The organism is Bradyrhizobium sp. LHD-71 (assembly GCF_031157255.1).
Lineage (GTDB): Bacteria > Pseudomonadota > Alphaproteobacteria > Rhizobiales > Xanthobacteraceae > P52-10.
This window is the reverse complement of sequence record NZ_JAVIFX010000006.1, coordinates 228159-284751: the sequence shown is the minus strand read 5'-3', so window position 1 is coordinate 284751 and position 56593 is coordinate 228159. Positions and strand designations below refer to the sequence as shown.

The 56593-nt window shown below is 63.5% G+C and carries 52 protein-coding genes and 1 other RNA gene (2 of these 53 only partly in view); 18 read left to right on the top strand and 35 right to left on the bottom strand.

The window, feature by feature from the left end; genetic code table 11:
* The 5 genes from RCO31_RS09185 to RCO31_RS09165 form a co-directional block, all read right to left on the bottom strand.
* A protein-coding gene (locus RCO31_RS09185) for a polyphosphate kinase 2 family protein (RefSeq protein ID WP_308968000.1) crosses the window boundary here: on the bottom strand, positions 1-561 show its 5' portion. 363 nt of this gene lie to the left of the window's left edge; only the first 561 of its 924 coding nucleotides appear in the window; it begins with the start codon at positions 559-561; its stop codon lies beyond the left edge, outside the window.
* A 127-nt stretch (positions 562-688) separates the two neighbouring features.
* Complete coding sequence (locus RCO31_RS09180) at positions 689-1384, bottom strand: NUDIX hydrolase (protein WP_308967999.1); 696 nt, start codon at positions 1382-1384, stop codon at positions 689-691.
* An 89-nt stretch (positions 1385-1473) separates the two neighbouring features.
* On the bottom strand, positions 1474-2505 hold the full coding sequence (locus tag RCO31_RS09175; protein ID WP_308967998.1) for an ABC transporter substrate-binding protein: 1032 nt from the start codon (positions 2503-2505) through the stop codon (positions 1474-1476).
* Positions 2506-2628: 123 nt separating this feature from the next.
* Positions 2629-3417 (bottom strand): ABC transporter permease, encoded by a 789-nt coding sequence (locus tag RCO31_RS09170; RefSeq protein ID WP_308967997.1) that lies wholly within the window; start codon positions 3415-3417, stop codon positions 2629-2631.
* On the bottom strand, positions 3414-4226 hold the full coding sequence (locus RCO31_RS09165) for an ABC transporter ATP-binding protein (RefSeq protein WP_308967996.1): 813 nt from the start codon (positions 4224-4226) through the stop codon (positions 3414-3416). Before RCO31_RS09165 ends, RCO31_RS09170 begins: the two co-directional genes overlap by 4 nt.
* Positions 4227-4378: 152 nt before the next feature.
* Between RCO31_RS09165 and RCO31_RS09160 the strand changes: the two genes are divergently transcribed.
* Both RCO31_RS09160 and RCO31_RS09155 read left to right on the top strand, forming a co-directional pair.
* On the top strand, positions 4379-5164 hold the full coding sequence (locus tag RCO31_RS09160) for an ATP-binding cassette domain-containing protein (protein WP_308967995.1): 786 nt from the start codon (positions 4379-4381) through the stop codon (positions 5162-5164).
* Complete coding sequence (locus RCO31_RS09155; protein WP_308967994.1) at positions 5161-6717, top strand: ABC transporter permease/substrate-binding protein; 1557 nt, start codon at positions 5161-5163, stop codon at positions 6715-6717. The genes RCO31_RS09160 and RCO31_RS09155 overlap by 4 nt, the downstream gene beginning before the upstream one ends.
* Positions 6718-6815: 98 nt before the next feature.
* On the opposite strand, the gene RCO31_RS09150 is transcribed toward RCO31_RS09155, so the two are convergent.
* The gene (locus tag RCO31_RS09150; protein WP_308967993.1) at positions 6816-8540 is read right to left on the bottom strand and encodes a sulfatase-like hydrolase/transferase; all 1725 of its coding nucleotides are present in this window, start codon (positions 8538-8540) and stop codon (positions 6816-6818) included.
* A gap of 279 nt (positions 8541-8819) precedes the next feature.
* On the opposite strand from RCO31_RS09150, the gene RCO31_RS09145 reads away from it, so the two are divergent.
* Positions 8820-10415 carry a carboxylesterase family protein gene (locus RCO31_RS09145; protein ID WP_308967992.1) on the top strand — a complete coding sequence of 532 codons (1596 nt, stop codon included), beginning with the start codon at positions 8820-8822 and terminating at the stop codon, positions 10413-10415.
* A gap of 107 nt (positions 10416-10522) precedes the next feature.
* On the opposite strand, the gene pdxY is transcribed toward RCO31_RS09145, so the two are convergent.
* Positions 10523-11371, bottom strand: coding sequence for a pyridoxal kinase PdxY (pdxY, locus tag RCO31_RS09140; protein ID WP_308967991.1), 849 nt, complete (start codon positions 11369-11371; stop codon positions 10523-10525).
* Between the two features lie 66 nt (positions 11372-11437).
* Entirely contained in the window at positions 11438-12283 is an 846-nt protein-coding gene (locus RCO31_RS09135) for an SDR family oxidoreductase (RefSeq protein ID WP_308967990.1), read from the bottom strand.
* A 125-nt stretch (positions 12284-12408) separates the two neighbouring features.
* Here RCO31_RS09135 and RCO31_RS09130 point away from each other — a divergent pair, with 125 nt between their 5' ends.
* Positions 12409-12600: a hypothetical protein gene (locus RCO31_RS09130; protein WP_308967989.1), complete on the top strand. Its 192-nt coding sequence runs from the start codon at positions 12409-12411 to the stop codon at positions 12598-12600.
* Entirely contained in the window at positions 12597-14009 is a 1413-nt protein-coding gene (locus tag RCO31_RS09125) for an amidase (RefSeq protein ID WP_308967988.1), read from the top strand. The genes RCO31_RS09130 and RCO31_RS09125 overlap by 4 nt, the downstream gene beginning before the upstream one ends.
* 63 nt (positions 14010-14072) lie before the next feature.
* Here the strand turns inward: RCO31_RS09125 and ilvC are convergent, their stop codons facing one another.
* The 6 genes from ilvC to miaA form a co-directional block, all read right to left on the bottom strand.
* Positions 14073-15092 (bottom strand): ketol-acid reductoisomerase, encoded by a 1020-nt coding sequence (gene ilvC / locus RCO31_RS09120; RefSeq protein WP_308967987.1) that lies wholly within the window; start codon positions 15090-15092, stop codon positions 14073-14075.
* Positions 15093-15226: 134 nt separating this feature from the next.
* Entirely contained in the window at positions 15227-15829 is a 603-nt protein-coding gene (locus RCO31_RS09115) for a LysE family translocator (RefSeq protein WP_308967986.1), read from the bottom strand.
* A 67-nt stretch (positions 15830-15896) separates the two neighbouring features.
* Entirely contained in the window at positions 15897-16607 is a 711-nt protein-coding gene (locus RCO31_RS09110) for a class I SAM-dependent methyltransferase (protein ID WP_308967985.1), read from the bottom strand.
* Positions 16608-16609: 2 nt separating this feature from the next.
* Positions 16610-17152: an acetolactate synthase small subunit gene (gene ilvN, locus RCO31_RS09105; protein ID WP_308967984.1), complete on the bottom strand. Its 543-nt coding sequence runs from the start codon at positions 17150-17152 to the stop codon at positions 16610-16612.
* A gap of 13 nt (positions 17153-17165) precedes the next feature.
* Positions 17166-18944, bottom strand: coding sequence for an acetolactate synthase 3 large subunit (locus RCO31_RS09100; protein ID WP_308967983.1), 1779 nt, complete (start codon positions 18942-18944; stop codon positions 17166-17168).
* A gap of 341 nt (positions 18945-19285) precedes the next feature.
* Complete coding sequence (miaA, locus tag RCO31_RS09095; RefSeq protein ID WP_308967982.1) at positions 19286-20236, bottom strand: tRNA (adenosine(37)-N6)-dimethylallyltransferase MiaA; 951 nt, start codon at positions 20234-20236, stop codon at positions 19286-19288.
* On the opposite strand from miaA, the gene serB reads away from it, so the two are divergent.
* Positions 20235-21128, top strand: a complete 894-nt coding sequence (gene serB / locus RCO31_RS09090) for a phosphoserine phosphatase SerB (RefSeq protein WP_308967981.1) — start codon at positions 20235-20237, stop codon at positions 21126-21128. The genes miaA and serB overlap by 2 nt on opposite strands.
* A 63-nt stretch (positions 21129-21191) precedes the next feature.
* Here serB and RCO31_RS09085 read toward each other — a convergent pair whose 3' ends face one another.
* The 12 genes from RCO31_RS09085 to RCO31_RS09030 form a co-directional block, all read right to left on the bottom strand.
* Positions 21192-22700, bottom strand: a complete 1509-nt coding sequence (locus RCO31_RS09085; protein WP_308967980.1) for a Do family serine endopeptidase — start codon at positions 22698-22700, stop codon at positions 21192-21194.
* Positions 22701-22913: 213 nt separating this feature from the next.
* Entirely contained in the window at positions 22914-23114 is a 201-nt protein-coding gene (locus RCO31_RS09080; RefSeq protein ID WP_308967979.1) for a DUF2065 domain-containing protein, read from the bottom strand.
* Positions 23115-23161: 47 nt separating this feature from the next.
* A complete protein-coding gene (locus tag RCO31_RS09075; protein ID WP_308967978.1) occupies positions 23162-24085 on the bottom strand; it encodes a protease modulator HflC in 924 nt (307 codons plus the stop codon).
* Positions 24082-25233: an FtsH protease activity modulator HflK gene (hflK, locus tag RCO31_RS09070; RefSeq protein ID WP_308967977.1), complete on the bottom strand. Its 1152-nt coding sequence runs from the start codon at positions 25231-25233 to the stop codon at positions 24082-24084. The genes RCO31_RS09075 and hflK overlap by 4 nt, the downstream gene beginning before the upstream one ends.
* Before the next feature lie 170 nt (positions 25234-25403).
* Positions 25404-25928 (bottom strand): dihydrofolate reductase, encoded by a 525-nt coding sequence (locus RCO31_RS09065; protein ID WP_308967976.1) that lies wholly within the window; start codon positions 25926-25928, stop codon positions 25404-25406.
* Positions 25928-26437 (bottom strand): GNAT family N-acetyltransferase, encoded by a 510-nt coding sequence (locus tag RCO31_RS09060; protein ID WP_308967975.1) that lies wholly within the window; start codon positions 26435-26437, stop codon positions 25928-25930. Before RCO31_RS09060 ends, RCO31_RS09065 begins: the two co-directional genes overlap by 1 nt.
* Before the next feature lie 20 nt (positions 26438-26457).
* Complete coding sequence (locus RCO31_RS09055) at positions 26458-27252, bottom strand: thymidylate synthase (protein ID WP_308967974.1); 795 nt, start codon at positions 27250-27252, stop codon at positions 26458-26460.
* 162 nt (positions 27253-27414) lie between these two features.
* The gene (locus RCO31_RS09050) at positions 27415-28392 is read right to left on the bottom strand and encodes a tripartite tricarboxylate transporter substrate-binding protein (protein WP_374991455.1); all 978 of its coding nucleotides are present in this window, start codon (positions 28390-28392) and stop codon (positions 27415-27417) included.
* 124 nt (positions 28393-28516) lie between these two features.
* Positions 28517-30079 (bottom strand): tripartite tricarboxylate transporter permease, encoded by a 1563-nt coding sequence (locus RCO31_RS09045; RefSeq protein ID WP_308967973.1) that lies wholly within the window; start codon positions 30077-30079, stop codon positions 28517-28519.
* A 7-nt stretch (positions 30080-30086) separates the two neighbouring features.
* The gene (locus tag RCO31_RS09040) at positions 30087-30584 is read right to left on the bottom strand and encodes a tripartite tricarboxylate transporter TctB family protein (protein WP_308967972.1); all 498 of its coding nucleotides are present in this window, start codon (positions 30582-30584) and stop codon (positions 30087-30089) included.
* Between the two features lie 86 nt (positions 30585-30670).
* A complete protein-coding gene (locus RCO31_RS09035; protein ID WP_308967971.1) occupies positions 30671-31201 on the bottom strand; it encodes a chromate transporter in 531 nt (176 codons plus the stop codon).
* Complete coding sequence (locus RCO31_RS09030) at positions 31198-31812, bottom strand: chromate transporter (RefSeq protein ID WP_374991454.1); 615 nt, start codon at positions 31810-31812, stop codon at positions 31198-31200. The genes RCO31_RS09035 and RCO31_RS09030 overlap by 4 nt, the downstream gene beginning before the upstream one ends.
* A 117-nt stretch (positions 31813-31929) precedes the next feature.
* Here RCO31_RS09030 and RCO31_RS09025 point away from each other — a divergent pair, with 117 nt between their 5' ends.
* A complete protein-coding gene (locus RCO31_RS09025; RefSeq protein WP_308967969.1) occupies positions 31930-33102 on the top strand; it encodes an NADH:flavin oxidoreductase/NADH oxidase in 1173 nt (390 codons plus the stop codon).
* Between the two features lie 85 nt (positions 33103-33187).
* On the opposite strand, the gene RCO31_RS09020 is transcribed toward RCO31_RS09025, so the two are convergent.
* Positions 33188-34159, bottom strand: coding sequence for a tripartite tricarboxylate transporter substrate-binding protein (locus RCO31_RS09020; protein ID WP_308967968.1), 972 nt, complete (start codon positions 34157-34159; stop codon positions 33188-33190).
* A 57-nt stretch (positions 34160-34216) separates the two neighbouring features.
* Positions 34217-35137, bottom strand: a complete 921-nt coding sequence (locus RCO31_RS09015) for a LysR family transcriptional regulator (protein ID WP_308967967.1) — start codon at positions 35135-35137, stop codon at positions 34217-34219.
* 110 nt (positions 35138-35247) lie between these two features.
* Between RCO31_RS09015 and RCO31_RS09010 the strand changes: the two genes are divergently transcribed.
* The 6 genes from RCO31_RS09010 to RCO31_RS08985 all read left to right on the top strand — a co-directional run bounded on the left by RCO31_RS09010 (position 35248) and on the right by RCO31_RS08985 (position 40083).
* Complete coding sequence (locus RCO31_RS09010) at positions 35248-36669, top strand: MmgE/PrpD family protein (protein WP_308967966.1); 1422 nt, start codon at positions 35248-35250, stop codon at positions 36667-36669.
* A 139-nt stretch (positions 36670-36808) separates the two neighbouring features.
* Positions 36809-37171, top strand: a transfer-messenger RNA (tmRNA) gene (gene ssrA, locus RCO31_RS09005).
* Positions 37172-37333: 162 nt separating this feature from the next.
* Complete coding sequence (locus RCO31_RS09000) at positions 37334-37840, top strand: ClpXP protease specificity-enhancing factor SspB (RefSeq protein ID WP_308967965.1); 507 nt, start codon at positions 37334-37336, stop codon at positions 37838-37840.
* Positions 37841-37930: 90 nt separating this feature from the next.
* Positions 37931-39349 carry a class II fumarate hydratase gene (fumC, locus tag RCO31_RS08995; protein ID WP_308967964.1) on the top strand — a complete coding sequence of 473 codons (1419 nt, stop codon included), beginning with the start codon at positions 37931-37933 and terminating at the stop codon, positions 39347-39349.
* Between the two features lie 273 nt (positions 39350-39622).
* The gene (locus tag RCO31_RS08990) at positions 39623-39808 is read left to right on the top strand and encodes a DUF4169 family protein (protein WP_308967963.1); all 186 of its coding nucleotides are present in this window, start codon (positions 39623-39625) and stop codon (positions 39806-39808) included.
* On the top strand, positions 39805-40083 hold the full coding sequence (locus RCO31_RS08985; RefSeq protein ID WP_308967962.1) for a ribbon-helix-helix domain-containing protein: 279 nt from the start codon (positions 39805-39807) through the stop codon (positions 40081-40083). The genes RCO31_RS08990 and RCO31_RS08985 overlap by 4 nt, the downstream gene beginning before the upstream one ends.
* Before the next feature lie 307 nt (positions 40084-40390).
* Here the strand turns inward: RCO31_RS08985 and RCO31_RS08980 are convergent, their stop codons facing one another.
* The 3 genes from RCO31_RS08980 to RCO31_RS08970 form a co-directional block, all read right to left on the bottom strand.
* Complete coding sequence (locus RCO31_RS08980) at positions 40391-43978, bottom strand: AsmA family protein (RefSeq protein ID WP_308967961.1); 3588 nt, start codon at positions 43976-43978, stop codon at positions 40391-40393.
* Positions 43979-44199: 221 nt separating this feature from the next.
* On the bottom strand, positions 44200-45027 hold the full coding sequence (locus RCO31_RS08975) for a hydratase (RefSeq protein WP_308967960.1): 828 nt from the start codon (positions 45025-45027) through the stop codon (positions 44200-44202).
* 75 nt (positions 45028-45102) lie between these two features.
* Positions 45103-46047 (bottom strand): threonine/serine dehydratase, encoded by a 945-nt coding sequence (locus RCO31_RS08970; protein WP_308967959.1) that lies wholly within the window; start codon positions 46045-46047, stop codon positions 45103-45105.
* Positions 46048-46115: 68 nt separating this feature from the next.
* Between RCO31_RS08970 and RCO31_RS08965 the strand changes: the two genes are divergently transcribed.
* Positions 46116-46418, top strand: a complete 303-nt coding sequence (locus tag RCO31_RS08965; RefSeq protein ID WP_308968042.1) for a metalloregulator ArsR/SmtB family transcription factor — start codon at positions 46116-46118, stop codon at positions 46416-46418.
* 285 nt (positions 46419-46703) lie between these two features.
* Here the strand turns inward: RCO31_RS08965 and RCO31_RS08960 are convergent, their stop codons facing one another.
* Positions 46704-48161 carry an FAD-binding oxidoreductase gene (locus RCO31_RS08960; RefSeq protein ID WP_374991453.1) on the bottom strand — a complete coding sequence of 486 codons (1458 nt, stop codon included), beginning with the start codon at positions 48159-48161 and terminating at the stop codon, positions 46704-46706.
* A 328-nt stretch (positions 48162-48489) separates the two neighbouring features.
* Here RCO31_RS08960 and RCO31_RS08955 point away from each other — a divergent pair, with 328 nt between their 5' ends.
* Positions 48490-49029: a thioesterase family protein gene (locus RCO31_RS08955; protein WP_308967957.1), complete on the top strand. Its 540-nt coding sequence runs from the start codon at positions 48490-48492 to the stop codon at positions 49027-49029.
* On the opposite strand, the gene RCO31_RS08950 is transcribed toward RCO31_RS08955, so the two are convergent.
* A complete protein-coding gene (locus RCO31_RS08950) occupies positions 49026-49208 on the bottom strand; it encodes a DUF1328 domain-containing protein (protein ID WP_308968041.1) in 183 nt (60 codons plus the stop codon). The two genes, RCO31_RS08955 and RCO31_RS08950, sit on opposite strands and share 4 nt — an antisense overlap.
* Before the next feature lie 224 nt (positions 49209-49432).
* Here RCO31_RS08950 and RCO31_RS08945 point away from each other — a divergent pair, with 224 nt between their 5' ends.
* Positions 49433-51991, top strand: coding sequence for a UvrD-helicase domain-containing protein (locus RCO31_RS08945; protein WP_308967956.1), 2559 nt, complete (start codon positions 49433-49435; stop codon positions 51989-51991).
* Positions 51992-52082: 91 nt separating this feature from the next.
* Here RCO31_RS08945 and RCO31_RS08940 read toward each other — a convergent pair whose 3' ends face one another.
* The gene (locus RCO31_RS08940) at positions 52083-52406 is read right to left on the bottom strand and encodes a hypothetical protein (protein ID WP_308967955.1); all 324 of its coding nucleotides are present in this window, start codon (positions 52404-52406) and stop codon (positions 52083-52085) included.
* Positions 52407-52778: 372 nt separating this feature from the next.
* On the opposite strand from RCO31_RS08940, the gene RCO31_RS08935 reads away from it, so the two are divergent.
* Positions 52779-53528, top strand: coding sequence for a L,D-transpeptidase (locus RCO31_RS08935; RefSeq protein WP_308967954.1), 750 nt, complete (start codon positions 52779-52781; stop codon positions 53526-53528).
* Positions 53529-53561: 33 nt separating this feature from the next.
* On the opposite strand, the gene RCO31_RS08930 is transcribed toward RCO31_RS08935, so the two are convergent.
* Positions 53562-55847, bottom strand: coding sequence for a fused MFS/spermidine synthase (locus RCO31_RS08930; protein ID WP_308967953.1), 2286 nt, complete (start codon positions 55845-55847; stop codon positions 53562-53564).
* A 639-nt stretch (positions 55848-56486) separates the two neighbouring features.
* Between RCO31_RS08930 and RCO31_RS08925 the strand changes: the two genes are divergently transcribed.
* Positions 56487-56593: the start of an NAD(P)/FAD-dependent oxidoreductase gene (locus RCO31_RS08925; protein ID WP_308967952.1), read on the top strand. It continues 1495 nt past the right edge of the window; the window shows 107 of its 1602 coding nt (coding positions 1-107); its start codon is at positions 56487-56489; its stop codon lies off the right edge, out of view.

Sequence of the window (56593 nt, the reverse complement as noted above, 5' to 3'; positions counted from 1 at the left end):
GCCGTTGCGCGACAGGTAGCGCTCGAACGCGGAAATATCCTCGAAGCGCTCCCGCCAGATATTCTTGGTCACCAGCTTCGAAGGAATACGCTGTTGGGCGAGAATCTGCGGATGCACGCGCACGACGACCAGCTCTTCGTAATAGGAGCGGTTGAAGATGCCGATGCGGCCACGCTCGGGCAGCGCCACCGTCGAGCGCCAGAGGAAGTCGTGGTCCAGCTCTTTCGACGTCGGCACCTTGAACGAGTGCACGTCGCAGCCTTGCGGGTTGATACCGTGCATCACATGCTCGATTGCGCTGTCCTTGCCGGCGGCGTCCATGCCCTGAAAGATCAGCAGCACCGACCAGCGGTCTTCCGCGTAGAGCCGTTCCTGCAGGTCGTGCAGCCGCGCGCGGTTGTCGTTGAGCACCTTGCCCGCCGCTTCCTTGTCGAGCCCGCCTTTCTCATTCGTCGAGAACTGCTTCAGCCGAAAGGCCTTGGCATCTGCGACCTTGAATGGGCGAACGAAGGCGGAGATATCCTTGACCGGCTTTGTGGAAGCAGTCCTCTTGCCATTCATCGTCGATACTTTCTGGCCCCGCTGTCTCAACTCGTGGTCCGGATGAGCGTAGCGATATCCGGGATCGGTCGGCAACAGCACATGTCCCCGGATATCGCAACGCTCATCCGGGTTGCGCCCGTTGGATTTACGGGCGCCCGAACGCGTCTTCGAGGAACGCTTTGACGAACTCCGGCATCGCCGCGTCGAAATCAGCGGCACTGCGCACGAATATCACATCGCTCAATTCCGGCAGCCTTTCGGAGGTAAGGAATGCCTCGATCCGCTGCTGCAGCTCGCTGGCATGATGCCGTGACGCGAGCAGGCGAAAGCACGCGACCAGCTGCCCTGTCTCGATGATCGTCCAGCCGTCGTTTGCAACATAGTCGCTGGTCTTGAGCCCGACCTCCTCTTCCATTTCGCGCTCCACGCTCAGCGCAAGGTCGACGCTCTGCCCAACGATATCGTCCGGATCCGGCGTGCCAGCCGGGAAATAGACTCGTCCCGCATTGGCGGTGTGCGCGTTCATGCGGCCAAGCACGAACGCACCATCGACGGAGCGCAGTGCGCCTGCGCCGAAACTGTTGAATACGGCCTTGTCGGGAAAGCCCCAGTCACGCCAGGCGAGAAAGCTCGCGAAATCCGTCTCGAAATAATCCGCGCGATAGCAGTCGCCGTCCGTCCGCGGATTGCGGCACAGGAGCAACCGGCCGTTCCAGACTTCGGGCTTTGCCTCGCGCACTCTTGCGAAATGCGCGTCGATCTCGGCGCGCCACTCGTCGGCAAACGGCCAGGGGGCGGACGCGAAAGACAGCTCGAGGCGCTTGATGCGACGACGTTTCATCGGACCGGCTTACCAAGCCCGTGAGCAAAACAAAAGCGGCGAGGTTCGCCTCGCCGCTTTCGTCATCGCTATCTCTGCCGATGCTGAGGTTACATCGTCGATGCCGCCTTTTTCACAAAGCTGTCGTTGAACGTTTTCGACAGATCAACCTTCGCGTCTTTCAGCTCCGGATCGAACTGAACCAGCATGTCGAGTGCATTCTTCATGCCGTCCGGTGGAATGACGCCGGTGACCGAATACATCGGTTTTGAGGCCGCGACGGCCGCGAGATAAAGCGCGCGATCGCCGAGGTAATATTCCTCCGGGACCGCCTTGGCGATGTCCTCCGGCGTCGCCTTCGCGAGCCACTTCTGCGTCTTGTAGAACGCATTGACGATCGCCTGGACCGTGTTGGGATTCTTGTCGATGAAATCCTGCTTCAGGTAGACCACCGCCGCCGGATTGTTGCCGCCAAACAGCTTCTTGTTGTCGGCCTCGGTGCGGGAATCCGCCAGCACGACCACATCGCCGTCCTGCTGCAGCTTGGTGATGACCGGATCGAGGTTGGAGATCGCGTCGATCTCGCCCTTCTTCATCGCCGCCACCGCGCTCAAGCCGGTGCCGACGCCGATGATCGAGACGTCCTCGGGCTTAAGGCCGTCCTTGGCGATCAGCGCATTGACGAAGAAGTTGGTCGACGAGCCAGGCGCGGTGACGCCGATCTTCATGCCTTTCAGGTCTTTGAACGACTTGACCTGCGCGGCCTTGTCCTTGCGCACCGCGAGCACGATGCCCGGGAAGCGGCCGAGCTCGAGCACGGCGGCGATCGGCTGCCCCTTCACCTGCATGCGGATGGTGTGCTCATAGGCGCCGGTGACGACGTCCGCCGAGCCACCGACCAGAGACTGCAGCGCCTTGGCGCCGCCGCCGAAGTCGGTGACCGTGACGTTGAGGCCCTGTTCCTTGAAATGGCCGAGGCGCTCAGTCAGCGTCAGCTGCAGGTAATAGAGCAATCCCTTGCCGCCCACGCCGAGCGTCAGGTCCTTCTTCTCCGGCGCCTGTGCGGCAGCCGCGCCCGCGAAAGCGAACGTCAGGGCGAGGGCCGAGACGAGCGCCGAAGCGAGAGTTTTGAACGATTTCATGTGGTCTTTACTCCCTGAATCCTTGATTGGCGGGAACTATACAGACATCGATCCCACGTCGCTAGGCGGCCTCGATTGCGCCAATAGTCGGCTTTGCCTTCGAAACCGCGACGATGGGGTGAGCTACGCCCGTGCGTCGCCCGGCGCCGGCCGCCAGACCAGCAGACGCTTTTCCACCATGCTGACCAGCACGTCGATCAGGATCACGAACACGGCGAGCACGATCATGCCGGCGAAGACACCCGCAACGTCGAACACGCCTTCGGCCTGCTGGATCAGGTAGCCGAGGCCCGCGGCCGATCCGAGGTACTCGCCGACCACCGCACCAACCACGGCAAAGCCGACCGAGGTGTGCAGCGACGAGAACATCCACGACAGTGCCGACGGCCAGTAGACATGGCGCAGCAGCTGCCGCTCGCTCATGCCAAGCATGCGCGCATTGGCAAGCACGGTCGGGCTGACTTCCTTCACTCCTTGATAGACATTGAAGAACACGACGAAAAACACCAGCGTGAAACCCAGTGCCACCTTCGACCAGATACCGAGCCCGAGCCATAGCGCGAAGATCGGCGCCAGCACGACACGCGGCAACGCGTTCATCATCTTGATGTACGGGTCGAAGATCGCCGCGACGAGTTGCTGACGCGCGAACCAGAAACCGATCATCACGCCGGCGACCGAGCCGATGACGAACGCCAGCACGGACTCGAGCAGCGTGATGTAGAGATGTCGCCAGATGGTGCCTTCGACGAGCCACTTCACGATGCGCGCGCCGACATCATAGGGCGTGGAGAAGAAGAACGGCGGCAGCAGCTTCACGCCGCCGATCGGCACGGTCGTCGCCACGTGCCAAATGCCGATCAGCACGACGGCGATGAGAAGCTGCAAGGCGAGCAGGCCGGCGCGGTTCATGACGCAGCTCCTGCCAGCGTCGACTGCGCGTAGCCTTTCAGCACCTCGTCCTTGAGCACGCTCCAGATCTCGCGATGCAGGTCGTGAAACTCTTTCTCCAGCCGGATCTCCGAGATGTCGCGTGGGCGCGCAAGCGGCACGCGCCAGTCACCGATGATCTTCGCATTCGGTCCGGCTGACATGATAACGACTCGATCGGCGAGCGCGATCGCCTCCTCCAGGTCGTGGGTGACGAACAACACCGCCTTGCGGTCGGCCGTCCAGAGTTCCAGCAGCAGGTTGCCCATGATCTGTCGGGTCTGCGCATCAAGCGGACCGAAAGGCTCATCCATCAACAGGATCTTCGGATCGCGGATCAAGACCTGCGCCAGGCCGACGCGCTTGCGCTGGCCGCCGGACAGCATGTGCGGATAGCGGCCGGCGAAATTCCCGAGACCAACCCGGGTCAGCCAGGCGAGCGCGTTCTTGCGCGCCTCCGCGCTGGCGACGCCCGCCGTCTCCGGCCCGATCGCCACATTCTCGAGCGCCGTCTTCCAGGGGAACAGTGCGTCCGCCTGAAACAGATAGCCGGCTTGCGGATTCAGTCGCCGCAAGGGCTCACCGAAAATCCGCACCGAGCCTTCGGCAGGCCGCAGCAAGCCGGCGGCGACATTGAGCAAGGTCGATTTGCCGCAACCGGTCGGACCGACGATCGCTACGAACTCGCCGGCGGCAACCGACAGATCCGCACGCTCGACGGCTGTGTAGACGCCCCCGTCCGCGACCGAAAACGCGACTGTGACGGCATCCAGCGAAACTGCATTGCCCAATTGTTGTGACGCGGCCTGCACCTGTCCCCCGACGTGAAGCTTCCCATTGGCGATCTATCGCGTCTTTCAAGCCACGTTCCAACGGATTGTGCAATCCTGCAAGTGTAGCACGCTTGGTGAGGTTTCGACCTTATGCTACCCCGCTGGTTGTGATGTCTACACCCTCGCCCACGATACGCTACGCGCACGTCGACAAAAGCTTCGACGGTGGACGCGTGCAGGCCCTCCGCGATGTCTCGCTCGACATCGCGGAGCGGGAATTCCGCTGCATTGTCGGCGGCTCCGGTTCCGGCAAGACGACGCTCTTGCGCCTCGCCAATCGACTGATCGATGCCGACAACGGCGTCGTCAGTGTTGCCGGCGAGGACGTGTGTAGCGTCGATCCCATTCGTCTGCGCCGCAGCGTCGGCTATGTGTTCCAGAGCGCAGCGCTGTTCCCGCACATGACCGTCGCCGGGAACATCGGTATCACGCCCAGTCTGCTCGGCGTCGCGCCGAAGGAGACTGCGGAACGAGCCGATGAATTGCTGACGCTGGTGCGGCTCGACGCCACGCGCTATCGCGACCGCTATCCGCACGAACTTTCGGGCGGCGAGAAACAACGCACGGCTGTCGCACGGGCGCTGGCCGCAAAGCCGCGCATCGTGCTGATGGACGAGCCGTTCGGCGCGCTCGATCCGCTGACGCGCGACGCACTGGCCGACGACTATCACGCGCTGCATGACGAGCTGAAGCTCACCACCGTGATGATCACCCACGATATGACGGAAGCAATCGTGCTCGCCGATCGCATTGCCGTGATGCAGGCCGGCACCATGGTGGAAGAAGGCACCCCGTCCGCGCTCGCCGTCAGCCGCAACGACTACGTCGGCGAGCTGCTGCGGACGCCGCGCCGGCAGACCCAGCGGCTGAACGCGGTGCTGAAGGACGCCTCATGATATCGGATCCGCGCTGGAGCGAGGCGCTGACGCGCCTGCCCGACTATCTCAGCAACCATTTGCGCGTGAGCGCGGTGGCGTTGGCGCTCGGATTGATCATCAGCTTTCCGCTGGCGCTGTTTGCGCGCAATCGCCCGGCGCTGCGCGGCGTGTTTCTGGCGATTGCCAGCATCGTCCAGACCGTGCCGGGGCTTGCGCTGCTGGCGCTGTTCTATCCGCTCTTGCTGATCCTGTCCGCCTGGTCACTGCAGTGGTTCGGCGTAAGTTTCTCGGCGTTCGGCTTCCTGCCCTCGGTGCTGGCGCTCGCGCTCTACAGCATGCTGCCGGTCCTGCGGAACACGGTGACCGGACTGCGGGGCATCGATCCGGCGATCCTCGAAGCTTCGCAAGGCGTCGGCATGACGCCGCGGCAATCGCTGGCGATGGTGGAGTTGCCGCTGGCGCTGCCGGTTATCATGGCGGGCGTGCGGACGGCAGCCGTCTGGGTCATCGGCACCGCAACGCTGTCGACGCCGATCGGTCAGACAAGTCTCGGCAACTACATCTTCGCCGGCCTGCAGACCCAGAACTGGGTGTTCGTGCTGTTCGGCTGCATTGCGGCCGCGGTACTGGCGCTCGCCATCGATCAACTGCTGGCGCTGGTCGAAAGCGGCATCGGCAATCGCCGTCGATGGCGCAGCGCGCTCGGCGGCGCGGGCCTGGCGCTGCTAGTTGCCGCAGCCTTCATGCCGCTGGCAGGCCAGACCCGTGGCGCTTACATCGTCGGCGCGAAAACCTTCACCGAGTCCTATGTGCTGTCGAGCCTGATCGCGCAGCGGCTCGTTGCTGCCGACCTTCCCGCCCGCCAGCGCGAAGGGCTCGGCTCGAGCGTGATTTTCGAGGCGCTGCGCGCGGGCGACATCGACGTCTATGTCGATTACTCGGGTACGCTTTGGGCAAACCAGCTGAAGCGCACCGACATCAAGCCGCGGCAGGAGGTGATTTCGGAGCTGAAAACTACGCTCGCGAAGGACTACAACGTCACCTTGCTCGGCGAACTCGGCTTCGAGAATGCCTACGCGCTGGTGATGCCGCGCAAACGCGCCGAAGAGCTCGGCATTCGTAGCATTGCCGATCTCGCAAACCGCGCGGGTGGCTGGTCGATCGCCGGCGATTACGAGTTTTTCTCGCGGCCCGAATGGGCCGCCGTGCGCAATGCCTATGGTCTGAACTTCCGCGAGCAGCGGCAGATGCAGTCGGACTTCATGTATCCCGCCGTTGCCTCCGGCGAGGTCGATGTCATCGCCGGCTTCACCAGCGACGGGCTGATCGCGCAGTATGACCTCGTCACGCTCACTGACCCGAAGCAGGCGATCCCGCCTTACGATGCGATCCTGCTGCTCGCGCCACGCCGCGCCGACGATGAAGCCTTGAAGGCGGCGCTGGAGCCCCTGATCGGCAAGATCGACATCGCAACCATGCGCGAGGCCAACCTGCGCGCCGGCGGCGTCCAGGGCGCCGCCTCAGCCGACAGCGTCGCGCGCTGGCTGTGGGAGAAAGTGGGCGGAAAGTAATGCGCTCCATCACAAGCGAGCGCCACTTCGTTGCGAAGGCCCTCCCCCGGCGCAGCCCGAAGGGGCGAGCCAGGCGGAATGACGAGCCTGCTGTAAAATCAAAGCCCCTTGATCAACCCGGCGTCCATCAGCAGCCGGTTGAAGCGACGGGCCTCGGCGCCGTCTCGGCAGGCATAGAAGACGCCGTTGCAGCGAAGCATGATGCGCTTCTGCTCGGCAAAGGTCGGGTCGAGCGGCACACCGGCTGCCTCCTGCACCACGATCGGCAGGTATGCTGCATCCAGCGTCGCCGGAGCGGATGCGAGGTTTTTCGGCCGATAGTTGATGCCATCAAGCGCATAGTACGTGCTGAAGTAGCGCGGGTCATACTTCATGACCCGTTTGCCGAGTTCGCCCGGCGCGAGATCGGGCTCCAGCAGCTTCTGCGAAATCGCCGGCTGGTGATCGCCGAAACGAACGATCAGAAATTCATCTTCAGGATATCTTGCCTTCAGCGCCGTGACGAAGTTCTCATAAGCTTCTTTCGTCATCGCCTGCCGGCGAATGTATTCATCGACCTCGGCGGTGTTGCCGGGACCGCGCCAGTCCGGCGTGAGGTCGGGGCGGAACGTCGTCGTCCATGGGAAGTGGTTGGCGGCGAGGTAGACGAACGTGAACAGCGGAGCGCCTTTCGGCCGTTCGCGCGCGATCAGCCGCAATGCCTGATCGAAGTAAAATGTGTCCGGCTGCTGCTCGTCTGCCGCCTTCATGTCCGCCGCATCGACGAAGCCGCCGACGCCCGCCGAATGCTGGAATTTGCGCGCGTTGAGGAAATTGCCGTAGCTCGGATAGAGCGAGAACGTGCGATAGCCGCAACGTTTCAGCGACTGCGGCAGGCCGCGCGAGATGTGGCCCGCGGCAATCCGGGTTACGTAGTACTGCATCTTGCCGAATGAGCGCGCCGACAGTCCCATCAGCACGTTGAACTCGGTGTACCAGGTTGGCCCGCCGGTCGCTTCCGCTACGAAGGTCCGCGTCTTGCCGTCCGCCGACTGGAAGAAATCGGAATAGCCCTCCGGCACCTTGATGCCGGGCGCTGCGGAGATGTCGAAGCTCGATTCATCCAGCAGCAGAATGATGTGCGGACGACGTTGCGTGACGTCGCACTCTTCCGTCGGAGCAGCCGCGTAGGCCGCCCGTACCAGCGACTTCGGCTCCGCCTCCATCCAGCCGTGCGCCGCCAAGTGCGAAACCGCGGCAACACCTGAGCGCGCGAGGTTGGAGATGTGATTGACACCCTGGAATGGCTCCCAGGGCTGTTCCGGATTCGGCACCGACAGGCCGATCATGCCGAGCAGCGAGATGCCGGCGCCGGCGAAGGCAGCGCGCCGGCGGATGCGGAACGGATCGAGGCGAAACACCAGCCATAACAACGGCAGAACCAACATCGTACCGAGCGCGATCTGCCACTTCAGCCACGGGTGCGTCGTGACCAGAAACGAGAACGTATCGCGGTCGATCAACAGCAGATCGAGGAACGTCAGCGTAAGCTGCGTGACGTCGAACTTCAGGCGTGACAGCGCAATCAGCACTGAAAACACGATCAACGACAGCGCCGCGGCGATGCCCGGGCGGCGGAACAACGCCATGCCCAGAGAGGCCGTAAAGAGAAGGGTCAGCAGGGACAGCGAGGTCGCGAACGGACCGTACTCGGTCCGATAGAGCACGAACACGCAGGCGGCATAAAGCGTACCGATCAGAGCAGCACGCCATGGTTCAGCCTTGGCCGAGCCGATCGCGATGGCAACGGCTTTCGCAGGACGTAAAAGAGGCGACGGCGCCATTACCCGAACGCAACTCGACCCGGCTCGAACTGGGCCTGGGCTGGCGATGGCCAGGAGGCAGGTCGGGGGCGGCCGGACCGCTCCCGTGTCACAAAAACTTAATTCAATCGTCACATCGACGCAACGCTTCTTGCGTGACCGCGATCAAAGGCCGCGCGGTGAAGCTGCGCCCCGCTCCGTCATCGACGCGGATCTCGTCTGCCGATCTGAACGGACATTCAGACTTGCCGCAGTCCGTCGTCGCTCTATCGTGTCGTCAACAAAAGAAGGGAGCGAACGATGACCGAGATCAAGGCACAATCGGCAGCGGGAGGATCGACGGCGCGTGCGGCATCACCGGCAACTGAGCCCGCGCCGGTCGAGACCCGGCAGGGCAAGGTGCGTGGCACGATCAAGGACGGCATCAACGTCTTCAAGGGCATCCCCTACGCGGCGTCGACCTCGGGGGCCAACCGCTTCCGCCAGCCGCAGCCGCCACAAGCCTGGTCCGGCGTGCGCGACGCGACTGCCTATCCGAACATGGCGCCGCAGCCGCCGGCGCCGGTCCGCAGCCTGTTCGCCTCGTGGACCGATCCGACGACGATCAGTGAAGATTGCCTCGGCCTGAACATCTGGACGCCGGGCCTGCGCGACGGCGGCAAGCGCCCGGTGATGGTCTGGTTCCACGGCGGCGACTTCGCCTCGCTTTCCGGCTCACGCAGCGTGTTCGACGGCACCCGGCTGGCGCGCCGCGGCGACGTGGTGGTGGTCACGGTCAATCACCGGTTGAACGCGTTCGGCTTTCTCTATCTCGGACAGCTGTTGCCGGAATTCCGCGAGGCCGCCAATCCGGGCATGCTCGATCTCGTGGCCGCGCTCGAATGGGTGCGCGACAACATCGCCGAATTCGGCGGCGATCCCGGCAACGTGACGATCTTCGGCCAGTCCGGCGGCGGCGGAAAAGTCGCGACCATGATGGCGATGCCCGCGGGCAAGGGGCTGTTTCATCGCGCGATCATCCAGAGCGGCACCTACGCACGCAACGCGCATCTGGAGGCGATGTCAGCGGACGCTGCCACCGGGCACGCGCAAACGCTGCTTGCCGCGCTCGAACTGAGCGACGCGCACAAGCTGCTCGATCTGCCCATGGAGGCGCTGGTTGCAGGCAGCGTGAAGGCGTCGCAGGCCAAGGCGCCTGCGGTGTGGCGCCCGGTCGCCGACGGCAAGGTCCTTCCTGCCGGACCGAGCTGGCCGTCAGCACCTGAAGTCTCGGCCGACATTCCGTTGATGATCGGCTCGACGGCGACGGAGATGAGCATGCTGATGGGCACGCCGCGGCCCGACCTGTTCGATCTCGACGAGGCCGGCATGCGCAAACGGCTCTCGGCCTGGTTCGGGCCGAAGCAGCTGGACGAGGTGCTTGCAACATTTCGCAAAAAGAGCCCGGGCGCGACGCCGGGTCGGCTCTACTTCGACATCTCGACCGCCGCCGTGTTCCGGCGCGGCGCCTGGCGGCACGCCGACCTGAAGGTCGCGCAGGCCAAGGCGCCGGTCTATCTTTACGAGATCGATTGGGAGACGCCGATCGATGGCGGCAAGTGGGGCAGCCCGCATTCGGTCGAGCACCCGTTCGTCTTTGACAATGTCGCGCTGTCGACCTCGATGGTCGGTTCATCAACGGCCGAGCCGCAGAAGCTCGCCGACCAGATCAGCCCGACCTGGATCGCCTTCGCCCGCACCGGCAACCCGAACAACCCGGCAATTCCGGAATGGCCGGCCTATACGGTGCCGGATCGAACGACCATGGTGTTCGACACGCAGTCGAGGGCGGAGAAGCTGTTTCGCGAGGACGAGCGGCTGTTGACTGCAAGCGCCGCGGAGAAGGACGCGTTGTAGCGTATAACGCGCCGTCATTGCGAGCGAAGCGACGCCGTTCTTCGAACGGCTATAGGCGAGCGAAGCGACGCCGTTCTTCGAACGGCTATGCCTCGCAATGACGGGACTTACATCCTCTCGGCCTTGAACCGCGTGGTCGGCGTCACGAACTCGTCCTGCGCCTCGATCAGCAGGATCTCGCGTGAGCCGGCGTCCACCGTACGCTTGAGCAGGCCATAAACCGACGAAGCAGCGCGCGCGAGCGCCTCGCCCGCGTCCCGCGTCTGCAGATAGTGCACGAAGAACAGTGCCGCGATCGCATCGCCGGCGCCGTTGATGGCGAGCGGCAGCAGCGGCGTGCGCACACGAAAGCGCCCCTCGGCCGCAGACACAACAAGGTCGATGACGCCCTCCGGCGTGTCGGTCGTATGCAGGCTCGTCACGACGATCACCTTCGGCCCGAGCGCATGGACCGCGTCGAGCGCGGCCGCAAGATCGCTCTGCGTCCTCGCCTCGCGTCCTGCCAGCAGTTCGAGCTCGAAATGATTGGGCGTGATGATGTCGGCGCTAGCGACCGCGCGCGCCTTCATGAATTCCGGGATGCCCGGACGGACGAAGACACCGCGGCCGACGTCGCCGATCACCGGATCGCAGCAGTAAAGCGCATCGCTGCGAACAGCCTTCACCTTTGCAACCGCATCGAGGATCGCTTCGCCGATCGAGGCATCACCCATGTAGCCGGACAGCACACCGTCGCAACGCGGCAGCGCGCCGCGCTCCTCGATCCCGGTCACGACATCGCGCACGGCGTCGCCGGTGAACACGCTGCCCTTCCAGGCGCCATAACCCGTGTGGTTGGAAAACTGCACAGTGTTGACGGCCCACACGTCGTGCCCGAGCCGCTGCATCGGAAACATCGCAGCGGCATTGCCAACGTGGCCATAGGCCACCCATGACTGGATCGAAAGGATGTTCATCTGTCGTCGAGTGCCTCAGCCTGAAGTTTGCACGGCGGGTTTCGCACTTTTGCGGAATGGAGAGGCCTAGGGCAAGAGCCCGAGACGCTTGGCGATGATGCGATCCAGCATCCGTGCCGGCAGCATCCGTGCGATCATGAGCTGCACGGCTTCGTTGGAGACGGCGTAGCGCACCTTCGGGCGCGGTGTCGTCAGCACGTGGTGGACCAGTTCGCCGATCCGCTCCACCGGCAACCCGTTCTTGCCGAGCTTGAGCATGTAGTCGCGCATGGTCTGCATAGCTTTGTAGTAAGGCGAGCCCGAATAGACGGAGATGTCGCTGTCCCTGCCCTTGTCCCAGATCGGCGTTTTCACTGCGCCCGGGCCAATGACGATGACATCGATTCCGAACAGCATCAGTTCGCGCCGCAGGCTTTCGGAAAACGCCTCCAGCGCGTGTTTCGACATGCTGTAGGGCGCCGTCAGAGGATTGCCGTGCCTGCCGGAGACCGAGCTGATCATGACGATGCGCCCCGCCGGTCCCTTCAGCTGCTTGTCGGTGCCAAGCATCGGCGCAAAAGCGCGTGTCACGATGACCGGCCCTATGACATTGGTCTCGATCTGCCGGCGATAGTCATCCGACGGCAGGTCGAGCGCGGGGCCCACCACCGCAATCCCGGCATTGTTGACGAGACCCAAAAGCCGCTCGCCGCCGAGCGCCACACGCACCTTTTGTGCCGCCGCCAGGACCGACGCCTCGTCGGTCACATCGAACGTCAGCGGAACGAAATTGGCGTCGAATTCACGGACCAGCCGCTCGGCATCGGCCGCCTTGCGCACGCTGCCGAACACACGAAAGCCCTTGTCGATGAGAACCTTCGCAGAGCTCCAGCCGATACCTGTCGAGACACCGGTGATAACGACTGATTGCACGTGGGCGCTCTCCTGCTGTCACCCAATCATAAATGCAATCCCGTCCTGTGCCGAACTAAATGCCGAGCCGCTATCGAAATCGTCGTGATCGTGCCAATCTCGGCGAAGCCACACGGAGGCCCGCGATGACCGTCGAAGAACTTCAGGCCCAGCTTGCAGCCTTGGGACTCAGGCTTCCGGAGAGCGACCACCAGCCACTGCTTGGCATGATCGCGGAAATCGAACGCGCCGCGGCACAGGTCCGGCACGGGCTCGAGATGTCCGACGAGATGGGTGTGATCTTCGCCACCGATCGGCTGAACGGCGGCGCGTCATGACCTCGCAGATTCTGACCATCGCCGAGGCCTCGCGCCTGATCCGCGACCGGAAGCTTTCGCCCGTCGAACTGACCCGGGATTGCCTCGCGCGCATCGCGAAGCTGGACGGCCGACTGCACAGCTTCATCCTCCTGCTGGCCGACGAGGCGCTTGCGCAGGCCCGGCAGGCCGAAGCCGAGATCGCCGCCGGCCGCTGGCGCGGTCCCCTGCACGGCATTCCGTTCGGATTGAAGGACATCGTCGCCTACAAGGGCCATCCGACGACCGCCCACTCCGCGCTGCTTGAGGGCCGGGTCTCGCCAGAGGACGCCTTCGTGACCGCGCGCCTGCGCGAGTCCGGCGTCGTCTTTCTCGGCAAACTCGCGACCTGGGAATTCGCCGTCGGTGGCCCGTCTCACGACCTGCCATGGCCGCCGGCGCGAAATCCCTGGAATACCGAGCATGACCCGGCCGGCTCCTCCAGCGGCTCTGCGGCCGCAGTCGCCGCCGGCCTCTGCCTTGGCGCCCTCGGCACCGACACCGGCGGTTCGGTCCGTTCGCCCGCCTCGCTCTGCGGCATCGCCGGCCACAAGCCGACCTACGGCCTCGTCAGCCGCCGTGGCGTGCTGCCGCTGTCGTTCTCGCTCGATCATGTCGGACCGATGTGCTGGACGACGGAAGACTGCGCGCTGGTGCTGAAGGCGATTGCCGGGCACGACCCGCTCGACATCGCCAGCGCACGAACGCCGATGAAAGATCCCGTCGCCGGACTTGGCGGCGGTTTGAAAGGCGTGCGCATCGGGGTGATCCGCAATTTCCATGAAAAGGACTTTCCGGCGACCACCGAGGTGGTTGCGGCGTTCGACCAGTCCATCGCCGTGTTGAAGGGGCTTGGCGCGAGCGTGCGCGACGTGTCGCTGTCGCCGCTGCAGGCGTTCCAGAGCGCCGGCCTTCTGATCTCCCGGTCCGATGCGTTCGCGATCCACGGCAAGACGCTGCGCGAAAGCCCGCATCTTTACGGCGCGATCGGCCGGCGCCGGATCCTTGCCGGCGCATTTGCCGGTGCAAGCGACTACGTCAACGCACAGCGCCAGCGCGTGAAGCTGACCGCCGAGGTCGCAAATGTCATGAATGATGTGGACATTCTCGTTTGCCCCACCTCGCGTGAGGCGGCGCCGAAACTCGGCGACTACGCCCAGCACGTCGGCGGCAATACGCACTACTGCCGGCCCTTCAACTTGACCGGTCAGCCGGCACTGTCGGTCTGCAATGGCTTCTCGAACGACGGCCTGCCGCTGTCGCTGCAGATCGCCGGACGGCACTTCGAGGACGATCTCGTGCTACACGTCGGTGACGCTTACGAGAAGGCGACCGCATTCCGCGAGCAGCGGCCGAAGCTCGTGGAGCAGCGGCAGGCGGCGGCGGAGTGAGAGTCGTTATTGCGAGCCGGGCTCGCTTTTCGAGCCACGCCCGGTCGCAATGACGCTTCGTTGTCAGTTCTTGGTCTTGTCGACCAGCGCGTCCTTCTTGATCCACGGCATCATGTCGCGCAGCCGGGCACCGACTTCCTCGATCGGATGCTCGGCGAGCTTGGCGCGCGTGGCCTTGAACGAGGTCTGGTTCACCTTGTTCTCGAGCATCCAGTCGCGGGTGAACTTGCCGGACTGGATGTCGTGCAGCACGCGCTTCATCTCCGCCTTGGTTTCAGCAGTGATGATGCGCGGGCCAGTGACATACTCGCCGTATTCGGCCGTGTTCGAGATCGAGTAGTTCATGTTGGCGATGCCGCCCTCGTAGATCAGGTCGACGATCAGCTTCACCTCGTGCAGACACTCGAAGTACGCCATCTCGGGCGCGTAGCCGGCTTCCACCAGCGTCTCGAAGCCGGCCTTGATCAACTCGACAAGACCGCCGCAGAGCACGCTCTGCTCGCCGAACAGGTCGGTCTCGCACTCTTCCTTGAAGGTCGTCTCGATGATGCCGGCGCGGCCGCCGCCGATCGCGCTCGCATAGGAAAGGCCGAGGTCGTGCGCATTGCCCGAAGCGTCCTTCGCGATCGCAATCAGGCACGGCACGCCGCCGCCGCGCTGATATTCCGAGCGCACGGTGTGGCCAGGACCCTTCGGCGCCACCATCAGCACGTCGAGGTCGGGGCGCGGGTCAATCAGGTTGAAATGAACGTTCAGCCCGTGCGCGAACAACAGCGCGGCGCCCTGCTTCATGTTGGCGTGCAGATGATCGCGGTAGATGTCGCCCTGCAATTCGTCGGGCGTCAGCATCATCATCACGTCGGCCCACTTCGCTGCTTCGGCAACTTCCATCACCTTGAAGCCGGCAGCTTCGGCTTTCTTCGCCGATGCGGAGCCCTTGCGCAGTGCGATCGCCACCTCCTTCACGCCGGAGTCCTTCAGGTTCAGCGCGTGCGCATGCCCCTGGCTACCGTAGCCGATGACGCAGACCTTCTTGCCCTTGATCAGATTCAGGTCGGCATCGCGATCGTAATAAACACGCATGATCAGTCCTCTGCTTTAGCGGCCTTTGTTCCCGGCCCGCGTCTGGTTTTACGAATGATGGGATGAACCGGGCGTACCCGGACTTCGGCTTCGGCGGTGTCTGTAGAGCATTTTAGTGAGGGGGCAAAGCATCATCAGGCCTCGAACAGCACCGGATACAGCGAGGCGACCAGCAATAGCGCCATGGTCACGTTGAAGATGCGTACCGCGCGCGGCGTCGACAGCAGCCCGCGCAGGCTGGAGCCGAACAGGGTCCAGCTCGCAGAGGAAAAGAAGCCGACCAGGGTGAAGATCAGGCTCAGCGCGATGATGTTATAGGGATAGGGGGCGATCGCCGAGTACGTGGTGACGGCACCGGCCGACATGATCAATCCCTTCACATTGACCCATTGAAAGACGGCGCCGCCGAAGAAACTCAGCGGCCTGCCGCGCTTCTCGCCCTTGTCGTCGACACCTCCCGACGTGGCAATCGCCCAGGCGAGGTAAAGCAGGTACGCGGCGCCGACATATTTCAGCACCGTGTACAGCGACGGGTAGGTCGCAAATATCGCCCCGAGCCAGAGGCCCATCACCGCCACAAGAAACCCGAAGCCGAACGTCACGCCGAGCATATGCGGCAGCGTCCGGCGAAAGCCGAAATTCAGTCCCGACGTGAGCAGCATCGTGTTGTTCGGTCCCGGCGTGAAGCAGGACGCGACGGCGAACAAGACGAAGGCGATTATCAATTGCTGCGACATGAGCAAGTCCAAAGCGCCGGCCAACCTACCATGATATCGGCGATCCTGCAGGCCGGCATCGCTGCGCTCACTTCCCCTCGCCGTTCGATGCGGGCTTGCGCGCGCGATAGGCGCCATAGACCGGGGCGGTATAGTCGGCGGCTTCGACCACGAAGCCGCCCTCCTTGAGCAAGCCCTCGATCACCCAGCCGAAAGTGGAATGTTCATCGCGCACATGCATGGCGAATTCGTCGCGCGAGTAACCGTGATTCTTCAAAAGAAAGTCCGACCACTGCTCCACCGTGCGTTCAATGCCGTCCGGCTTGCAGGCGAACACCACGTCGCGCAGAAAAAGCATTCCGCCTGGCTTCAGGGCATTGAACACACGAGCCAGCGCCACCGCCTTCCAGAAATCCGGCAGGTGATGCAGGGCGTACTCGCTGATGACGAGATCGAAGGAGTTCGGCTCAAAGGTAAAGCTCAGGAAACCTGCCGATTGCGTGATCAGCGACACGCCGAGGTCGCGCGCCCGCTGCTCGGCCATCGACAGCATTGCCGGCGAAATGTCGATGGCGTGCACACTCATATCCATCGCCGCCGCTTCGCAGGCCATCAACCCAGTACCGCAGCCGATGTCGGCGACAGTCCAGCCGGGTTTGGCGCCGAGAGATTTCAACGTCTTTTGCGCGCGGTCCGGATGATCGCCCTGCCGGCGATCATAGGTCGCGACCTGCGCCTCGGCCGAGAAGTCGAGACCAACGTGGCGGCGGTCGTTGTAATACCAGTCACGCGCAAGCATGGTTACATTCCTTCCGGTCCCCGCGAGATCGCCGCAACGCCGGTGCGCGACACCTCGACAAGGCCAAGCGGCTTCATCAAATCGATAAATTGATCGATCTTGGCCGTGTTACCTGTGATCTCGAACACAAAGCTCTCTGTCGAAGCATCGATCACGCGAGCGCGAAACGCTTCCGCCAGCCGCAAAGACTCGACCCGCGGGTCGCCGGTGCCCCTGACTTTGACCATGGCCAGTTCGCGCTCGATGGCGCGGCCGGCCGTGGTCATGTCGACCACGCGATAGACCGGAATCATGCGATCGAGCTGGTGCTTGATCTGCTCGATCACCATCGGCGTACCGGTGGTGACGATGGTGATGCGCGAGACGTGCTTCTGATGCTCGGTCTCGGACACGGTCAGGCTCTCGATGTTGTAGCCGCGACCGGAGAACAGGCCGATCACGCGGGCGAGCACGCCGGGCTCGTTGGCGACCAGCACCGAAAGCGTATGGGTCTCGTTCGGATCGTGACGATCCTCGAGGAAGTAAGCGGAAGCCGGTTGATTCATGGTCGTTACGTCCTCACACCAGCGCCTTGCCGCCGGCGAATGCCTTCGCCGTCGCTTCATCGGTCGCTTCCGCAGGCAACAGCATTTCGTTGTGCGCCTTTCCCGATGGAATCATCGGGAAACAGTTCTCAAGTGCGGCCACGCGGCAGTCGAACAGCACCGGCTTTTTCACCTGGATCATTTCCTTGATCGCGCCTTCCAGATCGGACGGCTTGGTTGCCTGAATGCCATGCGCGCCATAGGCGTCCGCAAGCTTGACGAAATCGGGCAGCGCTTCCGAATAGGAATGCGACAGGCGGTTGCCGTGCAGCAGCTGCTGCCACTGCCGCACCATGCCCATGTACTGGTTGTTCAGGATGAAGATCTTGATCGGCAGCTCGAACTGCACCGCTGTCGAGATCTCCTGCATCGTCATCTGCACCGAGGCGTCGCCGGCGATGTCGATGACGAGACTGTCCGGATGCGCCACCTGAACGCCGAGCGCCGCCGGCAGCCCGTAACCCATCGTGCCGAGCCCGCCGGACGTCATCCACCGATGCGGCTCCTCGAAGCCGTAGAACTGCGCGGCCCACATCTGGTGCTGGCCCACCTCGGTCGTGATGTAGGTATCCTTGCCGCGCGTCATCTCGAACAGCATCTGGATCGCATGCTGCGGCAGAATCACCTCGTTGCTCTGCTTATAGGCGAGCGAGTTGCGCGCCTTCCACTGCGCGATCTGATTCCACCAGGGCTTGATGTCCGGCTTCTTTGCTTCAGCCTTGAACACCTGCAGCAGGTCGCCCATCACATTGGCCGCATCGCCGATGATCGGGATGTCGACACGGATATTCTTGTTGATCGACGAGGGATCGATATCGATGTGGATCTTCTTCGAGCCCGGCGAGAATGCATCGGTGCGACCGGTGATGCGGTCGTCGAAGCGGGCGCCGATACACAGCATCACGTCGCAGCCGTGCATCGCCATGTTGGCTTCGTAAGTTCCGTGCATACCGAGCATGCCGAGCCAGTTCGGCCCGGATGCCGGATAGGCGCCGAGACCCATCAGCGTCGAGGTGATCGGAAAGCCCGTCGCCTGAACCAGCTCGCGCAGCAGCTTTGCACCTTCGCGGCCGGAATTGATGACGCCGCCGCCGGTGTAGATCACCGGTCGCTTGGCGCCGGCCAGCAGCGAGACCGCTTTGCGAATCTGCAACGCGTCACCCTTCACGCGCGGCGCATACGACACGTGCACGTCGGATTTGCGCGGCGGCTGATACTGGCCGAGCGCGAATTGCACGTCTTTCGGGATGTCGACCACGACCGGTCCGGGTCGGCCGGTTGTCGCCACATAGAACGCCTCGTGCAGCACGCGCGGCAGGTCCTCGACATCGCGCACCAGCCAGTTGTGCTTGGTGCACGGCCGGGTGATTCCAACGGTATCGCATTCCTGGAACGCATCGTTGCCGATCAGATGCGTCGGCACCTGCCCGGTGATGCAGACGAGCGGGATGGAATCCATCAATGCATCGGTCAAAGGCGTCACCATGTTGGTCGCGCCGGGCCCCGAGGTGACAAGCACCACCCCCGGCAGCCCGGTGGAGCGCGCATAACCTTCGGCCGCATGACCTGCGCCCTGCTCGTGACGGACGAGGATGTGCTCGACATCGCTCTGCTGAAAGATCTCGTCGTAGATCGGAAGCACTGCGCCGCCCGGATAGCCGAAGATGTGCTTGACGCCATGATCCTTGAGCGCGCGAACGACCATCGCTGCGCCGCTCATCTGGTTCTGCTCGTTGACCTTCTTGTCGCTCATTGCTTGCTCCGGTCGCGCCGTTCGCGCGGGGGTCGTGTCTTTCTGGTCTTGCGCACCGTTCCCGAAAAGCCGCTCCGCTTTCGGGAACGATGCGCGGCAATAAAAAAGGGCCTCTGAAGGGCCCCTGTCGCACCGCCGATCCTTCAGACGGCCTCAGCCGTCCCGGGCGGTGCTCCAGGGTACGACGATAAGTGCGAGTTTGGTAATTTTATTACGCATGGAGCGGCCCGAACTTCTCAAAGGTTGCGCGGACTTATACCGATCAAGAGGCACAAGTCAAGTCCACGCGGCTATGCACAAGATAGCCCGGTTTCGTGCGCTCGGCGAGCGAAAAACCGTGATCAATCCGGCAAATTGAGGTGGCGCGTCGCCTCGACGGGCAGAACCCATTCGAATTCCGGCAGCTGATGCCGAAACCAGGTGAACTGGCGCTTGGCATAATGGCGGGTGTCGAGGGCGCCGATTGCGGCCGCCTCGGCGCGCGAAATCTCGCCCCTGAGATGGCGGATCAGCGCCGGCACGCCGTGCGCCTTCATTGCCGGCAGCAACGGGTCGAGGCGGCGTTCAGCGAGCGCTGCGACCTCATCCAGCGCGCCATGCGCCACCATCGTCTCGAAGCGGCGATCGATCCGCGCATAGAGCTCGCCCCGGTCGGGCGCGAGGAACACCGCGGTCATGCTTGCGGGCGCCAGCAGCGGCGGCAGGCCGTGGGCATGCCAGTCGGCGATCGAGCGGCCGGTACCTTCGAATACCTCCAGCGCACGGGCAACGCGGGTGCGGTCGCGCGGCTTCAGCCGCTCGCCCATCACCGGATCCTTGCGCGCAAGCTCGGCATGCAGCGCCTCGATGCCGTCCCGTTCGAGACGCCCGCGCACCGCCTCGCGGATCTCCGCGGGGACCTGTGGCACGTTGGCGAGGCCGCGCAGCAGCGCCTTGAAATAGAGCCCGGTGCCGCCCACGAAGATCGGCATCCTGCCGCTCGTCCGGATCCCGGCGAGCACTGCCGCAGCATCGTCGAGCCACATGCCGACGGAGCAGTTGATCGCCGCATCCCGGTGGCCATAGAGCCGATGCGGAACACGCGCCTCCTCCTCGCGCGTGGGACGCGCCGTGATGATGCGCAAGTCGCGGTAAACTTGCATCGAATCCGTATTGACGATGACGCCGCCGGTCGCCTCCGCGAGCCGCAGCGCCAGTGCCGACTTGCCGCTGGCCGTCGGCCCTGCGATAAGCACCGCCCTGCCTGCATCCGTTGCGGGCCAGGTTCCTCGCGCCTCCTGAGCAGTAGTCATGTCTCTCGTTGCGACGCTCATTTGCAATCCGGCCACACCCGCGCTCGATAGCACGGTCGTCGAGGCGGTGCGCGCGATTTTGCCGGACGCGCAGGCCGCCAACTGGCTGTTCGAGGGCGTGGCCGCCGACATTCCGTTCACGACCACCGACAGTGCACGGACGGTTGCGGCGCGCCTGCGCGAGGCGGCCGGGGACCTGCCGGTCGACATCGTCGTGCAGCCGCAGCTTGCGCGGCGCAAGAAGCTGTTCCTCGCCGACATGGACTCCACCATGATCGGCCAGGAATGCATCGACGAGCTCGCCGATTTCGCCGGCCTCAAGTCGCACGTCGCCGCGATCACCGAGCGGGCAATGCGCGGCGAGATCGAATTCGAGCCGGCACTGCGCGAGCGCGTCGCGCTGTTGCGGGGACTGCCGATCGGCGTGGTCGACGAGGTGATCGCCAAGCGCATTACGCTGACGCCGGGCGGCCGCGAGTTGGTCCGCACCATGCGCAAGCACGGCGCCTACACCTGCCTCGTGTCGGGCGGCTTCACGCTGTTCACCAACGCCATCGCGGCTAAAATCGGCTTCCAGGAAAACCGGGCCAACGAATTGATCGTTGAAGACGGCAAGCTTGCCGGCCAGGTCATCGAACCTGTGCTCGGCAAGGATGCCAAGCTCGCAGCGCTTGTCGAACTCCGCGAACAGTTCGAGCTCGACAACATCGACACACTCGCCGTCGGCGACGGCGCCAACGACCTGCCAATGATCCAGGCGGCCGGCCTCGGCGTTGCCTATCATGCCAAGCCGGTGGTCGCCGCGGCGGCCGCAGCCTGCATCAATCACGGCGACCTGACGGCCCTGCTCTATGCGCAGGGATATCGAAGGGATGAATTCGTTAGTGAATGAATAACGAGCAGTCAGTCGCGAATAGTGGCGTACTACTCGCTACTGACTAGTCACCTGCTCACCCTATTGCACGCTCAGCGTGACGAAACGCACCTCGCCGTCCGGATTCGATACGGTCAGCAGCGCGCTCTTCTTGCCCTCTTTCTTGAGCTGTTCGACACGCTTCTTGATGTCGGCAACGTTGGTCACAGCCTCCTGCGCGACCTCGACGATCACGTCGCCTGCACTCAGCCGCTTTTCAGCCGCGTCGCGATTACCCTCGACCGAGGTGATGACTACGCCCTTGACGGTCTCCTTGACCTTGTAGCGGGTGCGAAGCTGTGGTGAGAGAGCTGCGAGATCGAGCCCCAGCGCCTTTTGCGTCACCGTCTTCTCCTGTTCGGCAGGCGCCGGTGTCTTCAACGAAGCTTCTTTCGCCTGCTCCTCATCCTCGAGCCGTCCGAGCTTGACCTTCTTGGTCTGCTCCTTGCCCTTGCGGATCACTACGACGTCGACTTCCTTGCCGACGGGGGTGTCGGCGACGACGCGTGGCAGGTCCTTCATCGCCCGGATTTCCTTGCCGTCGAACTGGACGATGACGTCGCCCGACTCGATTCCGGCCGGCTTCGCCGGGCCTTTGTCGTCGACGCCCGCGATCAGTGCACCCCGCGCCGGCTTGATGCCGAGGCTTTCGCCGATCTCTTCCGTCACTTCCTGGATGCGTACGCCAAGCCAGCCACGCCGCGCTTCGCCGAACTGGCGGAGCTGGTCGATCACCGCCACCACCGTCTTCGACGGGACCGCGAAACCGATCCCGACCGAGCCGCCGGTGGGCGAGAAGATCGCCGTGTTCACGCCGACCACGTCGCCGTTGAGATTGAACAGCGGCCCGCCGGAGTTGCCGCGGTTTATCGCCGCGTCCGTCTGAATGTAGTTGTCGTAGGGACCGGAGTTGATGTCGCGGTTACGCGCCGAAACGATGCCGGCTGTCACCGTGCCTCCGAGGCTGAACGGATTGCCGATCGCGACGACCCACTCGCCGAGGCGCAATGTATCGGAGTCGCCGAACTGCACCGCCTTGAGCGGCTTCTCCGGCGGCTTGAACTTGAGCAGCGCAAGATCGGTCTTCTTGTCGCGGCCGATGATCTCGGCAGGAATCTTGGTACCGTCGTTGAGAATGATGTTGATCTCGTCGGCATCCGCGATGACGTGATTGTTGGTGACTGCAATGCCGCCCGCATCGATGATGAAGCCGGAGCCAAGCGAGTTCACCCGGCGCGGGCCGTTACCGCCGCGCGGGCCGTCGCCCGGCCGGCGGTTCTTGAAGAACTCGTCAAAGAATTCCTGGAAGGGCGAGTCCGGCGGCAACTGCGGCGGCGTCACGCTCCGCTCGTTCGTGCCGTTGCGCCCGGCCACGTTCTGCGTCGTCGAGATATTGACGACCGCGTCGATCACTTTCTCGGCGACATCGGCGATGTTTTCCGGTCCGCGGGCGAACGCGGGATACGCGAGACTGGAACTCATCAGCGCGACAGCGGCGAACACCGCAAACGCGCGCACGCGCCGAATCGTCAGTTCAATCGGACCGGACATAATCAGAGCATCTCCAAGGGATTGGCCCGTCGGCGCCTGCCGGGGACGGAACCTTTCATTGAGTTACGAGACTAGCCCGTTTTAGCCGCAAGTGGAATCAGCTTGACGTGAAGCCGGCGCGCGCCGCGGCGGCGGTAAGTTCTGGAAGGGCGCTAATTTTAGGCAAGTCGGCACCAACGACCTGACAGCGTATTGCGGCGGAACGCAGGCGTCTCAGCGCCGAATGAGCCAGATCAAAATCAGCCCGCCGATCGCCGAAACCAGGCCGGTGATGCGCAGCACGTTGTCGGGCGTCTTCACCACGCTTTCCATCGCGCCGCGAATCCAGGCCGGAACACCGAGCAGCAGCAGCCCCTCGATGACGAACAGCATGCCAAGACCCACGAGGAAGTCACTGAATGCGACGGACTGCATTGGACGTCCCCGAAAGTCTTCCTAAAATCCCCGTCCGGCCGCGAGCACTATTGCGCGCGCGGACCGGACGCCGCAGGGGCAGGAGCCGCTGGCGGCCTCGGCTTGCCTGCCGCATCGCCGAAGAAGCGGAAGAACTCGGAATCCGGCCGCAGCAGGAAGCGCGTGTCGTTGCCGCGCAATCCTCCTTCATAGGCCGACATCGATCGGTAGAAAGCGAAGAAATCCGCGTCCTTGCCGTAAGCCTCCGCGAAGATGCGGTTCCGCTCACCGTCGCCCTCGCCACGCAGCTGCTCCGCCTTCTGGTTCGCCTCGGCGACGATGACCGTCGCCTCACGATCGGCACGCGACCTGATCTCCTGCGCGCGCTGACCGCCCTCGGCGCGGAATTCGGCCGCCTCGCGCTGACGCTCGGTCTGCATCCGCTGGTAAACCGCCTGGCTGTTCTGTTCGGGCAGGTCGGCGCGGCGAATGCGAACATCGACGACCGAAATGCCATAGACGTCGGCTTCCCGGTCGAGCTGATTGCGAATGCGGATCATCAAGTTGTTACGGTCATCGCGCACGACGTTGGTGAAGGTCACTTCGCCCAGCACGCGGCGCAGCGCCGCATTCAGCAACGTTGCCAGCTGGATGTTCGCCGCCTGGATCGAACCGACCGTCTGATAAAAGCGGAGCGCGTTCTTGATACGATAACGCGCGAACGCGTCGACGACGAGGCGCTTCTGGTCGGAGGCGATGATTTCCTGCGCCGGATTTTCGAGGTCGAGAATGCGCTTGTCGATGCTGATGACGGTGTCGATGAACGGCACCTTGAAGTTCAGGCCAGGCTCGGTGACGACACGCACCGGCTCGCCCAGCCGCACCACCAGTGCCTGCTCGGTCTGGCGAACGACAAACAGCGAGGAGTAAGCGACAACGGCCAGCGTCGCCAGAATGATCAGGGCGACGATGCCTGAAATACCCGCTTTCATCGGCTGCTCCCGCCCGGCTGTCCTGATGGCTGTTGCTGCTGTGGCTGCTGCGAGCGCTGTCCGCGCGACAGTTCGCCAAGCGGCAGATAGGGCAGCACGCCCTGCCCGGCACCTGAGCCGGGGTCATAGACGAGCTTGTCGGCGTTGCCGAAAATCCGCTCCATGGTTTCGAGATAGATACGCTGGCGGGTCACGTCGGGAGCCTTCTTGTATTCCTCATAAACACTCAGGAAGCGCGCGGTCTGACCCTTGGCTTCCGCCACAGTCTGCTCCTTGTAGCCCTCCGCGCCTTGCAGGATCTGCGCCGAGCGGCCACGCGCATCGGGAATCACGCGATTGGCGTAGGTGCGCGCCTCGTTCTGCAGCCGCTCCTGGTCGGCGCGCGCGGCCTGCACGTCGCGGAACGCATCGATCACCTGCGTGGGCGGATCGACCTTCTGCAACTGCACCTGCTGGACCAGCACGCCCGAACCATATTCGTCGAGTGTCTTCTGCATCAGCTCCTGCACGGCAGTTTCGGTCGCCGTGCGCGCGCCGGTCAGGATCGGCTGAATCTCGGATCGGCCAATGACCTCGCGCATCGCGCTTTCGGCGACCGCCTTCACAGTGCCTTCCGGGTTCTGGATGTTGAACAGGAAGTTGCCGACGCCGTCCGGCTTGATGCGCCAGAGCACGGTGAAATCGACGTCGACGATGTTCTCGTCGCCAGTCAGCATCAGGCTTTCCTCCGGCACGTCGCGGATCGTCGTGCCGGTGCGGCCTTCGCTGACGCGCATGCCGATCGACATCGAGCTGACGCGAAGCGCCTTCGGCAGCAGCACGGTCTCGATCGGATAAGGCAGGTGATAGTTCAGACCGGGCTGCACCGTGCGGACGTATTTGCCGAACCGCAGCACCACGCCGAGCTCATCCGGCTGCACACGGAAGAAGCCGGACAGGCCCCAGATCGCCGCTGCGGCGAGAACGGCGATGATGACGCCCATCACGCTGAAGTTGCCGCCCGGAAGCAGCGATTGAAGCTTGTCCTGGCCGCGGCGCAGCAAGTCTTCCAGGTCCGGTGGGGTCGGACCTGAAGATTGCGGTCCCGAGCCCCACGGCCCCTTCGGGCCGGACCCCCACGGTCCGCCGCCCTGATTTTTCCACGCCATCGACAAATCTCCTTGGGGGAACGTCGGGAGGGTTATAGGCGACGCCAATTGCCCTTACAACGCAGGCAAGTATGGCGCTGAGGTAGGTACTGAGCGCCGCCAATTGAAGTTCCTGTGCCATTTGCCGCACTATCGCGAACTTCGGAAGCGCGCAAGCGCGCACGAATTCGTCAACTCGGCTTGCTTAATTCCGCGTTTTTTCTCCGCAAGGTCACATAGGAAAAATCCGCACTGTCATCAGGTCCCGCCTTGTTGCGCGTACGCGCGATCTCTTCCCAGCCAGATAGATCAGGCTTGAAAACGGCGTCTCCTTCGACCTCGGCGTGGACTTCCGTGATCTCGAGGCGATCGGCACGCGGCATCCATTGCGTGTAAATTTCCGCCCCGCCGATCACCATGATTTCAGTGGCAAAACGCCGCAGCGCATCGCCGCGCGCCGCTTCGTACGCATGTTCGAACGAGGTCGTGACCAGCGCCCCCTCCGCCTGATAGCCCGCCTCGCGCGTGATCACGATGCTGGTGCGTCGGGGCAGCGGCCTGCGAAACGACTCGAACGTCTTGCGCCCCATCACGATCGGCTTGCCCATGGTGATGGCCTTGAAGCGCTGCTGATCGGTCTTCAGCCGCCACGGGATCGTGTTGCCCCGCCCGATCACGCCGTTCTCTGCGATAGCGGCGACGAAGACGATTTCCATCAACGCGCCCCCTGCGCGAGTGCGGTCAATGCCGGCCCGCTGACGCGGCAGACGGTCCATTCGTCCATCAGCACCGCGCCGAGCGACTTGTAGAACTCGATCGACGGCGCATTCCAGTCGAGCACGGACCATTGCAGCCGCGCCCAGCCGTTGTCGAGACAGGTGCGGGCGAGATGCACAAGCAGCGCCTTGCCCAGTCCCCTGCCGCGATGCTCGGGTTTGACGAACAGATCTTCGAGATAGATGCCGGAGCGACCGCTGAAGGTGGAGAAGTTGATGAACCACACCGCGAAGCCGGCCGGCTCCCCTTTCCACTCGGCGATCTCGCAGAACAGGCGCGAGGACGCGCCGAACAGCGCCGCATCGATCATCGCCTCGGTCGCTTCCACCTCATGTGAGAGCTTTTCGTAAGCGGCAAGATCGCGAATGAACGACAGGACCAGTCCTGCCTCGCCCGGACAGGCGCGGCGGATGGTGAGTGATTTATCGCTCGCGTCTTGCCTGGACATGATCTGCGATCACATCCCGCTCACACTGCGACTTCGGCTTTGATATGCGGATGCGGGTCGTAGCCCTGCAGCGAGAAATCCTCGTAGCGGAAGCCGAAGATGTCTTTCACGGCCGGGTTGAGCTTCATCGTCGGCAGCGGCCGCGGCGAGCGTGAGAGCTGCAGATGTGCCTGCTCGATATGGTTGGAGTAGAGATGCGCGTCGCCGAGCGTGTGCACGAATTCACCCGGCTTCAACCCCGTCACCTGAGCGATCATCAGCGTCAGCAGCGCGTAGGAGGCGATATTGAACGGCACGCCGAGGAAGCTGTCGGCAGAACGCTGGTAGAGCTGACATGACAGCCTGCCGTTCGCGACGTAGAACTGGAACAGGCAGTGGCACGGCGGCAACGCCATCTTGTCCACATCGGCCGGATTCCATGCGCTGACAATCAGCCGGCGCGAGTCGGGGTTCTTGCGGATCATCGCGACGACGTTCGATATCTGGTCGATGATCTGCCCGTCCGGCGCTTCCCAGGAGCGCCACTGACGGCCATAGACGGGACCGAGATCGCCATTGGCGTCCGCCCATTCGTCCCAGATCGTCACACCATGCTCGTGCAGGTACTTGATGTTGGTGTCACCGGCGAGGAACCACAGCAATTCATGCACGATCGCTTTCAGCGGCAACCTTTTGGTCGTCAGCAGCGGAAAGCCGGCTGCGAGATCGAACCGCATCTGGTGGCCGAACACGGACAACGTGCCGGTGCCGGTGCGATCGGCCTTCTGCACGCCCTCGGCCAGGATGCGTTCGAGCAGCTCGTGATATTGCTTCATGGTCGGTTCGCCGGGTTTGGCCGTGGAAGTCAGAAACCGCCGATTCGGCAGGTCAGAATACCACTCTCGCCCCGGAAAATGGCGACCACGGCCGAAAACAGCAAGGGCGGTGGTACTCCACCGCCCTTGTTATCAACTTCTCAAGCTTGAAAAAGCGAGTTCTCAGCCCACCGGCTTCAGGAACTTGCCCCACTTCTCGACCTCGTCCTTGACCAGCTTGCCCAGCGCCTCAGACTTACGCTGCTCGGGCTTCGGAATGTCGTTGCCGAGTTCCTTCATGCGCGCGATGACTTTCTCGTCGTCGAGCGCCTTGGCGGCCGCCGCGTTGAGCTTTTCGACGATCGCTTTCGGGGTGCCCTTGGGTGCAAACAGCGCATTCCAGGCTGACGCCTGATAGCTCGGCAAGCCGCCCTCAGCGGAGGTGGGCGTGTCCGGCAGCGACGCGCTGCGCTCCGGAATGGCAACCGCATAAGCTTTGATGGTACCGCCGTTCACCTGCGGCACGACGTTGGTGATCTGGTCGCACATGTAGTCGACCTGGCCTGCGACCAGCGCGTTCATGGCGGGACCCGTGCCCTGGAACGGCACGCCGACTGGCTTGATGCCGACGATACCGTTGAGCAGTTCGCAGGTGATGTAGGACACCGCGCCGACGCCGGCGTGCGCCTGATTGAGCTTGGCCTCGTTCGCCTTCAGGTACGCGACGAATTCCTTGAAGTCCTTCGGCGGGAGGTCCTTCTTGGCTGCAACCACAATGGCCGCGCCATTGATCAACGCAATCGGCTCGAAGTCGGTGCGCGGATCGTAGGCGAGCTTCGGATACAGCGCCACCGAGGCCGCATGAGTGCCGACATGGCCCATGATGAGGGTGTAGCCGTCGTTCGTGGCTCTTGCGGCGCGCGTCGCACCGGTGGTGCCGCCCGCACCGACCACGTTCTCGACGACGATCGGCTGGCCGAGCGTCTTCGACATATGCTCGCTGACCAGGCGCGTGACCACGTCGGTCGGGCCACCTGCGGCAAACGGCACGATGATGGTGATGGCGCGCGTCGGATAGTCCTGCGCCAGCGCCGGCACCGCGGACAGCATGGCCAATGCGCCAAGTGTCGCAACCGCGGTCCTGCGGTTGAATCCTGTCATAGCAATACTCCTACATCCCTCTGGCCCGGCGCATTTGCGCCGAAGCCACTGGTTAACTCGTCTTGTGCATTTCAGTGCCAGCGGAGCCTATTGGACTAAAGGCGAAATCAACTGCGGCAATTCGTCAGTTTTCGCTTTCGACGAAGACTTCTTCGCGCTTCTTCCGCAGCATCGGCAAGAACGTCAGGATCAACAGTGCAAGCGACACCGCCAGCAGCGCGGCGGACAGTGGCCGCGTAAGGAAGACGGTCGCATCGCCCCGCGAGATCAGCATGGCGCGGCGAAGGTTCTCCTCCATCAGCGGGCCAAGCACCATGCCGAGTAGAAGCGGCGCAGGCTCGAAGTCGTGCTTGATCAGCCAGTAGCCGACCAGGCCGAACGCGCCCGCCATGATCACGTCCGCCGGCGCGTTGTTCACCGAGTAGATGCCGATCGCGCAGAAGATCACGATGCACGGATACAAAAGATGATACGGCACGCGCAGCAACTGCACCCAGATGCCAACCAGCGGCAGGTTGATGACCAGCAGCATCAGATTGCCGATCCACATCGAAGCGATCATGCCCCAGACGAGTTCGGGCTGCTTCTGCATCACCTGCGGACCCGGGACGATGCCATGGATGGTCATCGCGCCGACCATCAGCGCCATCACCGCATTCGGCGGGATGCCGAGCGTGAGCAGCGGAATGAACGACGTCTGGGCTGCGGCGTTGTTGGCGCTTTCAGGCGCAGCCACGCCCTTGATGGAGCCCTTTCCGAACTGCGAAGGATTGTTCGAGATCTTCTTCTCGAACGTGTAGGCGGCGAACGACGAAATCACCGCACCGCCGCCGGGCAAGATGCCGAGGATCGAGCCCAGCATCGTGCCGCGTCCGATCGCCGGTGCGGCGGCAAGCAGGTCTGCCACGGTCGGCATCAGGCCGGTGACCTTCTGCTGCACCAGTTCGCGCCCCTTCTCCGCGCCCGCGTCGAGATTGCGGATGATCTCGGCAAAGCCGAACACACCCATGGCCACGGTCGCAAAGCCCAGTCCGTCGGCGAGCTCGGGGATATTGAACGCCAGGCGCGACGCGCCGGTTTCGAGATCGGAGCCGACCATCGACAACAAGAGACCGAACACGATCATTGCAATCGCCTTCAACACCGAGCCCTTGGCGAGCACGACGGCGAACACAAGGCCTAGCGTCATCAGCGAAAAGTATTCCGCCGGCCCGAACTGCAGTGCGAACTTCGTCAGCGGCGCGCCGAGCAGCGCGATAAGTATGGTCGCGACGCATCCGGCGAAGAACGAACCGATCGCGGCGATGGCGAGCGCGGGACCGGCACGCCCCTGCTTCGCCATCTGGTGGCCATCGAGCGTCGTAACGACCGACCCCGCCTCGCCAGGAATATTGACCAGGATCGACGTGGTCGATCCGCCATACTGCGCGCCGTAATAGATGCCGGCGAGCATGATCAGCGCGCCGACCGGTGGCAGGCCGAAGGTGATCGGTAGCAGCATCGCAACCGTCGCGACGGTACCGATGCCGGGCAGCACGCCAACCAGCGTACCGACGAGGGCACCGATCAGGCAGAGCAGGATGTTGACGGGAATCGGAATCGTCACGCCAAGCAGCGGTATCGTCCAGTCGATGAACTGGAAGACGGTATTGAAGCCGAGGGCGAGATTGCCAAACAGATCGGTCATAGCGAACTCACTGCAGCATGAAGCGCGGCTGCAGCTGGAACGGCAGCCCTAGCGCGTAAGGAAACAGGAAGCAGCAGAACGCCGTGATGGCGATGCCGACGATCAGCGTCTGTCCCCAGCGCTGTTCTGTCGAACCAAATGCAGCAATCATGAAACTGGAGAATGCTGCGATGATCAGCCCGAGCGGACGAATCGTAAACGCGAAGGAGAGGATTGCGAGGGTAACGAAGAACGGCCCTCGCAAATGATAGCGCTCGAGCGGCGCGCCTGGTGTCAATAGGCCGGTTAGCGCGACGCCCGCTCCGAGCACCAGCAGAAGACTGGCGAACAGCCGTGGCGCGGTGCCGGGTCCGAACTGGAACCCGCGTATGCCAGGCAGGTCCGACGAGGCATAGAAAGCGAACAACGCCAATGCGACGAGCGCGAGCCCGCCCCAAAAATCCTGCGGCCCGCGGATCAACCCCTTCTTCGGGTTGCCCTGCGCGTGCCCTGTCGTCTCACTCATGCAACTACACTCCCCCTCCCGGGTCCGACTCCATCTTGGAAGCGCCGCTCTTACCTGACGGTTTCGGTTCTTCCTACCGGCTTATTCTAAATGATGCCAGCAAAACCGAGGCAACCGCCCACCGCGAGCATTAACAGCGGATGCAGCCGCGTCAGCAGCGTCACCAAAGCCGACGCCAACACCAGGACGGCCGCGACCCATGACTGCCCCGCCGAAAGGCCGAGGATCATGGCGCTTGCCGCCATCAGGCCGATCGACACGGGAACCAACGCCGACTGGACCAGCGCCGGCCATTGCGCATCACGCGACCGTTCCATAGTGCCGCTCACAATATAGGCAACGATGGCGGTCGGCCCGCACATCGAGAGCGTGGCGACCAGGCCACCGAGGATGCCCGCGACATGAAAGCCGATCAGCGTGACGACGAGGACGTTGGGTCCCGGCGAAAGTTGCGCGATGGCCACCATGTCGGCGAACTGCCGATCGCTCATCCAGTGATTTGTCTCGACCGCGACGCGATGCATTTCCGGAATTGCCGACAGCGCGCCACCCACCGCGAACAGCGACATCAGGCCGAAAGTCCAGGCGAGCGTGAAAAGCTGATTGGTCGGGTTCATGGCACTGCACGCTTTCTGATGACGTAGACAATCAGGATGCTTGCCGGAACGGCAACAAGCAGCACGGGCTGCAGCGGCCAGCGCATGAGGCCGACCGCAGCGAAGACCGCCGCAATCACCACGAGAGCGACCACGGAGCGCTCTTTCACGATCGGCTGCATCATCTTGACGACCGTTGCGAAGAACAGACCCGCCGTCGCACAGACGACACCGGCGAGCGTGCGTCGCAGCGCTTCGATCTCACCAAAGCGCGCATAGAGGATCGCAAGGCACAGAACGATCAGCACCGGCGGCAGAACGAGGCCAAGGAATGCGGCGATCGCGCCGGGTATACCGCGAAATTTCGATCCGAACACGACGGACAGGTTGACGATGTTCGGGCCTGGCAGGAAGTGACACAGCGCGAAGGTCTGGTTGAACTGCTCCGCCGTCATCCATTTGTGCTGCTCGACGATGGCGCGACGCGCCCAGACAAGCACGCCGCCGAACCCCATCAGCGACATCTTCGCGAATGCGATGAACAGTTCGACCAGACGAGGCGCTTCGGCCTCGGAAGTTATCGCGGTGTCGGATTTCAACGGACGTTCCCTGGTGCGGTACGGATCGACCATGCAAGGACATTGCTGGTTGAGATGTTAGAACGAGAAGGTGCTGCTTGCGCCGACCCTTTTATGTATAAGTCCGCACAGCGGTCAATTCGGGGCCGCCAACAACAAGCCGGAACGATTATGACCTCACCGAAGCTGTTCGAACCGTTCACGTTGAAGGGCATCACCGCGCGCAACCGCATCGTCGTCTCGCCGATGTGCCAATATCAGTCGCGCGATGGCTCGCCGACCGACTGGCACATCGTGCATATGGGCCGTTACGCGATCGGCGGCGCCGGCATCGTGTTCTACGAGGAGACTGCGGTGGAAGACCGCGGGCGCAAGACGCACAAATGCGCCGGCCTCTATCGCGACGACCAGATTCCCGAATATCGGCGCATTGCGAGCTTCGTAAAGGAGTTCGGCGGGGTTCCGGCAATGCAGCTCGGCCATTCCGGTGCGCGCGCATCCGAGCGCGGACCGCTGTTCAATCGCGACGCTCTCAGTGCGACCAACAAGGCCGACGGCGGCGAGCCGTGGCAGTCGATCTCCTCGAGCGCAGTGACACCAATCGAAGGCAAGCCGCTGCCGCGGGCGATGACGCAGAAGGACATCAACGATGTGGTGCAGGCGTTCGCCGACGCGACGGTGCGCACACTGCAAGCCGGCTTCGAGATTCTCGAGATCCATGGCGCGCACGGCTACCTGATCCAGCAATTCCTCTCTCCGGTAATCAACAAGCGCAACGACGCCTATGGCGGCGACCTGAAAGGTCGCATGCGCTTTGCGCTGGAGGTCACCGAAGCCGTGCGCAGGGTGTGGCCGGACGACAAGCCGTTGTTTTTCCGCGTCTCCAGCGTCGACGGCAAGGGCGGGCTGTGGACGCTGCCTGATACGGTGGCGCTTTCAAAGGAGCTGAAGGCGCTCGGCGTCGACCTGATCGACTGCTCGTCTGGCGGACTGACGGGCAATTCATCATTGCGCGCAGTGCCGCGCATTCCCGGCCACCACGTTCCCTACGCCGCGCGCGTGAAGCAGGAGACCGGCATGTTGACGATGGCGCCGGGCCTGATCACCGAGCCGCAACAGGCCGAGGAACTGCTGCAGCGTGGCGACATCGACCTGATCGCGATGGCGCGCGAACTGATGTACTCGTCCGACTGGCCGGCGCATGCCGCGCGCGCACTCAACGTGCCGAATTATCTCGAGTTGTTCCCGCCGGAGTTCACCCACCGCCTGAAACTGCGCGAGGAGCACGTTGCGATGCCCGAAAACCGCACTGCGACGACCGTGCCGATGGATTTGAATTCGTAGGCAACGTCGTGCCCGAACCGGGCCACCTGTGCCTTCGCAGGACTGGCGCAGAACGAGCGTCGATGGCCGGCCTCGACGGAAAAGATCAATTGATCTGGATGTTCGCTGCAGCCGCAATCGCCTTCCAGCGCGCGTGCTCGGATTTGATGAACGCGGAGAACTGTTCCGGCGTGCTGCCGATAGGCTCCGCGCCGTCCTTGTCGAGGCGGTCGCGGACCAGCGGCGAGCCGAGCGCATCGATCGTCGCCTGGCGCAACAGATCGATCAGCGCTCGCGGCGTGCCTGCCGGCACGATGAAGCCATACCAGGCGTTGATCTCGTAATCCGGAAGGCCGCTCTCAGCGACGGTTGGCACGTCCTTCAACGTCGGCGCCCGGCGTTTGGTCGTCACCGCCAGCGGGCGCATCTTGCCACTGTCAATCAGCCCACTCACCGAGGGCACCGTGGTGATGATGAAATCAGTCTGGCCGCCGAGCACGTCGCTGATCGCCGGCCCGGCGCCGCGATACGGAATGTGCACGACATCGACCTTGGCGAGATGCGCCAGCAGCAGCGTGGCCAGATGACTTGCCGAGCCGTTGCCGGCTGAGCCGTAGCTCAGCTTGCCGGGATTCTGCTGCATGGCGCCGAGGAGTTCGGCGAAGGTCTTGTAGCGCGAGGTGTCCGGCACCACGACGACCAGCGGCGTCTCCGCTACCTGCGTCACCGCGTCGAATGCGGTCAGCGTGTCGATCGTCACGGTCTTCATGATGTGCGGATTAACCGCGATCGGCCCCTGATTGGCCATCAGCATGGTGTAGCCGTCAGGCGCTGCAGCCGCCGCCGTCGCGGTTGCGACGTTGCCCCCACCAGTGGAAATATTTTCGATGACGACGGCCTGCCCGAGCTTTTCGGTCATCGCCTGTGCCACCACGCGTGCAATCGCATCGGTGCCGCCGCCCGCGGCATAGGGCAAAATCAACTTGACCGGACGAGTGGGGAACGTCTTCGCGAATGCGGGCGAGGCAAGGATCGGCGACAGCGCGATGGCGGTCGAAACCTGACGGCGAGTGAACATGGCGTTTTCCCTTTGCGGCTTATCGATAGCACGAAATTCAGCGATGCTCGCCGCCGATCACGTCGACCTGCGGCGTCCTCCGCCTCTGCCGCGCTCCGCGAGTCCCGGCTGCGTCGCCATCGCTACGAGATTGGCCAGTGGTGGTGCGCCCTCGTACGTACGGTAGGCGATGCATAGCGTTGCCCAGATCTGCGTTCCCGAAAGCGGAATGTAGCGGACGGCGTCAGCGCGACTGTTCTGCATACAGGCCGGCACGATGGAAATTCCCATCGACGAGGCAACGAGGTTGATCGTCGACGATATCTGCGGCGCGGTCTGCACCACCGACGGCGTGAAGCCGCAGTCGGCGCAAGCCGTCATCACCGAATCCGAAAGGCCGAGCCGCGTGGCGCGCGGATACAGGATGAAATCCTCGTGCCGAAGGTCCTGCAAGCGCAGTTGCCGACGATCGGCCAGGGGATGGTCGGCAGGCACAGCAGCGACCATCGGCTCCTTCAGCAAAGTCTGCAGGGCAAAGCCATGCTTGAGTGAGACCGGCAGGCGGACGAAGGCAGCGTCGATGCGTCCATGCTCCAGCGCCTCGACCAGCTCTGTCGAGCGGGCTTCTTCCAATGACATTTCGACATTCGGATACGTTGCGCGAAACTTGCGAAGAACGTTGGTCACCAGCGCGTTGAACGACGCCGATTCGGTCAGTCCCACTGAAACGCGTCCTATCGATCCCGCCGACGCCTGACGGGCGCGTGCAGCGGCCTTCGGCACCGCTTCCAGGATCCTGCGCGCCTCGGCAAGAAAGATCCGGCCGGCCTCGGTCAGGTCGACGCCCCGGCTGTGGCGGCTGAAAAGTTCGGCGCCGATTTCAGCTTCGAGCGCTCTGATCTGCAGCGTCAGCGCCGGCTGCGCAATCCGCAAGCGCGCCGCCGCGCGTGTCAAATTCAGGTCTTCCGCCGCCGCGACGAAATAGCGAAGGTGCCGCATCTCCATGCCATAAGCATAAGATATGGCTAATACCCTCGCAATATATTGGACCGATGCAGCGCGCACGCGCTTTAATCCGATCCCGATCGACCCTTGGAAAGCCGGCGGCAATGAGTGACCAGAAGCCCCTCCTTGAACATGCCACGCGCGACCTTGCGCAGTTCGCAGCGGCGCTGACCTACGACGAGATTCCGCCGGACGTCATCGCTCACATCAAGCTCTGCATCCTCGACGGACTCGGCGCCGGCCTCTATGGCGCGCAGCTTCCCTGGACGAAGCGCGTGCAGGCCATGGTCCTCAACGAAGGGGCAACGCCCCGGGCCTTCATGTGGGGCACGGGCCGCAAGGTCTCCGTCGCCCAGGCCGCGCTTGTGAACAGCACCGCGGGGCACGGCTTCGAGATGGACGATATCCACAAGGAGTCCATCCTCCATCCCAATTCGCTTGCCGTTCCGTCAACTTTCGCCTGGGCGCAAGGCCACCCGGACAGACCGAACGGGCGCGAGCTGCTCACTGCGGTCGTTGCCGGCTGCGAGGTGGGCATCCGCGTCGGCAATGCAGCGACCATGTCGCTGTTCCTGCGCGGCTTCCATCCTCAAGGAACGAGCGGTGTGTTCGTCAGCGCTGCGGCGTGCGGGCGGCTCGCCGGACTGGCGCCGGATCAATTGCAGCACGCGCTCGGCATTGCCGGATCGATGGCTGCGGGCCTGATGGCCGCGCAAGAAGGCGCGATGGTCAAGCGATTGCACGCCGGCCGCGCTGCGCAAGGCGGCGTCCAGGCAGTCATGCTCGCCGCCGAGGGCTTCACTGGCATCACCGATGTGATCGAGGCCGGCTATGGCGGCTTCCTGAGTTCGTTTTCGGCAAGTCCGAACGCCGCGAAGATTACCGCCGGCCTCGGTCACACGTGGGAGACGCGCAACATCGGCTTCAAGATGTATCCGAATGTCACCAGCATCCATTCGGCGCTGGATGGTTTCGAAGCGATCATGCGCGAGAACAATCTTGATGCGGACTCTATCGACAGCGTCGATATTCACTGTCCGCACATGACATACGTTCACACGGCTTGGCCGTACAAGCCGGCCGGCGTCACCGCCGCGCAGATGAACATGTTCTATGGGATCGCCGCGACGGCGGTCGCCGGCCGCGTCTCCGCCAATGAATATTCCGAAGAGATGCTCACTGACGCGCGGATTCTGGCATTCATCGACCGCATCAAGGTGACCGAGAGCACCGAGCTGGAGGCGAAGGGCGCGGCATATCGCCATGCCTCGCTGGTGCGACTGCGACGGCGCGACGGTAAGACCTTCGAACGTGAAACGCTGCACCGGCGCGGCAGTCCGGAAAACCCGGTTGCGCGCGAGGACATCCTGCGGAAGTTCCAGGATAACGTCCGTCACCTTCCTTCGGCGGTATCGGAGCGCATCATTGCCCTCGTCGATACGATCGAAACGGGCGACAGCCTCGGCGACTTGGTTGAGATCCTTGGCGCCGAACATCGCGCTGCGGCGCCTGTCGGCGCCGGATGACCGGTCCGCCGCCTCGATGGCGCGGAAGGCCGGGCTGCCGCCCCGTGAAGCCTGAGATCCGGCCTCTTGCCAGTTTTTGGGGCCCACGGGCTTTCCGGCACCCGAAGCTGAATGAGCCGGCCGAAATCGGCCGAATAGCAGGCTTTTTTCCTCAATCACAAACGCCTATATTGGGCGTGCCGGTTCGCCGGCTATGGAAATAAATGGCTGTCGCAATAAACCATTCGGACCCGGGGGCAGCACCCGGCGCCTCCACCAGAATGCTTTGGAACCCGATTTCCGAGCATTCCGGCGGGGGCGAAACAGGATCGACGAGGGCGTAAAGGGCTCGCTTTTTCCCGGTATTGTTCCGCCGTTATCGGGCTACAGCACTAGTTGCAAACGACAACTATGCTCCGGTTGCTCAGGCCGCGTAAGCGGTTTGAAAGACCACTTTAAAGCCCTGACGGGTTAAGCTCCGTCAGGCGGGGTTCGGAGGCACCTGGCAACAGAAGCCTCCACTTTCATTCATAGGTCCGCCGCGCCGTTGCGGCCGATGGAACGCCTGGCAGATTCCGCAAGGCGGCACCTTCGTCGCTGCTGACCTCGGGCTGCCATCGCGCTAGCATGGTGCGGCGCGAGTCGGCTCGAACGAACACGCGCGCGAACTACGACGGGATCCCTAATGAGCTCGACCGACCACATCCGCTACGATGTTCTGGCGCGCGACGCGATGCGCGGCGTGCTGCGGCACGTGCTGGCCGATGCCGCGAAACAAGGGCTTCCCGGCGACCATCACTTCTACATCACCTTCCTGACCCAGGCCGACGGTGTGAAGCTGTCGCCGCGCCTGATGGCGCAGTATCCGGAAGAGATGACCGTCATCCTCCAGCACCAGTTCTGGGATCTCGTCGTCACCGAGGACCGGTTCGAGGTCGGCCTGTCGTTCGGCGGCGTACCCGAGCGGCTGGTGGTGCCGTTCAGTGCCATCAAGAGTTTCCTTGATCCGTCCGTGCAGTTCGGCCTCCAATTCGAAACGACTGAGGTGGCCGCGGAGGCGAAGGACGACGAGAGCGCGGATGTGCCGACATCGACTGCGCTTGGACCTGCGGCGGCAGAGGCTGCCGACGGTGACAAGAAGCCGGGCGAGGGCGCCGAGGTCGTGCGACTCGATCGCTTCCGCAAGAAATAATTCTCGACCCTTTCCAGATCCCTGACGCTCCCCGATTGCCGTGAATCGCCCTACATGGAGTGGGCAATTTACGAGCGAAGGATCGTCGTCATGGCAGCACGTACAAAAACCACCTCGCGCAAAGCCATGCGCGTCGAGACCGACACCTTCGGCCCGATCGAGGTGCCGGCCGACCGTTATTGGGGCGCGCAGACCCAACGCTCGCGACAGAACTTCCGCATCGGCACCGAGCGCATGCCGCAACCGATCGTGCGCGCGCTCGGCATCGCCAAGCTCGCCGCGGCCGAGACCAACCTGAAGCTCGGCCTGCTCGACCGCCGTCGGGCCGGAGCGATCGCCCGCGCGGCGCGCGAGGTGATCGACGGCGAGCTCGATGCGCATTTTCCGCTGGTCGTCTGGCAGACCGGTTCGGGCACCCAGTCCAACATGAACCTCAACGAGGTGATCTCCAATCGCGCGATCGAGTTGCTGGGTGGCAAGCTCGGCAGCAAGGCGCCCGTGCATCCGAACGACCATGTCAACATGAGCCAATCGTCGAACGACTCGTTTCCGACGGCGATGCACATCGCTGCGGTAGAGGAGATTACGCATCGTCTGTTGCCGTCGCTCCGGTACCTGCACAAGGAGCTGGTGCGAAAGCAGAAGGCGTTTGCAAAGATCGTCAAGATCGGCCGCACGCACACCCAGGATGCGACGCCGTTGACGCTGGGCCAGGAATTTTCCGGCTACGCCGCGCAGGTGGAGAACGGCATTGCCCGCATCAAGGAGACGCTGAAGTGGCTGTCACCGCTGGCGCAGGGCGGTACCGCGGTCGGCACCGGACTGAATGCCTCGCCAAGATTTGCCAAGCTGTTCGCGCGCCGTGTTGCGGTGATCACCCGGCTTCCGTTCACAAGCGCGCCCAACAAGTTCGAGGCGCTCGCCGCGCACGATGCCTATGTGTTTGCACATGGCGCGTTGGAGGCGCTCGCGACGGGTCTTTTCAAGATTGCCAATGACATCCGCCTCCTCGGCTCCGGCCCGCGCTCCGGCCTCGGCGAACTGATCCTGCCCGAGAACGAACCTGGCTCTTCGATCATGCCGGGCAAGGTCAACCCAACCCAATGCGAGGCGCTGACGATGGTGTGCTGTCAGGTGTTCGGCAATCACACCGCGATCACTGTCGCGGCGAGCCAGGGCCATTTCGAGTTGAACGTGTACAAGCCGGTGCTGGCGCACTGCATGCTTCAGTCGATCAGGCTTCTGGCGGACGCCTCGCAATCATTCGCCGAACACTGCATTTCCGGCATCAAGGCGGACAGCAAGCGCATCGACGAACTGATGCAACGCTCACTTATGCTCGTAACTGCGTTGGCGCCGAGCATCGGCTACGATAATGCCGCAAAAGTTGCGAAGACGGCGCATGCACGCGGTACGACACTTCGCGAGGAAGCCGTTCGGCTTGGTTTCGTCACGGGCGCGGATTTCGACCGGCTGGTGCGCCCGGAAAAGATGACTCGTCCAGGCTGATCGGCGTCCAGCCGCACCCGCGGCCGTCGTTTTTCGGCAAGAAACCTGACAAAAGTCATGTCGTCCGAAAGACTGATGTGTGATGTGCTGGCGAGCGCGGGCCACGTCGTGGTACGCTAATTGAATACCGCCCAACGAAATGGGGCGGATGCGGCGAGGGTTCGGGGCAGCGGACATCGTGATGCAGGCGGCGCTTGGCGCCGAGCCTGTTGTTGAAGCATCACCACATCCCATGCTTCGTGAATCTGCGCCGCGCAACACGCGGGCGGACCGATGGGCGATATCGTCAATCTCAAGCGTTTCAGAAAGAAGCGCGCGCGCGACCAGGCAGCCAAAGACGCCGATGCTCGCCGCGCACGTTTCGGCCGCAGCAAGGCCGAACGGCAACGGGATCAGGAAGAAAACCGCAAGCTCAATTCGGTGCTTGATCATCACCGCATCGGTGAGGATCAAACATGAAATCTCCCGTTGTGAAGCGATCAATCGTCGTCGCCGGTCACAAGACCAGCGTCAGCCTGGAAGAGGCCTTCTGGAGCAGCATGAAAGAGATCTCAGCGTCGCGCGACATGACGCTGTCGGATCTCGTCAGCGAAATCGACCAGGGCCGAAAGCAAGGTAACCTATCCTCGGCGATACGGCTCTACGTGCTCGACTACTATCGCAGCAAAGTACCCGGCGCGCCGGCAACGCCGACGGACGGAGCACCCGCACGGCCGTCAGCCGCGCCACGGTGAACTGCGCATGTCTCTGGTGAACTGCGCGCGTCTTTGCGGCGCGAGAGCGTGATGAGATTGAGTAAGGCAACGTCGCTACCGCCGTCTCAAACGTCGTCCCCGCGCAGGCGGGACCCAGTATCCCAGAGCGTTGCAGCTTTATCGCAAACGCTGCGGGCTACTGGTTACCCCGCCAGAGTCTGTCATCGGACCGCGCTTCGCGCGGAGCCGTTGGCGGGCATGACGGCGGAATCTGAAGTTAGCCACGCCATTCTTCGAACGGCTATGGCGTGACGACGGAGACGCAACTCAAAGTCATCAGCCCCTGCTAAAACGTCGATGGCAGCGCTGACCGCGGCTGCATCGGCACAATATTGAGCGGCGCGTTGTGTCTTGGCTGCGGCCTTGCGCCGGGTGCCGGCCGGATTTCGACCGGCGGCGGAAGCGCAGGTGCTGTAACAGGCGGCGGGGCCTCGGCCGCACGCGGCGCAATGGCAGGACGCTGGGACGGCAGCGGCGTAGCTTGCGGTGCCACGGGTGGCGCAGGCTCCGCAGGCTTTCCCGGATTCAGCAACGGATTGGCGCGCTCGATGGCGTCGAGGCGCCGGGTCTCGCGATCAATCGCACGCAGGCCGAGCCATGACGAGAGCGCCGCAACATCGATGGTGCGATCGGGCTTGTCCGGCGAGCCGAACAGCAGCACGAGGATTTCGGGCCGGCCGAAGCCCAGCACATCCGTCGTCGTCGCGGCGAGCGCTGCGCGCACATCGATCTGGTCCGCAGCGATATCGTAACCGCCGGATAGATTAAGCCGCGCACCTTCGCCCATCAGCGTCGTGTTGCTGACGCGCACCTGGCCATCGCGGATTGCGAACGGGACTTCGGCGGAAGTCACGTTGAGCGTGCCGGCCGCCAGTGCCGGGGCAACCATTGCAGCAAGCTTTGCATCGTCCCTGGCGATACCCGCATCGCTCGCACGCGTCGCGGCGTCGAATGCTCGTGGATCGAGACCCGCGATGCGCGCCTGCTCGATCGTCACCGATCCATTGCCGTTGAGGCTGCCGATCAGCGCGGCGGCGCTGCGCCCCTGCCCGCTCACCGATGTTCGCGCCGATACGCGCCCTGGCGGCATCGCCAAAGCGCGATGCTTCAGCGCCGCGCCATCGACGCCGTCGAGTTGCACGCGGCCGGCGAGCGCGACGCCCTCCGGCGAGCGGCGTGCCGACAGGTCGGCCTGCAGCTTTCCGCCGCCAAGACCCGCGGACAATCCTTCGAGCACCAGCGCCTGGCCGTCATTGCGCAGTACCCCGTTGAAGGGTCGGAGCTCGCCGCCGGGCACCGTGGCACGCAATGCGGAGAATTCGACGCGCCCGCGCCAGCCGCTCAGCAGCCCGCGATTGAGCGGCTCAGCGCTGTCGTGACCCGCCGCACCGATTGCGGCCAGCATCGCCGACGGCACGTCGAGCACGTCGGCGCCGACATTGCCCTCCACGCCGATCTCCTCGCCGAGCGCAAGGCCGAGGCGGCCACGCACGCGCGCACCAGCTATCGCGCCGTCGAGATTGTCGAGGGTCACCTTCTGGCCGGTTACGCCAACGCGTGACGTCAGGGCGATATTCCATGGGGCCTGTTCGGCCCGCGCAATGCCGATCAGCGGCGCGATGTTGGCCTTGCGGACGTTGAGGCTCACCGCGGCGGCGCGTTCTGTCTTGAACGGTTCGACGCTACCGTCGATCTCCGCATCGAGCCCGTTGCCTGTTAGTTTTGCTTTCAGTTTCGTCGGTGCATTCCAGACGCCGGTGGCCGACCCGTCGAACTGGGCCGGACCGTTTCCAGCGGCAAGAACGCCATCCAGACCGAGCAGGGCGAGCAACGTGTTGCCGTGTTCGGTCGAGAGAGTTGCGGTCAGCGTCGCTTCGTTCTTTGCCAGCGCGTCCATGTCAAAGTTCCGCAACGACGCGAGCTGCGGCGTCATCGCCCCGGTCAGCGCGCCCTTCACCTGCGGCGCGTGGAGATCAACCGTCGTTCGCAAAGCCGCGCGATCACCTTGCGGCTTGCCCAGGTCGAGCGTCAGACCGGCCCAGACATTGCCCGCGGCGCGCGGCACCGCGCCAATCCGGCGGCTGAACTCCGGCGCGATCGGCGCAATCAGTCGCGCCAACGGATCGAGCGTCGCGGCCGTCGCATCGATCTTCAGTTGTCCGGTCGTGTTCGCGCGGTCAAATGCTCCGGCGCCGTCGATGGCCACGCCGTCGGCATCGCCGACACGCAGGCGCTCAAGCGCGATCGCCTTGGCATTGTAGGTGAAGCGCGCCTGCACCGGCTTCAGCGTCTGGCCGGAAAGGTTCAGCTCTGCGATGTCGAGGCCGAGCGCGGCTTCGTCCGGCCAGGTCTTGAGCGCGCCGCCCATCGCGCGCGCAAACGCGGCGCCGGCATCGAAATCCAGCCGCTCCGCCCGCAACGCCGCGTCCAGCCGGCTTTTCCCATCTGCCGCAACCAGCGCGAACCGCCCATCGAGGGGCCGCCCATCGATATCCGCCTTGAACGCATCGACGGCGACGCGCTCGCCCGAGATGACGATGTCGCCCGCAGCCTTCAGCGGCCTCACGCCCCGATAGGCGTTATCGCTCTGGCCTTGCAGCCACAACGCAAAGCCTTCCGGATCGCTCGCATCGAGATCCAGTCGTCCCGAGAAGCTCGCTTTGTTGCCTAGCTCGGCAATGCGGCCAGTCACCGCGAGGAGCGTCGATCCCGGCGCACGGAGCTCGAACTTGCCGACCCGCCACTCCTTCGCGTCGGCCTGCAGGCTGATGCCGACGGCCTGCACTGGCCGTGCTCCGAGGTTGATCAGTTCGGCATCGATATCAAACTCTATCGGCAACGGCATCGGCGGCGCTGCGGCAATCAACCAGCGCAGGTTTGCCATGAGGTCTGCCGGCGACGGCGCAGCGACGCCCGCGCGGGCGAGCAAACGATCGGCATCGAGCTGTCGGGCAGCGAGCGAACCACGAAGGCGCGGCGATGCGCCAAACCGCGCTTCCGCATTGCCCGAGAACTTTAGCCCGGCGTCCTCGGGCCCGAACACGGCCTCGACCTGCTCCAGCCTCGCCGAGGCGGGGTCCGCCTTCAGCTTGCCGGCGACGCGCCACGGCGCATCGGCCAAACTGAGCGGCGCGTTCGATTTCGGTGGCGGCGGCTGTGCGATCGACAGCGAACCCTCGAAGCGCGGCACCGCATCATCGACGAGCAGGATACCGTCGAGGTCGGCCGCAAGCGAACGGGCCCCAGGGTCGAGGTTCAGCCGCAACCGCTGACCACTGCCGTCCGCAGTGCGTGCGCTCGCGAGACGGAACGGATAGCGCACGCCATCCAGCTTCGCTGCCCCCTCGCCACGCACCGAGCCGGCCACTGCCCGCACTTCGCCGGTGAAGACGATGTCGTTCAGCCGCAACGAGCGGCGGCTCGCCGTATCGTTCACGGCGATTGCGCCAGTGAGATGAAACTTGTCGACGGTCAACGCGCCAAGATTGAAGCCGCTTCCGCGCGAGGCCCAGTTCATACGCCCGCGCTGGTCAAGGCCAAGCTCGAGCACGAGGCCGTCCAACGTCAATTCATTGGCGCGCCATTCGCCGCGCATCAGATCGCCAAGCGAGAACTCGACATCGAGCTTCTCGACGCTGACATTGCTTGCATCGCTGCGCGCACCGACCGCGACGTGACGCAAGCGCAGCGACGGCGTCGGCAACAGCCGCGCGTCGATTTCACCATCGACCCGCACGGGCATGCCGATCACCCGCGAGGCCTCGCGCTCGAACTGCGGCCGGAACTGACTCCAGTCGATAAAATACGGGCCGATCAGGGCAGCCAGCAGCGCAAGGATAAGGGCTATCGCAAGTCCGAGCAGCGTCGTCTGCACCGCGGTCCTCTAGGCGTCAGGTTTTAGTGTCAGCGAATCCGCGCCCCCCAAATCGCGTTCAGCTCGTCATATATACGGCCAACCACGGCAAATTGACATTTGCAAAGATCAAAAATGCGCCAGCCGACAGGCTGCGCCCCGCAGCCCCCGACCATTAGGCCCTGATCGCCTGTCGGGTTGCAAGTTCCACTGCGGGCGTCTCCCCGGTCAAGGTGCGGCCCTCAGGAAAAACGCACGCTTGCGCCGCCAAGCGCTACGCCGCTCAACTGCGTACTCCAGTTTTCGGCGGCGTTGATGGGAAGCGCACGCGTTAATGTGCCCGTAGTAATGATTTCGCCGGCCGCGAGCGGCGGGTTGTGCGCGTCCTGCGCGAGCACATCAATCAGGTGGCGAAGCGCAAGGAGCGGACCGCCCAGCACATTGGCCGCGGCGCCGCGATCGGCCGACACCCCATCGCGGAAGAGCTCGATTTCGAAGCCGGACAGCGTCGCAGCCCAGGCGTGCTCCGTGTCACGGAGCCGATGGCGCGGCCCGATCAGCAACGCGCCATGCAGGCCGAAAGCTGCCACCGTGTCTGTCGCCGCAAAGCGCCAGTCGGGAAAGACCGACTGGACGATCTCGAATCCCTGGGCAACCCAGTCGATGCACGCCAGCAGCTCCGGCAGATCCATGCCGGGCTGTGGCGCGGTGGCTAGCCCGAAGACGATCTCCGGCTCGATGCGTGGGTCGGACAGCCCCCGAAGCGCGAACTCCCCGCCAATGCCGTCGAGATCGTGGATGGTGCGGTCGTAGATATAGCCCCAGATCGGCGCATGCACGCCATACTCCGCCCAGATGGTACGGTTGGTGAATCCAATCTTGCGCCCGCGCGCGTTCTCGCCGGATTTCTCGCGCAACTCTCTGACCTTCGCGGTCACGCGATAGGCGCCTTGCAAATCGAAATTCTGGTGACGTGACGAGAACGGTGCGATCTGGCGGCCGCTGCCGAGCAACGAGAAGACCTCGCCGGCAATGGCGTCGAGGTCCAAAGTCTCTTGCATCTCGCCCATGCATCGTCTCCGGCGGCCACGGCTCCGGCAACAATGGCGTTTATTGTTCGCCCGCGCAACTCGGCCCGATGCGCGTCAATCGAACGTCACTGCCGCCGTGTTGGCGCCGCAAACAAGCACCGCCAGCCGCTCGCCCGGCGACGGCACATAGCTTCCAGACAGCAGCGCCGCGAACGCCGCAGCGCCGCCTGGTTCGGCAACGATACGAACAGCATTCCAAAGCGCCGTTTGCGCTGCACGAATGGCGTCGTCGGCAACAAGCACGGCGCGGTGCACATGGTGTTGCGCAATCGGAAACATCACCTGGCCAACGCGCTTCGGCGCCAGCGAATCGGCCGCGATTCCCTCAGCCGGCGCATCCACCGGCTCACCGGCCTGCAGCGCCTGATAAAGAGTCGGCGCGCCTTCGGGCTCGACGGCGACGACCTTGATACGGCTCTCGAACCAGGCCGCGATGCCGCCGATCAATCCGCCGCCACCAACCGCAACCAGCAATGTGTCGATCTTCGACGTGTCGGCTTCGATTTCGCACCCGACGGTGCCCTGGCCCAGCAGGGTTTCCGCCTGATCGAAGGCGTGGATCGGCAGTGCGCCGGTCTCCTTGGTGAAATCTTCGCTTGCGGCGAGCGCGTCGGCGTAGCGCTCGCCGGTGACGACAAGATCGGCGCCGTAGCGGCGAATGAGCTCGATCTTTGCGGGCGACGATACTTTCGGCACGAAAATCGTGGCTCTCACGTCACGCTTCTTCGCCGCGTAGGCAACGGCGACGCCGTGATTGCCTCCGGACGCTGCAACGACGCCTGCTTGCGGCACCGCGCGCGTCATCAGATTGGCGAACGCGCCGCGAACCTTGAACGTGCCGGTATGCTGCAGGCACTCGAGCTTCAACTGCAGCGGCCCTGCCGCCATGTCGAAGTCTGCGCCATCGACCGCGACGGTCGGCGTGCGCCTGACAAAGGGCCGGATGAGCGTCTCGGTTCGCGCGATCGCTTCGCGGGTGATGCCGGTCTCTGCAAGCATGCGCGGGCCTCCGTGGCGACGTTGACATGAAGTTAGTTATTTAGCAAATTAACGAAATGCAAGCGAGCCTGCAAGCAGCGGACGTTTTCAAGGCGCTGGCCAACGAGCGGCGTCTGCAAATTCTCGCCTGGCTCAAGGAGCCGCACCGTCATTTCAGGCCGCAGGTCGACGGCGATCTGATCAAGGACGGTGTTTGCGGGCTTCTGCTGGCTGAAAAGCTCAAGATCAGCCAGGCCACGTTGAGCGAGCACATGCGCGTACTGGTGCAGGCAGGACTGGTCCGGCCGAAGCGCATCAAGCAGTGGACGTTCTATCGCCGCAACGACGAAAGCATTTGCGTGATCCAGGCGCTGATCCGCGACAAGGTCTGATCCCGTGCGCAGCCGGACACGAGAGCATTTTCCGGAAAAGTGGACACCGATTTTCCGCAGATAATGCGACCAAATAAACGAATCTAGAGCGCTTTCCGATTCAAGCTAATCGGAAAGAGCTCTAGTGTCGTGGATCAGAAATTCGCACCATCGTTGCCGCGAGTCCATCGTGCGAATTTCTGATCCATAAACGACACTAGAATCATAAACTTGCTAGTGTCCTGATCGAATCCGAAGTTCGCTCTGAACTCGCTGCAAAGTATGGCGAACTTCGGATTCGGGACACTAGTCCGCCGGCAGGATCTTGCCCGGATTAAAGATGTTGTCCGGATCGAGCGCGCGCTTGACGAGCCGCATCGTCTCGATCGCCTCGTCGCCGAGTTCGCCCGCCACATACTCCTGCTTGCCCTGGCCGATGCCGTGTTCGCCGGTGCAGGTGCCGTCCATCGCCTGCGCGCGCTTGACCAGACGATCGAGGTATCCTTCCGCGCGCCTTACTTCGTCGGCGTCGTTCATGTCGCACAGCAGCACGGTATGAAAATTGCCATCGCCGACATGGCCGACGATTGCCGAGACGAGGCGGTTCTCGCGCAGGTCGCGCTGGGTCTCGGTGACGCATTCGGCGAGCCGCGAAATCGGCACGCACACGTCGGTGGTCACAGGCTCCGCGCCGGGACGCAGTGCGCGTGCGGCCCAGTAGGCATCATGCCGCGCCTGCCACAGCCGCGTGCGGTCTTCAGGACGCATCGTCCACTCGAAATTGCCGCCGCCGCATTCCTTCGCAATCTCGCCGAAGCGCTCGGATTGGCCGGCGACGTCCGCCTCGGTGCCATGGAATTCGAGCAGCAGCAGCGTCGTCTCCGGCAGCGACAGCTTCGAGTAGGCATTGCAGGCCCTCACCTGCATCTCGTCGAGCAATTCGATCCGCGCCAAAGGAATGCCGGTTTGAATGGCGAGGATCGTCGCCTGGCACGCTTCGTCCACGGTCGGGAACGAGCAGGAGGCCGCGGCGATCGTTTCCGGAATGCCGTGCAGGCGGATCGTCAGTTCGGCGATGATGCCGAGTGTCCCCTCCGAACCGACGAACAGTCGTGTCAGGTCGTAGCCTGCGGAGGATTTTTTCGCGCGCGTCGCAGTGTTGATGATCTCGCCGTCGGCGCGCACCACCTTCAGCGCCAGCACGTTGTCGCGCATGGTGCCGTAGCGCACGGCATTGGTGCCGGACGCGCGCGTCGCCGCCATGCCGCCGATCGATGCATCCGCGCCGGGATCGATCGGAAAGAACAGTCCCTGGTCGCGCAACTGCTCATTCAGCAGCTTGCGGGTGATGCCGGGCTCGATGACGCAGTCGAGATCTTCCGCATGCACGGCCAGCAGCCGATTCATGTCGCGGGTGTCGATCGCGATGCCGCCGGCGGGCGCATTGACCTGCCCCTCCAACGAGGTTCCGGTCCCGTAGGCGATCAGCGGGAGCTTGCGCGGCGCACAGATGCGCACGGCGTCCTGGATATCCGCAACGTTCTGGACGAACACCACACCGTCCGGCGGCTGCCGCGGCAGCCACGAGGTCGTATGCGCGTGCTGCTCACGCACGGCCTGCGAGGTGACCAGGCGATTGCCGAAGCGCGCGGCGAGCGCCTCGAGCGTGCCATTCAGCACCTTCGCATCAATCCGCGGCAAATCGGCGGCAAACCGTCCCAAAGCGCTTCGCTCCCCTAGTGTCCCGAATCCGAAGTTCGCCATACTTTGCAGCGAGTTCAGAGCGAACTTCGGATTCGATCAGGACACTAGCAAGTTTATGATTCTAGTGTCGTTTATGGATCAGCAATTCGCACGATGGACTCGCGGCAACGATGGTGCGAATTGCTGATCTACGACACTAGAGCATTTTCCGGAAAGGTGGACACCGGCTTTCCGAAGAGAAAATGCGACCACCAAAAAGGAACCCAGAGCGTCGTCCGTTCAACCCTGTACGAGCTACGCTCCGGCTTTATTCCAGCGTTGCAGAGCATGTATAAGGGGTCAAGCGCGCCTGCAACGCGCCAACGTGGCCAAAATGGCAGGAATTGGAATGACGAAACCGCTACCCTCACTCAGCGAACTGACGGCGCTGCGCGCGCCATTTCTCTGCAGCGTCATGCAGATCGAGCCGCAATGGATCGATTACAACGGCCACCTCAACATGGCCTACTACAACGTGATCATGGACCGCTCGATCGATGAACTGTTCGCAGCGCTGGGCATGGGTCCGAACTACCTGCGCGAGCGCAACTGTTCGACCATGACGGCCGAATGCCATGTCCGCTACATCCGTGAGGTGCACCTCGGCGACCCCCTGCAGGTGTCGGCCTATGTCATCGCTGTCGATGAGAAGCGGCTTCACACGTTCGAGGAACTGCGGCATGCCACCGAAGGCTGGCTCTCCGCCACCTCCGAGAACATGTCATTGCATATCGACATGAACGTGCGAAAGGTCGCGCCATTTCCGACTGACATTGCCGAGCGGATTCGCGCGGTCGCGGGCGCGCATGCGCGTCTGCCGCGCCCGGATGGCGCCGGCCGGCGCATCGAGATGCCGGTGAAAGCCGCGGCCAGGGCTGGCGCGGCTTAACCGTCAGCCGAAGAACTACGGCCGCGAAACGCGCTAAAGATGATCGCGATCAGGAACAACACGACGGCGACGGAGAAGAGAACCTTCATGATCTCGACCGAGAAGCCTGTGATGCCACCAAAACCCACGACACCGGCGATCAGCGCAATGACAAGCAGCGCCAACACCCAGCCAAGCATCGTCTTATCCTCGTAATTGAACTGCCCGGCAGACAACCCGCTGCTCAAGGGCTGGGTTCCGCCGAGCGCTGTTTTCAGTCAACGATGGCGCTTTTCGGACTTTTCCGGAACTGGCCACCGAATGTGGTGCGGCCGGATCGCCGTTGCACCCGTCCACAGCGTGCAGAAATCGGGTTAATTCCCGTCGTACTGCGGGCCGCAATGCCTATATAAATGCGAATCAAATGACCGAACCTGCCAAAGCCGCGCCTGTTCCCGACTATCGGCCCGCCGCCGACGGGATCGGCGCGCGTGCGCGCGCAGGACTCGCGCCTCAATATCTGACCGGCCTCAATCCCGAGCAGCGCGACGCTGTGGAAACGCTGGACGGCCCGGTGCTGGTGCTGGCCGGCGCCGGCACCGGCAAGACGCGGGTGCTCACCGCGCGCATCGCCCACATCCTGTCCACCGGACGCGCGCGGCCGCACGAGATTCTTTCGGTGACATTCACCAACAAGGCCGCGCGGGAGATGAAGCAGCGCGTGGGCCACATGGTCGGCCAGGCGGTCGAAGGCATGCCTTGGCTCGGCACCTTCCACTCGATCGGCGGCCGCATTCTGCGCTTTCATGCCGAGCTCGCCGGGCTGAAGTCGAACTTCACCGTGCTCGACGTCGATGATCAGATCCGCCTGCTCAAGCAACTCCTGGCCGCCGAGAACATCGACGAGAAGCGCTGGCCCGCCCGCGTCCTCGCCGGCATGATCGACGGCTGGAAGAACCGCGGCCTTGCTCCGAGCCAGGTGCCCGCGGCCGAGGCACAGGCCTTTGCCGCCGGCCGCGGCGGCAAGCTCTACACGCTGTACCAGGAACGGCTGAAGACGCTGAACGCCGCCGACTTCGGCGACCTGCTCCTCGAGAACATCCGCATCTTCCGCGAGAACCCGGACGTGCTGCGAGGCTTCCAGCATCGCTTCAAGTATATCCTCGTCGACGAATATCAGGACACGAACGTCGCTCAGTATCTCTGGCTGCGTCTGCTCGCGCAGGCGCCGACCGCGACGGATGTCGCCACGCCTCGCACTGAGTCGACGAGCGACGACGACATCCCGTTCGATATTCATCCCGACGATGTGACGCGTCCCAAGGGCCAGGTGGTCACAGCTCACACCAAGAACATTTGCTGCGTCGGCGATGACGACCAGTCGATCTACGGCTGGCGCGGGGCGGAAGTCGACAACATCCTGCGCTTCGACCATGACTTTCCCGGCGCGAAGGTCATCCGGCTTGAACGCAACTATCGCTCCACCGGTCACATCCTCGCCGCCGCATCCTTTTTGATCGCGCACAATGAAGGCCGGCTCGGCAAGACGCTGCGCACCGAGGACGAGGACGGCGAGAAGGTGACAGTCACCGGCGCCTGGGACTCGGAAGAGGAAGCGCGCGCGATCGGCGAGGAGATCGAGCAGCTTCAGCGCCAGGGCGAGAAGCTCAACGAGATCGCGATCCTGGTGCGCGCCTCGTTCCAGATGCGCGAGTTCGAGGACCGCTTCGTCACCTTGGGCCTGCCCTATCGGGTGATCGGCGGGCCGCGATTCTACGAGCGGGCGGAAATCCGCGACGCGCTGGCTTACCTGCGCGTCATCAACTCGTCGGCGGACGACCTCGCCTTCGAGCGCATCGTCAACGTGCCGAAGCGCGGACTTGGCGACGCGACGGTGCAGCTGCTGCACGAGCACGCGCGCAAGAAGAAGATCCCGATCTACGACGCAGCCGCAGCCGTCATCGGCACCGACGAGTTGAAGCCGAAAGCACGCGGCGCACTGCGGGGCGTGATCGAGAACTTCGAACGCTGGCGCGCGCAGGCGGCAAACATCCGCCACACCCAGCTCGCCGAGATCGTGCTGGACGAAAGCGGCTACACCGAAATGTGGCAGAAGGATCGTTCCGCCGACGCGCAAGGCCGCCTCGACAACCTGAAAGAGCTGGTCCGCTCGATGGAGGATTTCGAGAACCTGCAGGGATTTCTCGAACACATCGCCTTGGTGATGGATCGCGAGGACGGCGCGCTTGACGACGCCGTGTCGCTGATGACGCTGCATTCGGCCAAAGGGCTGGAGTTCGACAACGTTTTCCTGCCCGGCTGGGAGGAAGGCTTGTTTCCAAGCCAGCGTACGCTGGACGACCAGGGCCGCGCCGGGCTCGAGGAAGAACGGCGGCTCGCGCATGTCGGCCTCACGCGCGCCCGCCGCCGCGCAAAACTCTACTTCGCCACCAACCGCCGCATTCATGGCACCTGGTCGACCACCATCCCCTCGCGCTTTCTCGACGAGCTGCCGGCGCAGAATGTCGAGATTACCGAGAGCAAGGGCGGCAGCGGCTGGGGTGGCGCCGGCGGCTACGGCGCCTCGCGCTTCGACGACATGGCCGCGTTCGGCTCGAGCTACGGCACGCCGGGTTGGCAGCGCGCGCAGGCAAACAAGGCGCGCGGCCAGAAGCGCAGCGGATTCGGCTTCGACGATGGCGCCCAGCGCTATGACCAGGGCGAAAATGAGGGGCGCTTTTCCTCGCGCGGCGGAAGAGGCAATGCTCGCGGCTTCTCGCGCAACCGTATGCCGCTCACCATCGAGGGCGAACTGGTCGCGAAATCGACCGGGACGCAATCGGAGTTCTCGACCGGCGACCGCGTATTTCACCAGAAATTCGGCTACGGCCGCGTCACCCTCGTCGACGGCAACAAGCTGACCATCGCCTTCGACAAGGCCGGCGAGAAGCGCGTCGTCGATAGCTTTGTGGAAAGGGCGTGAGGCCGCCTTCAACCCTCACCCGGCAGCCAGCAAAAAGGCCCCGCTCATCAAGCGGGGCCTTTTCTAATTCACCTAAGCGACTGCGGATCGCTTAGCGATAGTGGCGGTAGCGGCGATTGACGCGGACCTGCCGCTCGTCCTGCAGGCGCTGCGCGCGGGTGCGCGTGTCCTGCGGGATGCCGAGCGCACCCTGCACACCGCCGGCGACGCCACCGACCACACCGCCTACTGCACCGCCGACCACTGCGCCGACCGGGCCCAGAGCCTGGCCGCCGGTGTAGAAGCCTTCCTCGGCACCGCGAGCAACGCCCTGCGCGTTCGCAGATGCAGTCATGGCCACCAACGCAAAAGCTGCGGCGGCGAGCGACGTCTTCACACGTGCGTGATTGGAGAGATAGCGTGATGGAGTTGTCATGGGTGTCATTCCGGCACTCTTGGTTGCGGTACTCATTGCGATCGCGATTAGACGCGTCGGGACTTACCGCAGCACGCGCTGCAAGGCCAGTTACAAACATGGTTCCGTGGCGAATAGGTGACGATGGTCGCAGAATGGCAACACGCCACCAGCGAGCCGCTCGCGCGAAAGTTGCCGCTTCGTTCATCAGGCGAGCGAAATCGTGGCAAACGCCTTAACCCGTTGACAATCCGCCGCAAAAGAAAGCCGCTGGTGACGGAACAACTGCCCGTGTATGAAGGAACCGGGATGGGTTTGGCGCGTATTCCGCCCCGCGGGTGCCGGCTTGCGAGCGGAGTACGCGCAAGATGTTGGCTTACGGAGCCCCAAGAAATGTGTGCCCGCGTACTCGTCCCTGCCCTGCTCGTCCTGCTCGTCAGTTCATCCGCATTTGCCGCCGTAGAGATCGATATCGACAAGGATACCCAGACGATGACCGTCTCGGTCGACGGCGCCACGAAGTATACGTGGCCGGTATCCAGCGGGCTGCCCTCCTACGAGACGCCGAACGGCAACTTCAAGGCGTTTCGCATGGAGGAAGATCACTACTCCAAGGAGTGGGACGACGCGCCGATGCCGCACTCGATTTTCTTCACCAAGAAGGGCCACGCGATCCATGGCACCGACGTCGTGAAGCGGCTCGGCAATCCGGCCTCGCACGGCTGTGTGCGGCTGTCGCGCGACAATGCCGCGACGCTGTTCGAGCTGGTGAAGAAGGAAGGCGTGCTGAACACCACGGTGACGCTCTCCGGCTCGTCGCAGGTGGCGCTGGCGCGCAATCCGCAGCGGCGCAATGACGTCGCCGCGCGGCGGACCCGCGAGCCGCGAGTCGACACCGGCACCGCACGCTCGTTGCCGCCGCCGCAGCAGATCGCGCCGCAAGAGGCGAACACCGGCGGCTACTACTACGATGAGTATGGACGTCCCGTGCGAACCTACCGACGCCGCAGTGAAGCGGAGTCTTACGCCGAGCAGCAGCCTTACGCGCGACCGCGCTACTATTATAGCCAGCAACCCTATCAGCCGCAGCCGGGCTATTATGCACGGCCCGGCTACTATTACGTGCAGCCATACGGCTACTGAGGCCGAAGCTCAGGACGTCCTTGAGCCTCGAGGCTACTCCTCACCGTACCGCAAGCGGCGGATCACCGCGCCGAGGATGTTGGAGTAGTCATCCGTCCAGACGCGCCGATCGGCGTTTGCCTCTGTCGGCGTCCAGGTGTCGGTCTCGGCGAGCTTGCCGATATCGGCCTCCTCGCGCGCGGAAAGCACCACCGTGGTCGAGAAGATGTACTCGCCGTCGCGGTTCGCATCCTCGCTGAACACCCAGCTCTTCAAGCCGTTGGCATCCGCGATGCCGACGATCACGCTGGACAGCTCCAGGTGCCGGTTGGACACGTGCACCAGCACGACGCCTTGGGGCGCGAGCTTGCGCTTGTAGATCTCCATCGCTTCGCGCGTCGCCAGGTGGATCGGGATCGCATCGGAGGAGTACGCATCGATCACGATCAGGTCGTAGGCGCCGTCGGGCTCCTTGGCGAACGTGAGCCGCGCGTCGCCGACCACCGGCTCGATGTTCGGATAGCAATCCCGGATGAAGGTGAAGTATTTCGGATCGCGCGCAGTATCGATCATTGACTGGTCGATCTCGAAAAACTTCCAGTTCTCGCCTTCCCGCTGCTGACATGTGAGCGTGCCGGCGCCGAGCCCGATCACCGCGGCGCGCAGGCCGCCGCCCTTGCGTTCACGGATCGCCTCGATCGCGCCGCCGATGCCGCCGACCTCGTGATAGTAGGTGATCATCTCCGGCCGGCCCTGGACGGGCGTGCGATTGGCATTCAGCAAGCGCTGTGCGCCGTGGATCGTCGTGCCATGCATCAGCACGCGGTAAGCGCCGTCAGGATTGGTGACGATCTTGTGCACACCGAAGAAGCTGCGCACGGTTTCGACCTTGCCCTCCTCGTTCGGATAGAGCCGCACCAGCAGTAGCGCGATGGCGATGAGGGCGGCGATGCTGGTGCGGTCGGCGCGCAGCATGACCACGAGCACAACCGTCAACGCTGCGATCGCGGTCGCGAGCGAGACCATGTGGTCGCGCATGAAGCTGAGCCACGCGCCGCCCCGGACATAGGGCGCGATTGCGCCGATCAGCGCGACCGCCACCAGCAGCCAGATCCACTTCGCGATCCACGCGAGCCGCGGCGGCACGTCCTCTTCTCGCGGCCGGCACAGCGCCGCGAGCACGACGAGGATCGGGTACTCCGCGATCCATGAGAATGCATAGGGCGCGATCAGGCCCGAAAACAGCCCGCCGACCATGCCGCCGAACGACAGTGCAACATAGAAGCCGGTGAGATGCTGTGCCGCAGGGCGCGTGCGTGCGAGTTCGCCGTGACAGGCCATCGCAATCACGAAAAAGCAGAGCTGGTGTCCGCCGAGCGTCAGCAGCAGGTTGCGCTCGCCACCGAAGGCCAACAGGTAAACGACGCCGGCAATCGCCAATGGCTGCAGTAACAGCACATATTGGTGCGGGATCAGCGGCCGGCCCTGGAACACCAGGACCCAGGTCAGCAGATAGAGCGACAGCGGCAGCACCCAGAGCAAAGGCGCTGCGGCGACGTCGGTCGAGATATGCGCCGTCACCGCGACCAGAAGACCGGACGGCACGGCGGCAAGAAAAATCCATCGCAGGCGCAACAGCCACGTCGGCGCCGAGGCCGTCGTCGCAGCCCGCGGCGGCGCGACATAGGGCGGCGATTTCAGCAGCAGATAGCCGCAGGCCGCAATCAGCACGATCAGCAGCACATATCCGCCAGTCCACAAGAAATTCTGCATGCGCAGCGTGAACACCGGCTCGAACACGATCGGATACGACAGCAGCGCGAGGAAGCTGCCGATATTGGACGAGGCATAGAGAAAATAGGGATCGGGTCCGTCGGGATGCCCGGTGCGCACGAACCATGCCTGCAGCATCGGGTTGTTGGCGGCGAGCGCAAAGAACGGCAGGCCGATCGACACCGCGAACAGGCCGAGCAGCCAGAACGGCGTGCCGGTGGCTGGCGGATCACCCCAGTTAGCCGCGATCGACAGCGGCAATGTGAGCGCAGCGAGCACCAGCAGTGTAAGGTGGACCGCCACAGGGGCGATGCGGCTGCGGAGCGCCATCAGATAGTGGGCGTAGGCGTAACCGGCCAGCAGCAGCGACTGGAAGAACACCATCGCCACCGACCACACTGCGGGCGAGCCCCCGAGCCGCGGCAGCACCATCTTGGTGAAGAGCGGCTGCACGGAGAACAACAGCAACGCACTGACGAAGATCGCGGCAGTATAGACGACCAGGATACGGGAATTACGCGTGGCAGACGATTGGCCGCGAAATTCGGACACAAGTGACGAATTCATGGAAGCTCCGGCATCTAGTGTCTTGCTTCTGACGCTCGCACCACCTTACCGCGAGTCCCGCGTGCGACCGTCAGAAACAAAGGACACTAGCAATTTTATAGTACTAGCTCGGTCTTTGTTTCTGACGTTCCAATGTATGAGCGTGCAGCAAGGTTGATCGGAACGTCAGAAACACCACACTAGTGTCGTGGATCAGAAATTCGCGCCATCGTTGCCGCGAGTTCATCGTGCGAATTTCTGATCCATAAACGACACTAGAATCATAAACTTGCTAGTGTCCTGATCGAATCCGAAGTTCGCTCTGAGCTCGCTGCAAAGTATAGCGAACTTCGGATTCGGGACACTAGCGTCACGGTTCTAACGTTCGCATCAGTTTGCGGCAATCTCCCTGCGACCCGCAGGACGAGACAGGCGCTGGCAACTTTATGAAGCGAGTTGCGCCTTTTTGATTTGACGTTCCTGTGGAGGACTCGCAACGCGGGTTCGAACGTCGAATCCGGCGCACGAGCCTCGGCGCTGCAGCGGAACCGACCTGACGCTCGGCAAAGGCCGCGGGATTGAATCACAGGCCTCTGCCCATCGCAATGCGCGGCGAATGAACCAATCGTCACCACGGCGAAAATAAGGTAAGGCACGCCCATGGCGGAGCTCGACGTTATCATCATTGGTGCAGGACATAACGGCCTGACGTGTGCCGCCTATCTCGCCATGAACGGGCTGAAGGTGAAGCTGGTCGAGCGGCGCAA

Bases quoted from the DNA above. Each gene is read 5' to 3' on its own strand.
- RCO31_RS09180 (WP_308967999.1), bottom strand. From the start codon at position 1,384: ATGAAACGTCGTCGCATCAAGCGCCTCGAGCTGTCTTTCGCGTCCGCC.
- RCO31_RS09175 (WP_308967998.1), bottom strand. From the start codon at position 2,505: ATGAAATCGTTCAAAACTCTCGCTTCGGCGCTCGTCTCGGCCCTCGCC.
- RCO31_RS09170 (WP_308967997.1), bottom strand. From the start codon at position 3,417: ATGAACCGCGCCGGCCTGCTCGCCTTGCAGCTTCTCATCGCCGTCGTG.
- RCO31_RS09160 (WP_308967995.1), top strand. From the start codon at position 4,379: ATGTCTACACCCTCGCCCACGATACGCTACGCGCACGTCGACAAAAGC.
- RCO31_RS09155 (WP_308967994.1), top strand. From the start codon at position 5,161: ATGATATCGGATCCGCGCTGGAGCGAGGCGCTGACGCGCCTGCCCGAC.
- RCO31_RS09150 (WP_308967993.1), bottom strand. From the start codon at position 8,540: ATGGCGCCGTCGCCTCTTTTACGTCCTGCGAAAGCCGTTGCCATCGCG.
- RCO31_RS09145 (WP_308967992.1), top strand. From the start codon at position 8,820: ATGACCGAGATCAAGGCACAATCGGCAGCGGGAGGATCGACGGCGCGT.
- pdxY (WP_308967991.1), bottom strand. From the start codon at position 11,371: ATGAACATCCTTTCGATCCAGTCATGGGTGGCCTATGGCCACGTTGGC.
- RCO31_RS09130 (WP_308967989.1), top strand. From the start codon at position 12,409: ATGACCGTCGAAGAACTTCAGGCCCAGCTTGCAGCCTTGGGACTCAGG.
- RCO31_RS09125 (WP_308967988.1), top strand. From the start codon at position 12,597: ATGACCTCGCAGATTCTGACCATCGCCGAGGCCTCGCGCCTGATCCGC.
- ilvC (WP_308967987.1), bottom strand. From the start codon at position 15,092: ATGCGTGTTTATTACGATCGCGATGCCGACCTGAATCTGATCAAGGGC.
- RCO31_RS09115 (WP_308967986.1), bottom strand. From the start codon at position 15,829: ATGTCGCAGCAATTGATAATCGCCTTCGTCTTGTTCGCCGTCGCGTCC.
- RCO31_RS09110 (WP_308967985.1), bottom strand. From the start codon at position 16,607: ATGCTTGCGCGTGACTGGTATTACAACGACCGCCGCCACGTTGGTCTC.
- ilvN (WP_308967984.1), bottom strand. From the start codon at position 17,152: ATGAATCAACCGGCTTCCGCTTACTTCCTCGAGGATCGTCACGATCCG.
- RCO31_RS09100 (WP_308967983.1), bottom strand. From the start codon at position 18,944: ATGAGCGACAAGAAGGTCAACGAGCAGAACCAGATGAGCGGCGCAGCG.
- serB (WP_308967981.1), top strand. From the start codon at position 20,235: ATGTCTCTCGTTGCGACGCTCATTTGCAATCCGGCCACACCCGCGCTC.
- miaA (WP_308967982.1), bottom strand. From the start codon at position 20,236: ATGACTACTGCTCAGGAGGCGCGAGGAACCTGGCCCGCAACGGATGCA.
- RCO31_RS09085 (WP_308967980.1), bottom strand. From the start codon at position 22,700: ATGTCCGGTCCGATTGAACTGACGATTCGGCGCGTGCGCGCGTTTGCG.
- RCO31_RS09080 (WP_308967979.1), bottom strand. From the start codon at position 23,114: ATGCAGTCCGTCGCATTCAGTGACTTCCTCGTGGGTCTTGGCATGCTG.
- RCO31_RS09075 (WP_308967978.1), bottom strand. From the start codon at position 24,085: ATGAAAGCGGGTATTTCAGGCATCGTCGCCCTGATCATTCTGGCGACG.
- hflK (WP_308967977.1), bottom strand. From the start codon at position 25,233: ATGGCGTGGAAAAATCAGGGCGGCGGACCGTGGGGGTCCGGCCCGAAG.
- RCO31_RS09065 (WP_308967976.1), bottom strand. From the start codon at position 25,928: ATGGAAATCGTCTTCGTCGCCGCTATCGCAGAGAACGGCGTGATCGGG.
- RCO31_RS09060 (WP_308967975.1), bottom strand. From the start codon at position 26,437: ATGTCCAGGCAAGACGCGAGCGATAAATCACTCACCATCCGCCGCGCC.
- RCO31_RS09055 (WP_308967974.1), bottom strand. From the start codon at position 27,252: ATGAAGCAATATCACGAGCTGCTCGAACGCATCCTGGCCGAGGGCGTG.
- RCO31_RS09050 (WP_374991455.1), bottom strand. From the start codon at position 28,392: ATGACAGGATTCAACCGCAGGACCGCGGTTGCGACACTTGGCGCATTG.
- RCO31_RS09045 (WP_308967973.1), bottom strand. From the start codon at position 30,079: ATGACCGATCTGTTTGGCAATCTCGCCCTCGGCTTCAATACCGTCTTC.
- RCO31_RS09040 (WP_308967972.1), bottom strand. From the start codon at position 30,584: ATGAGTGAGACGACAGGGCACGCGCAGGGCAACCCGAAGAAGGGGTTG.
- RCO31_RS09035 (WP_308967971.1), bottom strand. From the start codon at position 31,201: ATGAACCCGACCAATCAGCTTTTCACGCTCGCCTGGACTTTCGGCCTG.
- RCO31_RS09030 (WP_374991454.1), bottom strand. From the start codon at position 31,812: ATGGTCGATCCGTACCGCACCAGGGAACGTCCGTTGAAATCCGACACC.
- RCO31_RS09025 (WP_308967969.1), top strand. From the start codon at position 31,930: ATGACCTCACCGAAGCTGTTCGAACCGTTCACGTTGAAGGGCATCACC.
- RCO31_RS09020 (WP_308967968.1), bottom strand. From the start codon at position 34,159: ATGTTCACTCGCCGTCAGGTTTCGACCGCCATCGCGCTGTCGCCGATC.
- RCO31_RS09015 (WP_308967967.1), bottom strand. From the start codon at position 35,137: ATGCGGCACCTTCGCTATTTCGTCGCGGCGGCGGAAGACCTGAATTTG.
- RCO31_RS09010 (WP_308967966.1), top strand. From the start codon at position 35,248: ATGAGTGACCAGAAGCCCCTCCTTGAACATGCCACGCGCGACCTTGCG.
- RCO31_RS09000 (WP_308967965.1), top strand. From the start codon at position 37,334: ATGAGCTCGACCGACCACATCCGCTACGATGTTCTGGCGCGCGACGCG.
- fumC (WP_308967964.1), top strand. From the start codon at position 37,931: ATGGCAGCACGTACAAAAACCACCTCGCGCAAAGCCATGCGCGTCGAG.
- RCO31_RS08990 (WP_308967963.1), top strand. From the start codon at position 39,623: ATGGGCGATATCGTCAATCTCAAGCGTTTCAGAAAGAAGCGCGCGCGC.
- RCO31_RS08985 (WP_308967962.1), top strand. From the start codon at position 39,805: ATGAAATCTCCCGTTGTGAAGCGATCAATCGTCGTCGCCGGTCACAAG.
- RCO31_RS08975 (WP_308967960.1), bottom strand. From the start codon at position 45,027: ATGGGCGAGATGCAAGAGACTTTGGACCTCGACGCCATTGCCGGCGAG.
- RCO31_RS08970 (WP_308967959.1), bottom strand. From the start codon at position 46,047: ATGCTTGCAGAGACCGGCATCACCCGCGAAGCGATCGCGCGAACCGAG.
- RCO31_RS08960 (WP_374991453.1), bottom strand. From the start codon at position 48,161: ATGGCGAACTTCGGATTCGGGACACTAGGGGAGCGAAGCGCTTTGGGA.
- RCO31_RS08955 (WP_308967957.1), top strand. From the start codon at position 48,490: ATGACGAAACCGCTACCCTCACTCAGCGAACTGACGGCGCTGCGCGCG.
- RCO31_RS08950 (WP_308968041.1), bottom strand. From the start codon at position 49,208: ATGCTTGGCTGGGTGTTGGCGCTGCTTGTCATTGCGCTGATCGCCGGT.
- RCO31_RS08945 (WP_308967956.1), top strand. From the start codon at position 49,433: ATGACCGAACCTGCCAAAGCCGCGCCTGTTCCCGACTATCGGCCCGCC.
- RCO31_RS08940 (WP_308967955.1), bottom strand. From the start codon at position 52,406: ATGACAACTCCATCACGCTATCTCTCCAATCACGCACGTGTGAAGACG.
- RCO31_RS08935 (WP_308967954.1), top strand. From the start codon at position 52,779: ATGTGTGCCCGCGTACTCGTCCCTGCCCTGCTCGTCCTGCTCGTCAGT.
- RCO31_RS08930 (WP_308967953.1), bottom strand. From the start codon at position 55,847: ATGAATTCGTCACTTGTGTCCGAATTTCGCGGCCAATCGTCTGCCACG.